The organism is Metabacillus sp. B2-18, assembly GCF_021117275.1.
Taxonomy (GTDB): Bacteria; Bacillota; Bacilli; order Bacillales; family Bacillaceae; genus Metabacillus.
On record NZ_CP088245.1, the window covers coordinates 3092748 to 3150418 of the forward strand.

67 protein-coding genes, 1 other RNA gene, 1 pseudogene and 1 riboswitch (2 of these 70 cut by a window edge) are annotated in these 57671 nt (G+C 34.0%); of the genes and pseudogenes, 13 read left to right on the forward strand and 56 right to left on the reverse strand.

The features are described from left to right. The 11 genes and pseudogenes from LPC09_RS15675 to LPC09_RS15725 all read right to left on the reverse strand — a co-directional run. On the reverse strand, positions 1-1156 hold the 5' portion of the coding sequence (locus LPC09_RS15675) for an IS1182 family transposase (RefSeq protein WP_231307734.1). Its footprint begins 428 nt before the window's first position; the window shows 1156 of its 1584 coding nt (coding positions 1-1156); the start codon lies at positions 1154-1156; its stop codon lies beyond the left edge, outside the window. Between the two features lie 365 nt (positions 1157-1521). Next, a pseudogene (locus LPC09_RS15680) lies at positions 1522-2420 on the reverse strand (5'-3' exonuclease). Between the two features lie 183 nt (positions 2421-2603). After that, positions 2604-2741: a hypothetical protein gene (locus LPC09_RS15685; protein WP_098796082.1), complete on the reverse strand. Its 138-nt coding sequence runs from the start codon at positions 2739-2741 to the stop codon at positions 2604-2606. 105 nt (positions 2742-2846) lie between these two features. After that, entirely contained in the window at positions 2847-3113 is a 267-nt protein-coding gene (locus LPC09_RS15690; RefSeq protein ID WP_231307735.1) for a DUF2533 family protein, read from the reverse strand. After that, entirely contained in the window at positions 3106-3294 is a 189-nt protein-coding gene (locus tag LPC09_RS15695) for a hypothetical protein (RefSeq protein ID WP_231307736.1), read from the reverse strand. The genes LPC09_RS15690 and LPC09_RS15695 overlap by 8 nt, the downstream gene beginning before the upstream one ends. 70 nt (positions 3295-3364) lie before the next feature. Then, positions 3365-6955 carry a dynamin family protein gene (locus LPC09_RS15700; RefSeq protein ID WP_231307737.1) on the reverse strand — a complete coding sequence of 1197 codons (3591 nt, stop codon included), beginning with the start codon at positions 6953-6955 and terminating at the stop codon, positions 3365-3367. Between the two features lie 356 nt (positions 6956-7311). Then, on the reverse strand, positions 7312-7866 hold the full coding sequence (locus tag LPC09_RS15705; protein WP_231307738.1) for an isoprenylcysteine carboxyl methyltransferase family protein: 555 nt from the start codon (positions 7864-7866) through the stop codon (positions 7312-7314). Then, the gene (locus LPC09_RS15710) at positions 7867-8964 is read right to left on the reverse strand and encodes a type III polyketide synthase (protein WP_231307739.1); all 1098 of its coding nucleotides are present in this window, start codon (positions 8962-8964) and stop codon (positions 7867-7869) included. It abuts the gene before it with no gap. A 225-nt stretch (positions 8965-9189) separates the two neighbouring features. Continuing rightward, positions 9190-9729 carry a GNAT family N-acetyltransferase gene (locus tag LPC09_RS15715; RefSeq protein WP_442919989.1) on the reverse strand — a complete coding sequence of 180 codons (540 nt, stop codon included), beginning with the start codon at positions 9727-9729 and terminating at the stop codon, positions 9190-9192. An 84-nt stretch (positions 9730-9813) separates the two neighbouring features. Further along, entirely contained in the window at positions 9814-10221 is a 408-nt protein-coding gene (locus LPC09_RS15720; RefSeq protein ID WP_098796088.1) for a VWA-like domain-containing protein, read from the reverse strand. A gap of 84 nt (positions 10222-10305) precedes the next feature. Then, on the reverse strand, positions 10306-10530 hold the full coding sequence (locus tag LPC09_RS15725) for a methionine aminopeptidase (RefSeq protein WP_231307740.1): 225 nt from the start codon (positions 10528-10530) through the stop codon (positions 10306-10308). A gap of 280 nt (positions 10531-10810) precedes the next feature. Here LPC09_RS15725 and LPC09_RS15730 point away from each other — a divergent pair, with 280 nt between their 5' ends. Next, positions 10811-11260: a hypothetical protein gene (locus LPC09_RS15730; RefSeq protein WP_231307741.1), complete on the forward strand. Its 450-nt coding sequence runs from the start codon at positions 10811-10813 to the stop codon at positions 11258-11260. 380 nt (positions 11261-11640) lie between these two features. On the opposite strand, the gene LPC09_RS15735 is transcribed toward LPC09_RS15730, so the two are convergent. The 3 genes from LPC09_RS15735 to LPC09_RS15745 form a co-directional block, all read right to left on the reverse strand. Beyond that, a complete protein-coding gene (locus LPC09_RS15735; protein WP_231307742.1) occupies positions 11641-11880 on the reverse strand; it encodes an HPr family phosphocarrier protein in 240 nt (79 codons plus the stop codon). 123 nt (positions 11881-12003) lie between these two features. Beyond that, the gene (locus LPC09_RS15740; protein ID WP_231307743.1) at positions 12004-12381 is read right to left on the reverse strand and encodes a PH domain-containing protein; all 378 of its coding nucleotides are present in this window, start codon (positions 12379-12381) and stop codon (positions 12004-12006) included. Between the two features lie 152 nt (positions 12382-12533). Continuing rightward, positions 12534-12803, reverse strand: coding sequence for a hypothetical protein (locus LPC09_RS15745; protein WP_231307744.1), 270 nt, complete (start codon positions 12801-12803; stop codon positions 12534-12536). 258 nt (positions 12804-13061) lie between these two features. Here LPC09_RS15745 and LPC09_RS15750 point away from each other — a divergent pair, with 258 nt between their 5' ends. Together LPC09_RS15750 and LPC09_RS15755 are read left to right on the forward strand one after the other, a co-directional pair. Next, positions 13062-13262, forward strand: a complete 201-nt coding sequence (locus LPC09_RS15750) for a cold-shock protein (RefSeq protein WP_098796095.1) — start codon at positions 13062-13064, stop codon at positions 13260-13262. Between the two features lie 341 nt (positions 13263-13603). Beyond that, positions 13604-13822: a helix-turn-helix domain-containing protein gene (locus tag LPC09_RS15755; RefSeq protein WP_231307745.1), complete on the forward strand. Its 219-nt coding sequence runs from the start codon at positions 13604-13606 to the stop codon at positions 13820-13822. A gap of 117 nt (positions 13823-13939) precedes the next feature. Here LPC09_RS15755 and LPC09_RS15760 read toward each other — a convergent pair whose 3' ends face one another. The 13 genes from LPC09_RS15760 to LPC09_RS15820 all read right to left on the reverse strand — a co-directional run bounded on the left by LPC09_RS15760 (position 13940) and on the right by LPC09_RS15820 (position 27559). Next, positions 13940-15253 (reverse strand): nucleobase:cation symporter-2 family protein, encoded by a 1314-nt coding sequence (locus LPC09_RS15760; protein ID WP_231307746.1) that lies wholly within the window; start codon positions 15251-15253, stop codon positions 13940-13942. Beyond that, positions 15250-15843, reverse strand: a complete 594-nt coding sequence (locus LPC09_RS15765) for a xanthine phosphoribosyltransferase (RefSeq protein ID WP_231307747.1) — start codon at positions 15841-15843, stop codon at positions 15250-15252. The genes LPC09_RS15760 and LPC09_RS15765 overlap by 4 nt, the downstream gene beginning before the upstream one ends. A gap of 179 nt (positions 15844-16022) precedes the next feature. Next, a riboswitch (purine riboswitch) is annotated at positions 16023-16124 on the reverse strand. Between the two features lie 132 nt (positions 16125-16256). Further along, on the reverse strand, positions 16257-17762 hold the full coding sequence (locus LPC09_RS15770; protein ID WP_231307748.1) for a carboxypeptidase M32: 1506 nt from the start codon (positions 17760-17762) through the stop codon (positions 16257-16259). A 123-nt stretch (positions 17763-17885) separates the two neighbouring features. Next, complete coding sequence (locus LPC09_RS15775; protein ID WP_231307749.1) at positions 17886-19808, reverse strand: ATP-dependent DNA helicase; 1923 nt, start codon at positions 19806-19808, stop codon at positions 17886-17888. A gap of 148 nt (positions 19809-19956) precedes the next feature. Then, on the reverse strand, positions 19957-20157 hold the full coding sequence (locus LPC09_RS15780) for a hypothetical protein (protein ID WP_231307750.1): 201 nt from the start codon (positions 20155-20157) through the stop codon (positions 19957-19959). A gap of 138 nt (positions 20158-20295) precedes the next feature. Continuing rightward, positions 20296-20481, reverse strand: a complete 186-nt coding sequence (locus tag LPC09_RS15785) for a hypothetical protein (protein ID WP_231307751.1) — start codon at positions 20479-20481, stop codon at positions 20296-20298. 73 nt (positions 20482-20554) lie between these two features. Further along, complete coding sequence (locus LPC09_RS15790; RefSeq protein WP_231307752.1) at positions 20555-21697, reverse strand: THUMP domain-containing class I SAM-dependent RNA methyltransferase; 1143 nt, start codon at positions 21695-21697, stop codon at positions 20555-20557. A 169-nt stretch (positions 21698-21866) separates the two neighbouring features. Further along, an RNA gene (gene rnpB, locus LPC09_RS15795) (RNase P RNA component class B) lies at positions 21867-22257 on the reverse strand. A 69-nt stretch (positions 22258-22326) separates the two neighbouring features. Continuing rightward, complete coding sequence (gene gpsB / locus LPC09_RS15800) at positions 22327-22626, reverse strand: cell division regulator GpsB (protein WP_098796104.1); 300 nt, start codon at positions 22624-22626, stop codon at positions 22327-22329. 81 nt (positions 22627-22707) lie between these two features. After that, positions 22708-23289: an SLOG family protein gene (locus LPC09_RS15805; protein ID WP_231307753.1), complete on the reverse strand. Its 582-nt coding sequence runs from the start codon at positions 23287-23289 to the stop codon at positions 22708-22710. A 143-nt stretch (positions 23290-23432) separates the two neighbouring features. Further along, positions 23433-23702 carry a CotD family spore coat protein gene (locus LPC09_RS15810; protein WP_231307754.1) on the reverse strand — a complete coding sequence of 90 codons (270 nt, stop codon included), beginning with the start codon at positions 23700-23702 and terminating at the stop codon, positions 23433-23435. Between the two features lie 310 nt (positions 23703-24012). Next, positions 24013-25284, reverse strand: a complete 1272-nt coding sequence (locus tag LPC09_RS15815) for a ribonuclease H-like domain-containing protein (protein WP_231307755.1) — start codon at positions 25282-25284, stop codon at positions 24013-24015. After that, positions 25268-27559, reverse strand: a complete 2292-nt coding sequence (locus LPC09_RS15820; protein WP_231307756.1) for a DEAD/DEAH box helicase — start codon at positions 27557-27559, stop codon at positions 25268-25270. The genes LPC09_RS15815 and LPC09_RS15820 overlap by 17 nt, the downstream gene beginning before the upstream one ends. A 216-nt stretch (positions 27560-27775) precedes the next feature. Between LPC09_RS15820 and LPC09_RS15825 the strand changes: the two genes are divergently transcribed. The 5 genes from LPC09_RS15825 (at position 27776) to LPC09_RS27410 (ending at position 29364) form a co-directional block, all read left to right on the forward strand. Further along, complete coding sequence (locus LPC09_RS15825) at positions 27776-28258, forward strand: Hsp20/alpha crystallin family protein (protein ID WP_231307757.1); 483 nt, start codon at positions 27776-27778, stop codon at positions 28256-28258. A 262-nt stretch (positions 28259-28520) separates the two neighbouring features. Beyond that, positions 28521-28709: a hypothetical protein gene (locus tag LPC09_RS15830; protein WP_231307758.1), complete on the forward strand. Its 189-nt coding sequence runs from the start codon at positions 28521-28523 to the stop codon at positions 28707-28709. A gap of 5 nt (positions 28710-28714) precedes the next feature. Further along, positions 28715-28963: a sigma-G-dependent sporulation-specific acid-soluble spore protein CsgA gene (locus LPC09_RS15835; RefSeq protein WP_121662552.1), complete on the forward strand. Its 249-nt coding sequence runs from the start codon at positions 28715-28717 to the stop codon at positions 28961-28963. A 19-nt stretch (positions 28964-28982) separates the two neighbouring features. Beyond that, entirely contained in the window at positions 28983-29243 is a 261-nt protein-coding gene (locus LPC09_RS15840) for an Acb2/Tad1 domain-containing protein (protein ID WP_231307759.1), read from the forward strand. Beyond that, positions 29230-29364, forward strand: coding sequence for a hypothetical protein (locus LPC09_RS27410; protein WP_269217396.1), 135 nt, complete (start codon positions 29230-29232; stop codon positions 29362-29364). The genes LPC09_RS15840 and LPC09_RS27410 overlap by 14 nt, the downstream gene beginning before the upstream one ends. Before the next feature lie 49 nt (positions 29365-29413). Here the strand turns inward: LPC09_RS27410 and LPC09_RS15845 are convergent, their stop codons facing one another. Continuing rightward, positions 29414-29860 (reverse strand): YppG family protein, encoded by a 447-nt coding sequence (locus LPC09_RS15845; RefSeq protein WP_231307760.1) that lies wholly within the window; start codon positions 29858-29860, stop codon positions 29414-29416. A gap of 168 nt (positions 29861-30028) precedes the next feature. On the opposite strand from LPC09_RS15845, the gene LPC09_RS15850 reads away from it, so the two are divergent. Next, positions 30029-30193 (forward strand): hypothetical protein, encoded by a 165-nt coding sequence (locus tag LPC09_RS15850; protein WP_162987402.1) that lies wholly within the window; start codon positions 30029-30031, stop codon positions 30191-30193. A gap of 48 nt (positions 30194-30241) precedes the next feature. On the opposite strand, the gene LPC09_RS15855 is transcribed toward LPC09_RS15850, so the two are convergent. Both LPC09_RS15855 and LPC09_RS15860 read right to left on the reverse strand, forming a co-directional pair. Beyond that, the gene (locus tag LPC09_RS15855; RefSeq protein ID WP_162987403.1) at positions 30242-30616 is read right to left on the reverse strand and encodes a DUF1798 family protein; all 375 of its coding nucleotides are present in this window, start codon (positions 30614-30616) and stop codon (positions 30242-30244) included. 58 nt (positions 30617-30674) lie between these two features. Then, on the reverse strand, positions 30675-30929 hold the full coding sequence (locus LPC09_RS15860) for a hypothetical protein (RefSeq protein ID WP_121662556.1): 255 nt from the start codon (positions 30927-30929) through the stop codon (positions 30675-30677). Positions 30930-31103: 174 nt separating this feature from the next. On the opposite strand from LPC09_RS15860, the gene LPC09_RS15865 reads away from it, so the two are divergent. Beyond that, positions 31104-31202: a spore protein gene (locus LPC09_RS15865; RefSeq protein WP_218975609.1), complete on the forward strand. Its 99-nt coding sequence runs from the start codon at positions 31104-31106 to the stop codon at positions 31200-31202. Positions 31203-31270: 68 nt separating this feature from the next. Here the strand turns inward: LPC09_RS15865 and LPC09_RS15870 are convergent, their stop codons facing one another. Continuing rightward, entirely contained in the window at positions 31271-32227 is a 957-nt protein-coding gene (locus LPC09_RS15870) for a DUF2515 family protein (RefSeq protein ID WP_331275813.1), read from the reverse strand. A gap of 168 nt (positions 32228-32395) precedes the next feature. Here LPC09_RS15870 and recU point away from each other — a divergent pair, with 168 nt between their 5' ends. Together recU and LPC09_RS15880 are read left to right on the forward strand one after the other, a co-directional pair. Next, a complete protein-coding gene (gene recU, locus LPC09_RS15875; RefSeq protein WP_269217442.1) occupies positions 32396-32986 on the forward strand; it encodes a Holliday junction resolvase RecU in 591 nt (196 codons plus the stop codon). 75 nt (positions 32987-33061) lie between these two features. Then, on the forward strand, positions 33062-35692 hold the full coding sequence (locus LPC09_RS15880) for a penicillin-binding protein 1A (protein WP_098796116.1): 2631 nt from the start codon (positions 33062-33064) through the stop codon (positions 35690-35692). A gap of 92 nt (positions 35693-35784) precedes the next feature. Here LPC09_RS15880 and LPC09_RS15885 read toward each other — a convergent pair whose 3' ends face one another. From LPC09_RS15885 to LPC09_RS15965, 17 genes are all read right to left on the reverse strand, one after another. Then, on the reverse strand, positions 35785-36315 hold the full coding sequence (locus LPC09_RS15885) for a YpoC family protein (protein ID WP_098796117.1): 531 nt from the start codon (positions 36313-36315) through the stop codon (positions 35785-35787). After that, positions 36305-36970 (reverse strand): endonuclease III, encoded by a 666-nt coding sequence (nth, locus tag LPC09_RS15890; RefSeq protein WP_098796118.1) that lies wholly within the window; start codon positions 36968-36970, stop codon positions 36305-36307. The genes LPC09_RS15885 and nth overlap by 11 nt, the downstream gene beginning before the upstream one ends. 71 nt (positions 36971-37041) lie before the next feature. Beyond that, a complete protein-coding gene (locus LPC09_RS15895; protein WP_098796119.1) occupies positions 37042-37746 on the reverse strand; it encodes a DnaD domain-containing protein in 705 nt (234 codons plus the stop codon). Between the two features lie 169 nt (positions 37747-37915). Then, positions 37916-39208, reverse strand: a complete 1293-nt coding sequence (gene asnS, locus LPC09_RS15900; RefSeq protein ID WP_098796120.1) for an asparagine--tRNA ligase — start codon at positions 39206-39208, stop codon at positions 37916-37918. Positions 39209-39343: 135 nt separating this feature from the next. After that, positions 39344-39850, reverse strand: a complete 507-nt coding sequence (locus LPC09_RS15905; protein WP_098796121.1) for a cell wall elongation regulator TseB-like domain-containing protein — start codon at positions 39848-39850, stop codon at positions 39344-39346. Between the two features lie 15 nt (positions 39851-39865). Beyond that, positions 39866-40036 carry a YpmA family protein gene (locus tag LPC09_RS15910; RefSeq protein ID WP_078432809.1) on the reverse strand — a complete coding sequence of 57 codons (171 nt, stop codon included), beginning with the start codon at positions 40034-40036 and terminating at the stop codon, positions 39866-39868. A 183-nt stretch (positions 40037-40219) separates the two neighbouring features. After that, positions 40220-43048 (reverse strand): ATP-dependent DNA helicase DinG, encoded by a 2829-nt coding sequence (gene dinG, locus LPC09_RS15915; RefSeq protein ID WP_098796122.1) that lies wholly within the window; start codon positions 43046-43048, stop codon positions 40220-40222. Between the two features lie 237 nt (positions 43049-43285). Continuing rightward, positions 43286-43669 (reverse strand): aspartate 1-decarboxylase, encoded by a 384-nt coding sequence (gene panD / locus LPC09_RS15920; RefSeq protein WP_098796123.1) that lies wholly within the window; start codon positions 43667-43669, stop codon positions 43286-43288. A gap of 70 nt (positions 43670-43739) precedes the next feature. Then, positions 43740-44585, reverse strand: coding sequence for a pantoate--beta-alanine ligase (panC, locus tag LPC09_RS15925; protein ID WP_098796124.1), 846 nt, complete (start codon positions 44583-44585; stop codon positions 43740-43742). Then, positions 44582-45421 carry a 3-methyl-2-oxobutanoate hydroxymethyltransferase gene (gene panB / locus LPC09_RS15930; protein WP_098796125.1) on the reverse strand — a complete coding sequence of 280 codons (840 nt, stop codon included), beginning with the start codon at positions 45419-45421 and terminating at the stop codon, positions 44582-44584. Before panB ends, panC begins: the two co-directional genes overlap by 4 nt. 443 nt (positions 45422-45864) lie before the next feature. Further along, the gene (locus LPC09_RS15935; RefSeq protein ID WP_231307763.1) at positions 45865-46845 is read right to left on the reverse strand and encodes a biotin--[acetyl-CoA-carboxylase] ligase; all 981 of its coding nucleotides are present in this window, start codon (positions 46843-46845) and stop codon (positions 45865-45867) included. Further along, positions 46815-48032, reverse strand: a complete 1218-nt coding sequence (locus LPC09_RS15940) for a CCA tRNA nucleotidyltransferase (RefSeq protein ID WP_231307764.1) — start codon at positions 48030-48032, stop codon at positions 46815-46817. The genes LPC09_RS15935 and LPC09_RS15940 overlap by 31 nt, the downstream gene beginning before the upstream one ends. After that, the gene (gene bshA / locus LPC09_RS15945) at positions 48013-49173 is read right to left on the reverse strand and encodes an N-acetyl-alpha-D-glucosaminyl L-malate synthase BshA (protein ID WP_231307765.1); all 1161 of its coding nucleotides are present in this window, start codon (positions 49171-49173) and stop codon (positions 48013-48015) included. Before bshA ends, LPC09_RS15940 begins: the two co-directional genes overlap by 20 nt. Then, positions 49170-49883, reverse strand: a complete 714-nt coding sequence (gene bshB1, locus LPC09_RS15950; RefSeq protein WP_231307766.1) for a bacillithiol biosynthesis deacetylase BshB1 — start codon at positions 49881-49883, stop codon at positions 49170-49172. Before bshB1 ends, bshA begins: the two co-directional genes overlap by 4 nt. 62 nt (positions 49884-49945) lie before the next feature. Beyond that, on the reverse strand, positions 49946-50350 hold the full coding sequence (gene mgsA / locus LPC09_RS15955) for a methylglyoxal synthase (protein WP_231307767.1): 405 nt from the start codon (positions 50348-50350) through the stop codon (positions 49946-49948). Positions 50351-50364: 14 nt separating this feature from the next. Next, a complete protein-coding gene (gene dapB / locus LPC09_RS15960; protein ID WP_098796131.1) occupies positions 50365-51162 on the reverse strand; it encodes a 4-hydroxy-tetrahydrodipicolinate reductase in 798 nt (265 codons plus the stop codon). 13 nt (positions 51163-51175) lie between these two features. Then, positions 51176-51505, reverse strand: coding sequence for a nucleotide pyrophosphohydrolase (locus LPC09_RS15965; RefSeq protein WP_231307768.1), 330 nt, complete (start codon positions 51503-51505; stop codon positions 51176-51178). Positions 51506-51648: 143 nt separating this feature from the next. On the opposite strand from LPC09_RS15965, the gene LPC09_RS15970 reads away from it, so the two are divergent. Further along, the gene (locus LPC09_RS15970; protein WP_098796133.1) at positions 51649-52521 is read left to right on the forward strand and encodes a YitT family protein; all 873 of its coding nucleotides are present in this window, start codon (positions 51649-51651) and stop codon (positions 52519-52521) included. 51 nt (positions 52522-52572) lie between these two features. On the opposite strand, the gene ypjB is transcribed toward LPC09_RS15970, so the two are convergent. From ypjB to LPC09_RS16010, 8 genes are all read right to left on the reverse strand, one after another. Beyond that, the gene (ypjB, locus tag LPC09_RS15975; protein ID WP_231307769.1) at positions 52573-53364 is read right to left on the reverse strand and encodes a sporulation protein YpjB; all 792 of its coding nucleotides are present in this window, start codon (positions 53362-53364) and stop codon (positions 52573-52575) included. A 148-nt stretch (positions 53365-53512) separates the two neighbouring features. After that, on the reverse strand, positions 53513-54103 hold the full coding sequence (locus LPC09_RS15980; protein WP_231307770.1) for a lipoprotein heptaprenylglyceryl N-acetyltransferase LhaT: 591 nt from the start codon (positions 54101-54103) through the stop codon (positions 53513-53515). 109 nt (positions 54104-54212) lie between these two features. Next, positions 54213-54980, reverse strand: coding sequence for a menaquinol-cytochrome c reductase cytochrome b/c subunit (locus LPC09_RS15985; protein ID WP_231307771.1), 768 nt, complete (start codon positions 54978-54980; stop codon positions 54213-54215). 64 nt (positions 54981-55044) lie between these two features. After that, on the reverse strand, positions 55045-55719 hold the full coding sequence (qcrB, locus tag LPC09_RS15990) for a menaquinol-cytochrome c reductase cytochrome b subunit (RefSeq protein ID WP_072579407.1): 675 nt from the start codon (positions 55717-55719) through the stop codon (positions 55045-55047). 4 nt (positions 55720-55723) lie between these two features. Then, a complete protein-coding gene (locus LPC09_RS15995; protein WP_098796137.1) occupies positions 55724-56230 on the reverse strand; it encodes a Rieske (2Fe-2S) protein in 507 nt (168 codons plus the stop codon). A 145-nt stretch (positions 56231-56375) separates the two neighbouring features. After that, positions 56376-56831 carry a YpiF family protein gene (locus tag LPC09_RS16000; RefSeq protein ID WP_231307772.1) on the reverse strand — a complete coding sequence of 152 codons (456 nt, stop codon included), beginning with the start codon at positions 56829-56831 and terminating at the stop codon, positions 56376-56378. Positions 56832-56956: 125 nt separating this feature from the next. Then, entirely contained in the window at positions 56957-57502 is a 546-nt protein-coding gene (locus LPC09_RS16005) for a ReoY family proteolytic degradation factor (RefSeq protein ID WP_231307773.1), read from the reverse strand. Between the two features lie 79 nt (positions 57503-57581). After that, a protein-coding gene (locus LPC09_RS16010; RefSeq protein WP_231307774.1) for a tetratricopeptide repeat protein crosses the window boundary here: on the reverse strand, positions 57582-57671 show its 3' end. The gene runs 1179 nt beyond the window's last position; the window shows 90 of its 1269 coding nt (coding positions 1180-1269); its start codon lies beyond the right edge, outside the window; it ends in the stop codon at positions 57582-57584.

Consider the following 57671-nt stretch of genomic DNA (forward strand, 5'->3'; position numbering starts at 1 on the left):
ACTCATCTAGTTCCTCATCGTACTCCATATTTTCTACACGTTCGATTTTCTTTTTCCAGTTTCTTTTTTGTTCTTGATCAAATGTATTATATTTTATGTACGCTGTTCGTCCTTCTCTTTCTAAAAAGTCATAGTTTTCCTCACTACCATAACCAGAATCGGCAACTATTTTTTCTGGTTTCACTCCGTGCTCCTCCAGGTGTTGAAGATGAGGGATCAAGCAGCCTGGATCACCTGCTCTTTGATGTAGAGAGAAACCTGTAATAAATTGACCTTCTGTTCCTGTTTGTACATTATATCCTGGTTTTAACTGCCCATTTCGCATATGATCTTCCTTCATTCTCATAAAGGTTGCATCATTATCTGTTTTCGAGAAACTGTTTCTTCCATTGAAAAGTTGATTTTGTTCTTCATATTTCATTTTTCGAGGAAGATAGTCTTTCTTTAATAATCGAACAGCTTTTTTTGCCTCTTTATTTTTAGGTTCTGTCTCTAAATGCTTTTCTAACTTTTTAATACTTTCTTCAATCTGTTCTGAAGTAATAGGAGTTTCTTTCAGCTTTTCTTCTAGCCCCATGGAAGGGGCCGTCTTTTCCTCATTTTCAAGGATGTGCTCAATTTGTAAAGCGAGTTGACGATATTTATCATCTAAACTTTTTTCATATTTCTCTGTCGCTTTCCGCCAAACAAAAGTATACTGATTTGCATTTGCTTCAATCTTAGTCCCATCTACAAAATAGTGCTCCAGCTTGACTAATCCTTTTTCACGTAGTAACTCTACAATTGAGAAGAAGACTTGATAGATAATGTCTTTCATTCGCTCTGATCGAAACCGATTGATCGTACGAAAATCAGGAGTTTGACTACCGCTTAACCACATAAAGTAGATATTTTCGGTTAGTAACTTTTCCATTTGTCTTCCTGAATAAACTTTTTGTGTATAAGCATATATGATGACTTTAAGTAACATTTTTGGGTGATAGGATGGGCGTCCACCACCTTTGTAGGGTTGAACCAACAAAGTATCGTCTAGCTTTTCTACAGCTTCGTGAACAATGATAGATAAATGATTTTGAGGGATGAGAATTTCAAGGTCTAATGGAAGAACTAACTGATTCATGTTATAATTAACGAAAGAGATATGATCATATTTCATAAAAAAATCGTTCCTTTCTTGTATAAGGTGGTGTGGTAACTTCATTATACAAAATTGGACGATTTTTTTGTTTTAATTTTGTCTTTTAAAAAGCTGTTTTCGTAGATTGATGCAGATAAATATTATTTTAAATGGATAGTGGAATGGAGCGGAAGACACTTGACTCCTGCGGGAGGTAGAGGAAAGGCTGAGACCCCGCAGGCGAAGGCGAGGAGGCTCAGCTTCCTCCCCGCGGAAAGCAAGTGTCTGGAGCGCAATGTAACGAACCAGTTTTTATATTTAACTTTATTAAAAACACTTTTAAAAAAAGGCTAACCCAAAGGTCTAAAATCTAGACTTTTGGGTCAGCCCCTAAAATTTTAATATTATATAGCCTCTTTCACGTCAGTTACATTCTTTAGTAACTTTTGAATTCCTTTTAGTTCTAAATCCTTAATAATAGAAAATGCCTTTTCTTCGTCAATTTGAAAAATAGCATCTTCAAGTAAACATTCAAGAGGTGCTTGACAATTAATTTCGGCCAATTTTCTTGATAAAAGTAACATATCCAAATCATTTTCTATTTTTGTTTTTTGACCTTTGGTTAACTCTGAAACATTTTGCAACAGCACATCAATTGATCGATATTGAGTAATTAATTTAAATGCTGTTTTTTCCCCTATTCCTTTTACACCAGGATAATTATCACTTGGATCGCCCATTAACGCTTTAACATCAATTAACATACGAGGTTCGATTTGAAACTCTTCTATATATGAATCTTTTGTATAATGTTTGTAATTACCGATTCCTTTTTGAAGAATCAATACATCAACAGTATCATTTAAAAGCTGGAGGATATCTTTGTCACCAGTTATAATTGATACTTTCATATCAGCTTCATATGTTTTTGCAAGCGTTCCAATGCAATCATCAGCTTCATAACCTTCTATTCCCACGTTTGGAATATTTAATGCCGCTACAACTTCTTTTGCAAGGTCAAATTGTGGCTGGAGCTCTACTGGTGCCTCAGGTCTATTTGCTTTATAATCTGAAAAAATGTCATTTCTATAGGTTTTACTCCCCATATCAAGCAGCAGATAACATGTGTTGGTTTTGTATATTCTATAACAGAAATCAAATGCTTTAATAATCCTGAAATTGCATTTGTTGGTGTTCCTTTACTATTTATCATAAATTGCCCATATACAGATGTCGCAAAAAAAGAACGAAATAAAAGCGCCATGCCATCGACAATTAATAAATGTTGTTTGTTGTTTTTCATTGAAATCTCCTTTCAAACATAAAAAATAGATCGCTAGTTCCATTTGATTCATAGGTAAGTATAACATATATCTTTGAAGTAGGAGTTGGTACTTAGAGTTAATTTTGAGTGAGGTCATTGTAGGAGAAATTCACACCACAAAGAAGCCAGCATGAAACTAAAAGTTCCAAGCTGGCTTCTAGGCTAATCTTCTTTATTATCTCTGCTAAGTTTTAATGCTTCATGTTGAGCATATGATTCAAACTCAGTGTTAAAATCATTTTTCTTCTTTTTATTATTGTTGCGTTGTGCATTCGCATTTCCTAGTTTTGTTCGTCCCATTTCATTCACACCTTTCACTTTAATCAATCGAGATTAGTTTTCCACTTGAAAGGCATTTCAATCGGGTTTGTTCAAAATGGTGGTTGGAAATGCTAGGAAGAACCTTTATTTACCATATTTCTTCGCAACAAATTCTTCAACCATTTTCTTAGTCACAAGCTTCCGTGTTGGGACGATTCCCTTTGAAGCAAGCTCATTCATTTCTTTTGTTACAGTATTAATTTGCTCTACCTCAAAAGGCTTTGCATTCACACATAAGAAGATCGCTTCCTCAATAAGAGCTTCCCTTTTTTCTTCAAGCTTTAAATATGCTTGAATATGGTGATGTTGATTTTTACTATGTTGTGATATTGCTTCATGTACATTACTCAATGTTCTCACCTCGTTTTTCCATTAACCTCTTAACATGCTCCTTAGGGGTCCAGCAATTAAACGAATAAGTTGGCTTTGTCTCATATTTTAAACGAGTGCAGGTATAAAGCATAGAGTTGTTTTTTCGTAATGCCTCAAAATGAATACATGTAGCACAAACTTGATACGTTTTATAATCCATGCTCCTTCCCCCTACATGTTTTTGTTCATATCCATAGATTGTATCATAATTTTCCCAAGAAGAATTATATTTAAGCTAAAAGTCCAATAACTTGACTAAGATTGGATTGCTTTTGCTTTAAATAGCCTGTATCTTCAAATTGAATGTCAAGGAGAGCCTCAAAGCTTTCTTCTGTTTGAACCGTAATTTGCTGAATTAAACTTGATTGCATCTTCATTACTGTATTTTGATAATAGTCCGAAAATTGATGATTATAATTATCTAATACCATTGTGACAGGCTCATTAAATCTTTCTGTTAAATCCTCACCCATTATTTTCTTTTCATTTTTCTCAAAAAATGATTTTGTATTTTTAAATAATTTTAAGGAAGGCTTTAGCTTCGCTATCATATCACTAGAAAACTCAACTGATATATCAGGTGTTGAAATTTCTTCGAACTCAACACTAGCCAACGTAATGGATTGAGATTGTTTCTTAATGAGCTGAGATATTCTTATATATTCATCATCAAAAGTCTTCTTTATTACATTTTCAATTCGTAACGAAGTTGCTTGTAATTCTTGGACTAACTCAAACTCAACTGTTCTAACTAAATCGTTTAAGCAAATTTGTAAAGCGTGCTGTGTATCACTCGTTTGATGAAAAACACTTGGATGAAAGCTTTCTTTAAAAAATTCATTAAAACGGAAGAATAATCTTTGCTTTAAATAAAAGATTAGCTCCTCAATTTCCTGTGTGACAGTTTTTATTAGATGCTGATTTGTTACTTTTGTTAATTCTTCTTTTACTTTTTGCTTTTCATTCAGTAGACTTTTTCGTATTTGTTCTTTTTCAATTCCGCTCTTTTCAGCAGCATCGATTAACGATTCTATTCGTTCCTTCGAACGTCTTAAATCTTCCCTAATTGAAATGATTGTAGTGTTTGTAAGCTCTTCTTTAATAAAAGTATCAAATTGCTGTTTAAAAGTGGAATAGTCTTTTTCATTACTAAGGTTCTCAGAAAGAATATTTAAACTTGAAACTCCATAAAGACGAACATTTCGTATTTCATGCTTTAAGAATTGATCTTGAATATACGCTTTAACTAATTCAACTTCTTCTTCATCTTTCGCTAAATCAACTGCATTTATAATGAAGAACATTTTGTCTAATGTAAAAGAATCCTTTACCCTGCCTAGTTGCCTTAAAAATTCACGATCTCCTTTTGAAAAAGGATGGTTATAATATGTCACATAAAGAATGGCGTCTGCCTTTTTAATATACTGAAAGGCAACATCTGTATGACGTTTATGCAGAGAATCAGCACCAGGAGTATCAACTAATGTAATACCTGCTCTTGTGATTGGACAATCAAAGTAAACAATTACCTCCTCAACCAAACACGCTTTATTTTCATTCGCAACAAAATCTTTAAAGGTTTCTTTTGAAGAAGTAATTAGCAAACCTGATGTTGTTAAATTTTGATAATCAGGAAGAGCCGTTTTATATTTAGTTAACTGATCTTTTTCATGTTGATCTTTTCCTTGAAGATTTAGCACACTGTTTACAAATACATCAAATGTAGAAGTGTTCTTCTCACTTAAGGAAGGAATACTTTCTATTACTTCCTTTTGTAATGCTTCTTTAGACTTTAGTTTTACTTCCACTAAACCATGTTGCTTTTCATTTGTAACTGGTGCAATTTTATTTATTGTTGCAGTAGTTGGATTAGGAGAGGAAGGTAAAAGCCTCTCGCCAATTAATGCATTTGCAAAAGAAGATTTACCTGCACTAAAAGCCCCAAACAACGCAACTGTGAATGATCTGTTTTTATAGCTCTTAATTTTTCCTTCTAAGGAGTCAGTAAATTGCTTGAAGCCTCGAATATTTTCGAGTGCTTTTAACATATTCTCTGCCTGTTGAATAAATTCATCTCGATTCCCTAAAGACTGCTCTGCCTTTTGGACTTCTAAAACTGTCTCACTATCCTGAACTATACCATCAACAACTTCCTCAAGCTCAAGAGTTCTTACACTTTTCTTATAAAATTGGTTTTCTTCCAACCATTTTTGATCATCTAATGATTCAACAAGTTTTCCATGTCTAATCTTCAAGATATTTTCTTCATAGTTTGCCAGATTCTCAAATCTACATACTAAATCTTCAACTTTAGCCATCTCTGCTTTACAGTTAGTTAAATCCTTATAGACTGTGTCTAACTCACTTTGTCGACTATCTCTTACATAATCAATAATTTTCTGAAACAAGCTCATGACTTGTTGTTTACTATGTTTTTTTATTAATTCACTAACATCAGATGAATAAGTTAATACGTATTGGTTATTGTAAGAAGCCCCTGCTTTCATTGCATCCGTTATTATTTGCTCTGTTACTTTAACTGCAAATGATTGTACTTGTTGAATGACCTCTGGATCATGGATTTCATAAGTTTTTAGATAGTCTTTTAGTAATGACTGAAAATGCCAAGATATTTGAGTTTCGATGTTTTGTTTTAAACTTTCATACAACTCATTCTTTCTTCGTTCACGTTCTTGATCTGTTTTGGATTTTGAGAATAAAAACCCTACCTTAAATGCAGGGTCAACCGACTCTATATAGGCCGCTGCTTTCTCTCTTGTTTCATAAGGTATTAAATTTGCACTTTTTAAAATAGCTGACACTTTATCATTTGTTTCAACAGTTAAATTTTCAATTATTTTTTCTTCTTCATTTACTTTTTTCTCGATCAATTGTTTTTGCTCTTGTAGTGTGTTTAAACGATCACGAACTTCCTTTTCATCTACATCGGTTAAATTTAATTGCTCTTCATACTTCTCTATATGTTCTTTTATGACTTGTGTAACAGAATCATGAACATTTTGATCTATATAGCGCTTTTTATCCTCAACAATAACCTTAATAAGATCTTTTACTTGATCCAGTTGATTCGCTGGATGTTGGTCATCTTTTAATGTTGTAAAAAAGACATCTTGCGGATGTAATCCAACTTCAGCAAATGATTCTTCAATATGCTTTTTAAAATGGTTAAATTCAATTTCCTTTTCAACATGCTTATCAATTTGGTTTACAATAAGGAAAATCAATTTATTTCGATCTTTCATTTCTTTTATGAATGAAAGATTTTCCTCAGATTGAACATGGTTATAGTCTGTAACATAAAAAATGGTGTCGGCAATATGAAGCATGGACTCAGTTGATAACTTATGTGCTGCATCTGTAGAATCGATTCCAGGCGAATCCATAATCACAACATCTTCTTCAAGGTTTTGGTAAGGCTTTTTTATGGATATTCTTTCAATTTCGTCACCTTGCTTACAATATTCTTTCACTTGCTCAATTGAATAATCTCCCGCTAATTCAATACTTTCTTTTGCAGACGAATAAAGAGTGACTTGCTCTTGACCTTTTTCTAATAGTACTAAGTTAGCACTTGTTGGAATAGGGCTTGTTGGGAGTATTTGTTCATCTAAAAGCTTATTAATCATAGATGACTTACCAGCGGAAAAATGGCCAGCAAAGGCCACATATAGTTTCTGATGATAAAGCTTGTTAGCAAGCTCAACTAACTTATGAGCATTTTCAGTATCATGCTTTTTTATTTCATTATGAAGATTTATAACGATTTGCATTAAGTCTTTCGATTTTACAGCCGTTGTCATGATAATCCCCTTTGTCTCTATACATTTAATACCTTATATTTTACAGAATTTTATTATATTTTTCTATGCAAACTCATTTGTGTTTCTATACAAATTAATATCTTGGCTTTTCTAGATACATTAACAAAAAAATAAAGCCCACATTTCTGTGAGCTTTAAGCTTTTTGAGCATCTATATTCTTTAGTATGTAACCAATCAATACACTATAAGTAACAACGGTACAACCGACAAATAACATAGTCATATTCGCAGCAGACCTCCATATTTTGAGAATGATTTTCAATATAGATTCATTCTATCATCAATGATAATCATTTTCAATATCTCTCCCGAAATTTTTCGAAAAATCTGCTGATTATCTTTTATTAGGTAAAAACCTTGATTTTACTGTAAATACTTCTTGATAATTTGTATATGTTTGAAGCGCTTTTTCTTCAGCAGGTATTCTAATTGTCATCATGACTATATTTAGCATGGTAAATACTAATGATGTGACATATGCATCGAACAACAGAGGGATAATTAGGATTTCTACCGCAACTACAACATAATTTGGGTGTTTGATAAATTGATATGGTCCTTTTGAAACGACAATATCATTTGGAACGATAATGATCTTTGTATTCCAATAATGTCCGAGAGAAATTACAGACCAGTATCTCATTAATTGTGTTATAAGTAATATAGGTACTAACACAAACCAAAGCTCAGTTAAATCTTTATGAAATATAATTACCTCTAATAAAAGCGAGATAAGAAACAGGACGTGTAGGGATACAATAAATGGGTAATGTTTATTACCATGTTCCTCTCCTCCCCTATTTATCATCCACTTTTCATTCTTTTTCGCAATAAATAGCTCAGTAAGTCGCTGAACAATCAATAATGAAAATAAAAGATAAAACAACATTTATTTACCCTCCCACTTAACGAGTAGCATTTCAGAACTAAATCCTGGACCAAGTGCTCCAATTAAGCCATGTTCACCCGGTTTACCAACTTCACGTTTTAAATATTCTTCTAAAACATACATAACCGTTACTGATGACATATTTCCGTGTTTGATCAAGATTTCTTTTGAAATATGCAAATGATGTTCATTAAAACCTAGACCATCCATATACGCATCCAGCACCTTTTTACCACCAGGATGTGCAATAAAATGATTAATATCTTTTACTTCAAGGTCGTATTCCTTTAAGAAATCTATTACTTGCGGTTTCAACCATTTTTTAATAATAGAGGGAATGTCACGAGAAAAAACAACATATAAACCATTATTTTTAATATTCCATCCCATTACGTCTTCAGAATCTTTCATAAATGTCGATCTTGTCCCCAACAATTTTGGCAGTGAAGCCAATTTTGATCGTTTCTTCCAGTTCACATGACTTCCTGCGATACATGTACAGGCAACACCATCTGCAAACAATGACGTTCCAATCAAGTTGCTTTTCGTCTTATCGTCATGCTGAAAAGTAAGGCTACAAAGCTCAACAGAGATAACAAGAACCATTGCTTCAGGAAACGCCAGACAATATTCATATGCTCTGGACAATCCTGCTGCACCCCCAGCACACCCTAATCCCCAGATAGGGATTCGCTTAGTCGTTTCTTTAAAGGGTAAGCAATTCATAATTTTAGCATCAATACTAGGTGTGGAAATTCCTGTTGTACTAATAAAGAAAATCGCATCTATTTCTTTATAGTGAATGTCCTGCTGTAACAAGGTATGATTAGTTAAGCAATTTTTTACTGCCTCAACACCATATGTTACGGCTCTATCAATGTACAGTTCATTCTTTTCTTCAAATGTATGTGTTTGCTTATACCATTCAAGCGGTTCTGCAAATTGTCTTCTTTCTATTTCACCGTTTTTAAATACGGGTAGAAGTCGTTCTAGATCTTTAAAAGAGTCATGAAATATTTCTTTAGCAAACTCCACAGTTGTTTCCTGACTCATTTCATATTGTGGAATTGCCTTTCCAACAGATAACGCATAGACCATATTGGTTTTCACCTCATTTTCAATAAGGTTACTATCACCAACTTTGTCTAAAATTATCCATTTATATAAGTTTTTATGTAAAGTTACACAATTGCAAATTACCTTAACATATAAAAAAAGCCTTTCCCAATCAAAAGGGGAAAAGCTAACGTTTTAAAGGAGTTGTTGTTGTGCATCTTTATTATATATCATTTTTAGCTGTCACTCATTGAGAATTGTTGGAAATTACTTAAAGAAATATGCCATAAAAATCTCGTCATCATATTTTCCGTTAATTTTGACTTGATCCTTTTGTATACCTTCTTGTACAAATCCAAATCTTTCGTAAAGTTTATGAGCAAATCCATTTGACGCAAAAACAGTCAAACATAGTTTATGTAATTTATGGGTCTTACACCATTCAATCGTATATTTTAAAAGTTCTGTACCAATTCCCTTTCCTTGCGCTGCCTCAACTAACCATGTACGAAAGAGTCCAGTGTGTCTTTTCATTTCCAACTCTCCCCTAATAACTCGTGCAATACCTACTATTTGATGATTTATTTCTACTGAGACATACATATTATCTTGGTGAGCCATATGCTCTATAAATTTGATTTCATCCTGTATAGATCTAGCAGCTTCCTTTTGGATATAGGAACCAGAATTAATAATCTGTTCCACTGCACTAACGATTAATTCAGCATCTCTCTTTTCTACAGGTCGAAGGATAACTGTCTCGCCTGTTTTTGAGGTAAACTCTTTTATAACTGCTTTCTTATCCACGATAATGCCACCTTTGCTTTTCTCCTCTATAGAAAGGCTGACAATTTGTCAGCCTCTTCACTTTGGACCAATAAGTCAAACCATTTAAGCTACCCTGATTGCCTTTCCAAATGGTACTTTTGGAACAAATTCATCAGGTACCAACCAAAAAACTTCATTGTTTACCTGAAGTTCATCATAGAAATATCCAGTTACATCCGTTATATAAAAGAGGGTGTCTATTTCTTCTTTTTCAGCCCACTCAAGCACTTCTGTATACGAGGACTTTCCATGAGTATAATAAGTAATTTTATCTTCCTTAATAGGAGTAATGCTTCTTATCTTAAAGTCAGCTTGCACTAGTAATGCATTAGGGGTTACTTCTCCAAATAACTTAACAATATTTTGTATTAACAGTGTGTTCGTTTGATTTGTAGAAGTATCAATCGCTAGAGCTATTTTCTTTCCGTCTCGTTCCTTTAATTTAGAAAGTAATTGCTTTTGCCATTTCATTTCATATCTCCCCCTCACATTTTTTGTGAAGCCAAATCTATTTTTGCTCAAAAATCAGTTTACTATCCATTCTTAACAACTCATTTACTGATATTGGTCACCATTACCATTCCATTCTGCATATTGCCCAGTACCATTGCAACCTGGACAATCAAAAACCGCATCATACGTAGGTGTATAAACACTTGTTAAGGATGATGTAAAACCTCTTCCCCTGCAATCAGGGCACCTTCCTAAAGATTCCATATCAGCGCGAACTTTCTCGATTCTCGCCTGCTTCCATTCTGATAATCCACGAAGAAAATTCAATGGGTTCACCTCTTTTTCCTTAATATTCCTTACTATTCATCAAGAGGTGACATTTTAAACCTTTTCCCAAGAATTATTTTAAAGAGACCTGTTTAGAGTTCAATTTTAGGAATATTTAAACATGCAACATAAAGTAGGATCCGATAGTGTAAAATATGAGAAAAATGTTCTATAAAAATATCTACATATATGATTGAATTCTTATTAACAATTGTCGATTTTTTTTGTAAAATAAAAGAGTTTATTAATTTAATTTCTGGGGATAGAAGAGGGGATTATCGTGGCTGAATTAGCATTTAAAGAATATATGTTTAAAAAAGGAAGTAAAACTACGATTTATATGTACCAAAACAGTATTGAAATAATTCATGGTGGGTTTTTAGGGAAATTTAACAAAATAAAGTTAGTACAATATAAAAACATTGTTAATGTTTCAGTGAAAGAACCTGGATTTGCTTCAAATGGTTACATGTTCCTTGATTGTGGTAAAAATGATCATAAAAGTGAAAGACTTGAAAACACAATTGAGTTTTCCAAGCAAGAAAGAGAAATGGCAATAGAATTGAAGGAACTAATTGAAGAAAAGATTGTTGAAGTGAAAAATCAGAGAGTCGATTCTGCTGTTGATAATTTTGAAAAATTAAAGAAAATTAAAGAATTGTATGATTTAGACATTTTGTCAGAAGATGAATATCATGACCAGAAAGAACGTCTTTTAGAAAAGAACTAATTTATATGTAAAAGAGTGTCGGACCTCTCCTGCAATTCATTTGTTGGAGGGGTTGACACTTTCTTTTATTTTTTAAGTTATCTATTATTTTCCCATACTGTGTATTTTCCTGTGCCTTTACACGTATAACACTCTACATTACTCCCTATATAGTGCATTGGCACAATAACAACTCCATATCCACGACAATCAGGACATTTCCCAAGGTCCTTCATTTTTTCAATGTGATTTTTCCTTCTTTTTTCCATCCACCTAAACATCATGAATTTTTTTACCAATTGTATTCACCCATCCTTGATGTTTCCGTTTTTATAGAGTATTCAAGTTCTACGGACAAGGTGAATAAAAAAAGGTATTTCCTAATTAAGTTTTTAACACATTTATAAAAAAAGTTTAATGCATTCCTTTATGGCTTCTTCTTCATCCTCTCCAGCTGCTACAATTCGAATATTTGTTCCTGTTTGAATGGTTGCTAATAATCCTAATAAACTCTTAGCATCTGTTTTAAAGTTTGGTCCTACAATCATAATATCTGACTCAAATTTGTTTGCAATATTTGCCACTTCAATAAATGAGTTAACTGTAAAAAGACGTGTTATTGTTAGATCTTTAACTCGCATGTTTGTCTCCCTATTGTTAATTTATAAAAGATTATTTTTTCGTTTCTATATTCATGACAGGTTTTTTCATAAAAAGGCCTCCCTCTAAACGAACGGGAGACCTGCATGAGCTGCTTTATGATATTATCTTGCTACATATGATGCTAATGCTTTTTGTACATCATAAATGCTTTTATCTTTTTTGAATTGTTTCGAAACTGGATTTGCTGTACTAGAAATCCAAATTTTTAATTCTGCATCTAAATCAAAGCTACCAGCCGTTTCTACGCTAAAATGGGTGATGCTTTTGTATGGAATTGAATGATATTCCACTTTCTTCCCTGTTACTCCTTGCTTGTCAATAAGAATTAATCGCGTATTTGTAAAAACAATTAAATCTCGAATTAATTTATAAGCTTTTTCAATTTTTTCGTTATCAGTAACAATTACTTCTAATTCTTTTTCAACTGAACTGATATCAACTTCTGAGACATTACCCATTAGTCCGTCTAAAATACCCAAAATCATCCCTCCAGTATATTTCGTTATTGTAATAACTATTCTTTATTCCTTTATTACTTTCCTGCATAATTGATTATTTAACGTCTATACAATTACATCAGTCTGCTAAACCAGACCTGTTATTAACAAAAAACACTCCAATACCGGAAGTGTTAATCCATTAAGCCTTCATCAATGTATACTTCCATTCCCTCTTCTTCTAAGCATTCACCAAAATATTTTACAGCTTTTTTAAATTTATAGTTGAGAATATTTAGATCTTGATCTTCTACATCATACACAGCAATTACAGCACCGCTCACGTATAGGTTTATATAATCTTCTCTACCAGTTAAATGTGCCTTTATACTAAATTCCTGACCTTTTATAACTTGTTTATTTGTTTTTAACGCCTTAGATAATAATTCTTTTATTTCTTCCATTATAAGTCCTCCTGTAAGTTACTCTTTATTGGTTGTAACATATTTATTTGGTTAAGTACAATTTGGCAAATAAACCAGGTTCTGTAGAAGTTTTATTTTTCCTTATTTGCTTTTCTAAAAATTATCTGTTATGCTATAGAAGAATTATTTTTGTTCGGTCTGTAAGGAAAGAATAAGTGTTTAAACTTTTCGCCTTTGATATCTAATTGAGCAAGGATAGTAATAAATTGTGGTATTTCCACACAGGAGGCAACAATTATGCAACAAGGTACAGTAAAATGGTTTAACGCAGAAAAAGGTTTCGGTTTCATCGAAGTTGAAGGTGGAGACGATGTATTCGTACATTTCTCAGCTATCCAAGGCGAAGGATTTAAATCTTTAGACGAAGGTCAAAAAGTGACTTTTGAAGTTGAACAAGGTCAACGTGGACCACAAGCAACTAACGTAAACAAAGCATAATTTCAAATAAAAAAGGACCCGTAATACGGGTCCTTTTTTATTTGATTTTGTTATGGTTTAAACGCAATTAAAAAATCCCCACTCAAAAAAGAATGGGGAACTAAACTTGCTAAAAGGTATTTCAATGGTTAACTTAAGCATAGCACACAATTTGTATAATACCTAATTAAATTAATAAAATAATACAATACTTCTTATATTCATAATATTATTCTCTACCTTTCCTATTCAAAATATCACTTTCTAATGCCTGCTAATTAGTAAATTGGAAAATAATATGATGGAAAGTATCAATTCATTTCGTATTGTGCTATGCTTGATTAAGAAGCGAGGTGTCAAATTTGGCAGCGTATAAAGCAAAGAAAAGTAATCTTAAAGAATTATTAACCAAAAGTAACACTGAGCTTGATGTTCTAGCGAATAAAACAAATATTCCAGTAGAACAGTTAAATGACTATCTAGATAAAAAAGTCATGAATCTTAATAATGCAATGACAATTTCAAAAGAATTAAACTGTACAGTTGAAGATCTTTACGTTTGGAAAGTTTCCGGAGAGTGATTAATATTCGCTCTCTTTTTATTTGTTTAAGATGTTAATCATTAAAAAGGTTGCCTGCATTTCTAAGTTACAATTATGCTGGCAACCTTTTAACAGCTTTTTCTGTTTACTACAACTTTAAGAAGCCTGACTCTGTAACACAGTCTCTTGTTCTCGCTTTTGTTTTTGACTTGATGGAATAATATTAAAAATGATATTCAATAATATGGCTGTTACACTTCCTGCTACAATGCCGCTATTCGTTAAAATTTTTACAGACTCTGGTAAACCTGCAAAGATTTCAGGAACAACTGTAACACCAAGTCCTAAACCAACAGAGCAAGCAACAATCAGTAAATTTTCTTGTGATGCAAAAGAAACTTGTCCTAACATTTTAATTCCATACGCAACGACCATTCCAAACATCGCAACCATTGCTCCACCTAGTACAGATGACGGAATGATTGTAGCTAATGCTGCGATTTTTGGAACAAGACCTAATCCAATTAACATACCAGCAGTAATATAAATTACACGGTTTGTTTTAATCCCTGACATTTGTACAAGCCCGACATTTTGTGAAAATGCCGTATATGGAAAAGCATTGAAAATAGCTCCAAGCATATAAGCAACGCCCTCTGCACGATATCCACGAGCTAAGTCTTTCTCATTAATCTTTTTCTTACAGATATCTGATAATGCAAAATATACTCCTGTTGATTCAACCATGCTGACAATGGCAACGATTGTCATTGTTAAGATCGGAGCTAGTTCAAATGATGGTGTTCCAAAATAAAATGGCTTTCCTATATTAAACCAAGATGCCTCTGAAACAGGTTGAAGATCTACCATTCCCATGAAACCAGCTGCAATAGTACCTGCAATAATTCCTATTAAGATTGAAATTGCTCTAATAAAGCCTGTAAAAAAACGATTTAATAGAATGATTAAGATTAAAACCCCAAAAGCTAAAAGAAGATTTTCAGTAGATCCAAAGTCTGTACTACCCTCTCCTCCTGCCATATTATTCATTGCAACTGGTATTAGTGTAATACCAATAATTGTAACAACTGATCCAGTTACAACTGGAGGAAAAAATCTTACCAGTTTACCAAATATAGAAGATATTAAAATTACGATAAGTCCAGACATGAGTATTGCTCCATAAATAGATGAAACACCATATTCTGTTCCAATTGCAATCATTGGCCCTACTGCTGTAAACGTGCAACCAAGAACAACAGGTAATCCAATTCCAAAAAAGCGATTCTTCCATACTTGTAAGAATGTTGCGATTCCGCACATAAAAATATCAATGGCAACTAAATATGTTAACTGAGCACCCGTTAAACCTATTGCACTTCCAACAATTAACGGTACTACAACAGCTCCTGCATACATTGCTAGAACATGTTGAATTCCTAAAGAAAAATCTTTTAATGAATGCTTCATGATGTAACCTCCTCAAGTTTTTCAACAAAATTTACTTTGCCATCTACTAATGACGCTATTTTTGCTAATGATTCTACTCGATATCCCAATTCTTTTAATTCAGCTGCTCCTTTTTGGAATGACTTTTCAATGACAATTCCAAATCCTATTACAGATGCACCTGATTGTTTAACGATGTCAATTAGTCCTTTTGCCGCTTCACCATTTGCTAAAAAATCATCAATAATTAAAACATTGTCAGTTTTATCTAAAAATTGATGTGAAACAGAGATCGTATTTTCTTCTTGTTTTGTAAAAGAATAAACAGTAGATACTAATAGATTATCTGTTAATGTAAGAGACATCTTTTTTCTAGCAAATATCACTTTCACTCCAAGCTCCAACGCTGCCATAACAGCTGGAGGAATTCCCGACGATTCAATAGTAACAATCTTTGTAATTCCTTCGTTTTTAAAGCGTTCAGCAAACTCTAAACCTATTTCTTTCATAAGCTCTGGATCAATTTGATGATTAAGAAATGAATCAACTTTTAATACACCGTCAGAAAGAACAATACCTTCGTTTTCGATTTTTCTTCTAAGCAGCTCCATTTTTTTCCTCCTAACGTCTTTCCATTTCATAGACTCTTTTTCCGTCATAACGATCATAAATTCGCTCTAGCTTCTTACCCTTAGATTATTATCGAGAATAAAATAAAAAAGCGGCATTGCTTCCACTATAAGTGAAGCAATGCCGCTTTCATTACATACTAATACATCAAATGAAATGTGCAACAAGAAACTCCACTCATAGTCGAACAATTTACGGTTATTCGGTAGAAACTTGCGGGCCATATCCCTGCGATTATATGAGTGCTATGTAATTAATTCAAATTATAACAATATATCATTATTTTGCAAATACTTTTTGATCAAAACACGAACTTTTTTATAGTATTTTTTAAAAATATTCGTAAAATCAACAAAGGAGCGGCATTCTCCGCTCCTCTTTCTATTAAAATACCTTATAAATTGTAGATTCCTTTATATTTCTGTTCAAGATAGTCAATTAAATATTGGGCATTTAATTCTTCACCTGTAACATCCTTTAGGATTTCTAAAGGTTCTTTTGTTCGTCCATACTGATGTATTTGCTTTGTTAACCATCCTTTAATCACATCAAATCGACCTGTTTCAATTAACTCATCATAATTTGGCATTTCTTTCAACATTGCATTTTTAATTTGTGCAGCATACATATACCCTAATGCATAGGATGGGAAATACCCGAAGCTTCCTCCAGCCCAATGTACATCCTGTAAAACACCTTGTGCGTCATTTGGTGGGACGATCCCAAGGTATTCTTCATATTTATCATTCCAAATCTTCGGCAATTCTTCAACGCTTATTTCATCATTAAACAATGCTTTTTCGATTTCATATCGAACCATTACATGTAACGCATACGTTAATTCATCTGCTTCGATACGAATCAAAGATGGTTTTGATTCATTAATCGCTTCATAAAATTCATCAAGACTTATTCCCTCGAATTGTTCAGGTGAAAAATCTTTAAGACTCTGATAGTAACGTTGCCAAAAGTGTTTATTTCTTCCTACAAAATTTTCATAAAATAGAGATTGTGATTCATGTATGCCCATAGAAGTACCACTACATAATAAAGTACCTTCTAATTCTTCTGAAATATTTTGCTCATAAATAGCATGACCACATTCGTGAATTGTACCAAATATAGCTGTACGGAAATCTTTTTCATCATACTTTGTTGTTACACGTACATCATTACGATTAAGGGTAATTTCAAAAGGATGAACAGTTTCATCTAATCTACCAGCTTGAAAATCATAACCAATTTCTTTTAATAAAAATTCACTTAATCTTCTCTGATTTTCTTTTGGAAAATGATTAAGGAGAAAATCTGTCTTAGGCTTATATTCAGTATCTGAAATTGCCTTTACTAAAGGGACGATACGTTCTCTAACTTGTGAAAACACTCGGTCCAATACTTCAACAGTTACCCCTGGTTCATATTCATTTAATAGCGTATTGTACTTATGTCCTTCATAGCCCCAATATTCAATTAGTTTTTTGTTGTAATCAACTAATTTTTGTAAGTAAGGTGCAAACATTTGAAAGTCTGATTGTTCCTTTGCTTGTTCCCAAACAGATTCAGCCTTTGAGCATAGAATAACATATTCTTGATATTCCTTAGGTGGTATTACTTTGTTTTTCTTATATTCCTTTTTTAATAACTCTACTGCCTTCTTTGTGACAAACTGAAGGTTTCCATAAACATCTTCCTGTGACAGTGTTGTGAGATACTCGTTCATTTTATCTGAAACAAGCATTTCAAATGCTTCAGAAGAAAGCATTCCAATTACTTCAGATCGTTGTTCTACACCTTTTTTAGGAGCACCAGTACGCATATCCCAATACATAACACTAATTGCTTCATCATATGCTTTCATTTTTTTTATGTATTCCAAAAACTCTTTTTCTATTTGTATCATTCCCGCCACACTCCCTTTGTTTATGTACTATCTAAGCGTATAAAGCCGTTGAATGTTTGTCAACGAATTTTAAATTAAGGTTATAGTCTAACTTTAAAGATAGGAAGAAGCCATAGCTTCAACCTATTTAAATGTTGGAGGAACAGGTAATACAGATTTTATATGATCCAAAACATCCTGATCTTGATCGTTATAAAAAATTGTAATTGAGCCTTTATCGTCACTAGTTCGAATTAATCTACCAATGCCTTGTCTCAGCCTTAATATCATGTACGGAAGTTCGACTTCTTTATATGGATCTTGTTTATCTGATTTTTTCGCCTCAAAGACAGGATCGTCCGGAGGGTAGGGTAACGACCAGATAATAACATTAGAGAGTGATGGCCCTGGAATGTCTAGACCTTCCCATAAATGAACAGCACATAATACAGAGTGTTCGTTTTGCTGAAACTCTTTCACTAAAGAACTGATTTCCTGATCTCCTTCAAACAATAATGGATACGAAAAGCTATAATCAACCATTCTTTCCTTAAACCATTTTATTTCTTTTTGAGATGTAAAGAGAATAAGACCTCTGCCTTCTGTTTTATTCAATTCCTCTAAAGTTTTTCCCAATTTTTTCTCAAGTTGATTTTCTTTCAACATTTGAATGTTCATTTGCTCATCATAATCAAAAGGCGAATCAACAGAAAGTGATAAATAATCATGTACACCTATGCTGTTTGCTATAAAGTCAAATGATTTATTTTCAGATAATGTAGCTGAAGAAAAAACAATTGGCATTTTTTTAGAGAAGACTTTTTCTTTTAAAACTTCTTCTACTTTTTTAGGCATAATAACTAAAGTATATTCATCACCTTTTACTTCTACCCAGCTAACTGCATTTGAGTTTCTATTATATAGGGATAATGAATATTCCATTTGATCAATAAACTCTTCCACAATTTTCAATTCATATTCTCCAATTGTGTACATCTCACCTTCGAAAACAAGGGCTTCACTAATTTCGGATAACTTTGATTGTAATTGTTTAGAAGTTTTTTGCAGCTTTGCTTTTTGCTCAATCCGTAATCGGTTAGAGCCTTCAACAACACTTGTACATTGTTGTAAATCATCAAAAAACATATCATTTACAGCAAGTGCATCTTCTACTAAATATGCTAATTCTTCACGAATTTCATTTTGTAATAATCTCTCGAGAAAGATTTGTAATGTACTTTGCTTTACTCGATATGTTAATGCTTTTTGTGCAGCATACTCTAGTAAGTGACCTTCATCAAACACAACACTACTATAATCCGGGAGTAAAGGAATTTGACCTTCTCTTTTCCGGGAATCATACGTCCAAATATGTTCCATAAAATAATCATGTGAACATACAATAAGGTCAGTTGCTTTTCGATAATAATCACGAGACAATGTTAATCCACAACGATGTCTTTGCGAACAAGTAGAACAATCTTGAAAAGGATCCCAACCAACATTTTCCCATTCCTCATCTGAAAAATGACCAAATTCTTTTCGATCTCCGTAGGCCGAGAACTGTTGCATCCCCGCTTTTTCATGAACGAAATCCGGCAGTGATTGATATAAATCTAGATACTTCTCTTCTCCAGTTCGTTGAATAACATTGTCTAATTTATTTAAGCATAAATATTGACTATGAGTTTTACTTAGCCTTACGTCCATATTCAATTCTAGATGCTTAGATAACTTCGCAATGTCACCTTCCTGTTTAACAAGCTGTTCAATTAACGTTTCATCTGCACATGCTATAATCGCCGGTTTACCTGTATATCTAGCATAAGATAAGGCATAAAGCAGGTAGACAATCGTTTTTCCAGTCCCAACACCAGCTTCAGCAAACATGACCTTCTTCTCTTGAAATGCTTTTTCAAGCTGAAAAGCCATGAAAATTTGTTCATCTCTTAACTCAAACCCTTGATCTGGAAGAATATCATAAAAAACATCTCCTATCCAATTATTCAAGGCTTGGTAAAAGCTCTCATCCTTTGATATGGTAAAAGGCAAACGTGATGTTACCATAAACGCTACCTCCACATTCAGTTTCAAATTTATCGCAAATAATAATTATCATATTATATAGTTAAAAAGTCAATTCATATGACTGTAATAGTATGTAAAAAAGAGATAAAAAAGAGGCAGCCACTACGGCTACACAATGTTCCACTTATTATAACTCGTTGTCAAAAAGCGATTCTATTATTAATTTAGGATCAATCGATGTAGCAACCGAAAGAGCTCTCATCATATCCTCTTTCGCTTGCCCTAACTGCAAAATCACGTCTGAATAATCACTTACTTGGTTCTCTAACGATTTTTCAGTTGAGAAAAGCGCCTTTGAAATTAACTCAAATTCTTGTTGGTCATACATTTCTTTTCCACCTCTCAAAATAACGAAATCTAAAATTCAAGGGAACTTTATTAGATTTCACAATACTGAAAGGATTTATTCGTTTTCAAGTTTACCACAAATTTGTAAACCTTAAAAAAGTAAAAAACGAAGAGCCTATTACTCTTCGTTTTCTACCTTTTTAAAGCCCTGTTGAAGTAATTCATTTGTTAATTCATCATGATTTACAATATAATATGTACTACCTTCATCATTAGTAATAATAATTTCTGTCGGACTTGCGTCAACACGAGCTGCCTCTATGTCAAAATACTTCTGACCAAGTTTATCTGAAATTGATGACATTTTGTCCACCTCCTTATTATCCCATTATATCAGGATCATCTATTTTTGAGTTATATCATTTTTCACATTTTTTCTAACCTTTTCGTGGTGGACGAACATTTGACCAATATTGATAAAAGTCTGTTTTAATGAAGCCATTAAAAAGCTTACGTTTTTTTGTTGCAGGTTTACCATAAAGCTGTTCAAAACCTTCATGAGAAGTAAGCATATATATGCTCCAAGTATCTAAAGATGCGAAAGCTTGTCCCATTTCTTTATACATTTGTTCCACTTCTCTTTTTTCTCCAAGTCGTTCTCCATAAGGAGGATTTCCAACGATAACCCCAAACTCTTTTGTTGTTGTAAAATCTTTGACCTGCATTTGCTTAAATGAAATGATATCTGCAAACCCAGCTTCTTCAGCATTCCCCTGTGCAATGTTTACCATTCTATGGTCAATATCACTAGCTTGAATATCTAATGGCTGATCATAGTTAGCTTTATCCTCTACTTCTTGTCTTGCAAGATTCCATTTGTCTTTTCCGATCCAACCCCAAGCTTCAGAAACAAATTCCCTGTTAAATCCTGGTGCAATATTTTGTCCAATAAGAGCTGCTTCAATTGGTATTGTACCTGAACCACAAAACGGATCTACAAACGGACGGTCTGGTGTCCATCGTGTTAATAGGACAAGAGCAGCAGCAAGAGTTTCCTTTAACGGAGCTCCCCCTTGGTCAATGCGAAAGCCTCGTTTATGAAGTCCTGTACCACTAGCATCTATCGTGATGGTTGCAACATCTTTTAGCAGCGCAACTTCTACACGATAAAAAGGACCATCTTCACTAAGCCAACCTTCCTTTTTATAATGTGATTTTAACTTTTCAACAATCGCTTTTTTCACAATTCCTTGGCAATCTGGTACACTTGCTAATGTTGATTTAACTGATTTTCCGATAACAGGAAACTCAGCATTTTCCGGGAGAAAATCTCCCCAATTTAATGCTTTAGTTTTTTCAAAAAGCTCATCAAATGTTTTTGCCTTAAACTCTCCAACCTTAATTTTAATTCGGTCAGCGGTTCTGAGCCATAAGTTGGAACGACAAATCGCTAATTCATCTGCCTCAAACGTTACCTTACCGTTCTCAATTGAACATTCATACCCTAAATCTTTCACTTCTTTACCTACAATCGCTTCAAGACCCATTGCAGATGTTGCAATAAGAGTTAATTTACTCATCTTTTGACACCCTACCTTATATCTATCTATTTATTCGTTTATCACAATCTCTACTATGTATATCCTGAACCATTTCATCCAATTATATCCAACAAACTTATGTAAATAAAAAGGGACTGATATCATCAGTCCCTGTTGTTTACTGTTGTTATACTGATTTCCAATAACGTTCGATAAGCCATGTTTTGTTCCATCGTACTTCAAACGGCATGAGCCTCGTACTCAGGTGGTAATCATCTATCTACAAAAGCAAATTGCTTTTGTCCTTCTCTTCGTTCAATTCCTCCAAGAAGGTGCCCCTACCATAATTTGGGTTTCTCGCTCGTGGGGTTTACCTCGTTCCACTCTTACGATTTCTCGCAAGACTCCGTCACTGTGGCACTTTCAAGGTATTCAAGCCATATCCATAAGGACTTAGGCTTTTTCCCTGCCGTCAGCCAAGTAAACTTAACTGCCCTAGCTTATGAATTCGCTAGGCACGAACACTACGGGCATCTCAGCACCGTGCGAGCATGGACTTTCCTCTACAATCCTAAAGACTGCAGCGATTACCTGAACGTTATTAACGAAACAGTAAACTCAGTATACCTAATATTTGAAGATAATACAAGTGGAAATAACTAGGAGATTTAATCGTATAGTTTACTTCCAAACACGTGCTTTTCAAGGTTAGATAAACGTTTTAAAATATCGAAGTTTGTTGTATTTGTTTGTACTGGTGTTTGCTTCTTATATGTATCATCAAGCTGCTTTTTAAGACGCAAATTTTCTTGTTGCAGATCTTCATATTCTTGATGAAAGGTTTCATAATCCTTAATAACCAAATCCAAAAATTTATCAACTTCTTCTTGTTTATAACCTCGTACACCTGTTTTAAATTCTTTTTCTAATATTTCTTTCGCTGTCAATTTCATTTTATCCGAAAGCATATCTTCACCTCATTATAACGAAGTAATCAACTTATATTTTTTCAGAAATCCTGTTACTTGTCAATTTCAATTATATTTTCCTTAAAAAAACATATGTATTCTTTTACCAAAAATCTTGTTTTTTGAATTTTCCTCTTCTACTATTGTTTCTAGTTCAGAGAAATCAATCATGTTTATTGTGTAGGGTGTAGTTTGTTGCTTTTTTCGAGCTGTTTCTAATAAATATTTAGGAGAACCTTCTTTTTCTTCATCATAAACTAAAAGTACACCATCACTTTTATGGACAAGAAATTCATTTTTCTGGCGAAATTGAACAGGACTTTCATATTCTCTTTTTGTTATACTATCAACAATATCTGCTTGTGAGAGAATAAACTCATAATATTCTTGATTTGCTTCATTCCACTTTGACTCTTGATTTAAAAAAGGAGTTAAAACAGCTAACTTGAGATCTGAATATTGAAGTTGCAAATCAAACACAACTTCCGCAGCCCACAACTCTACACCCATTTGTCCGCTGATGATCACCCATTCTAGCCCTTCCTCCACAAAGCCTTGTAACGTTTTTTCGATTGCCTTTTTAATATAAGTAACAGCTTGGTCGTCATTTTTAAAAATACCGAGTTCAAATGATTTGTAACCTGATATTGTTAAAACCTTCACTTTTATCACCTAATCATTATTTAAATTAATACCTTTCATTATACTTATATTTCAGGCTGAAATGTATAAAAGATCCTTATCGCCCTATATTTCGTTAATTACAGAAAAGGGAGCTGAATACAGCTCCCTAAAGCTTCAAATTATTACCCAAAGAATGGACCAGGGCCAAATCCTGGACGTGGACGTGGACCAAATCCTGGTGTTGGACAATAAACATTAAAGTGTTGGTGTGATACCTCATTCTCAAAAGATTGAGTTTGAGGGAAATAGTGTTGATGCTTATAGAATTCATGATTTACATTTGTTGTGTGTTGTGGATGAATGTGTGGTACGATTGTTTCAGAATAGCTATTATTTACACAGTGTTTTGTTGGGTGTACAATTGGTGCCATAACTTTTGGTTTGCAATGCATGTAGCATTTCTCCTTTCATCTTTTATCATGTCTTACACTTTTAACCTATGATGAAAGTTACCTACATGTACTAAGGCAAGCACCTAATTTTTATAGAAAAGTATAGAAACTGTCTTTAAAATTCGTAAAAATAACAATTGTTAAGACGATTACAATAAAAAATAAGTATAATACGCTTTTATACAAAGTTGCTCTTCTCCCTTGTTAAGAACTAATTACAACCACTTATTTTACATGGTTCACCATAATCCTACAATTGTTATTTAATAAATCTGTTAAAATTCATACTTTTGTCAAAAAAATGGCGAAATTACTCAGTTTCTGCGCTTGCCCGGGGAATATTTTTGGAAAATTTCCTCTTTAAGCGATTTTGTCTGTTTAAGATGTCATTTTCATCGATAAACGACAGCGTTTCTTTACATTCTTTGAAAAGAATATACATTTCTTCAGTATGTTTTGTTGCTTTTTGCAAGTCTTTTTCTTTATGTTCATAATACTTTGCAAGTTCTTCTAAAGCCCTTATTGCCACTTTCCCTTTTGATCCTTCTACAATTTCATTCCATAAGTTGATTGCCTGTTTCCATTCCTTTTGTTTCTTATAAAGGAGGGCTAATGCATATTTTGCTTCTACATCTTGCTTTGTGGATTTTTCCATAAGACTTTTGTAAGCATCTAATGCTGAAGATTGATCACCTACATAATCTAACCAACGAGCAACTTCATAATGCTCGGAATCTGTAGCCTTATCATTTGTGCTCAATAGTTTATAAGATAAATGGATATATAATGTGATAAGAGAGAGCACATCTATTTCATTATGCTTTAAAACTCCCATAATAATTTCGGGCTTTTGCTGTTTTACAAACTGAAAATAAATCATTGGAGCTAAAAAGCCAGGAATATCATTTTCTCGATAAATCCCAAGAACATCATTTTCGACTTTGGCGAGTCTTACTGACTCGAGCTCCTTTTTCCAAAGCCTTCGTGCAGCATGAAATAGATCAAAGTGACCAAATGCAGGAAGTTTTGGTACTAACTCTCGAATTAAAGTATGGCGGGTTTTCACCTGAGGCCAATCAAAGGCTTTACCATTATAGGTGACAAGTGTTTTACTATTAATCCCCTCCAAAAAGCTTTGATAAAGCGCAACTTCATTACCTGGTTTTGGTAGCAAATATTGTTTCACAACCACCCGATCCTCCAGAACTTGAGCTTGCCCCAACAAAAAAATGGTGTTTCCCGCTCCCCCACCAAGTCCGGTCGTTTCCGTATCAAAGAAAAACAAATCACTTGCCTGGTGATCTTTAGAGGAAAGCGGATGCTTTAAATCACTTTGATTCCACATAGAAACAACATGTTGAAATTCTTTTAACTGATATTTTCCGTGTTGATAATCCAGTGGATAAATAACTTCTCGAATGAAACAAGTTTGTCCATCATAATGGATGATTTGTGTGTTATGTTCATCCCATAATAATTGTTCTGGGTCATGAGATTGCTGTTGAACATTTTCAGACTTTTGCTCCGTTTCATCTCGAACGACATGCTTTTTAAATCGATTTAGTTTATTTTTTAACGACATTTGCCTCATCCTTTAATTTACTTAAAAGAAAATGGGTGTCTTTTTTGATAGATTCAGTTGAGCTTTCAACACCAACACATGAAGGACATCCAGCATAGCATGGACAATTTTCTATTAATTTAATTGCTTCATTCAAAACATCTAATATTGTTTCATAGATTTTCTTTGATAACCCTACCCCACCTGGATATCGATCATATAGAAAGATTGTTGGTTGATTATTATGAACAGCTTTAATTTGAGCGATTACATGCAAGTCACTTGGATCACACATTACTTTTAACGGTGCAACGTGCTGGAGAACATGTGCTGCTGAAACTAGAGCCTCCTCCAGCCTTTTTTCAGATAAATCAGCTACTGTATTCGAATGAAGACTCATCCATGCTGAATTTGTATGAAGCTCTTCTTCTGGTAGATGAATAGGACCTGATCCTATATTTTCATGAGTATCAAATTTGATTTTTTTAAAGATTGTGGCCATAGCTTGAACCGTCACATCTCCATAGCCATAGTCAACATTCTCCATATGTTTAAGCATATCTTCCTCTAGTACTTTTAATTGAACCGCAAGATTGGCATCCGTGAAATAATCCACATCAACTTCTCTTACAAATGCCTTTTTTTCCTCCCAATCAAGTTTTTCCACTTGAAATTGAACACCTTGATGAAGATAAATTGCCTCATCATGCAGTAATGTCATTGCGCTGAATCGATCCATCTCTCCAATGACCTTCACGTTCGCAATATCAGATTGATCGATAATAATCACATTTTCTTGTGAAGCTGATCGAAGACTTATATTGTGAGCCGGAAATGAATCGTTCATCCAGTGATAGGTTTCATTATTATAGTAAAGCACTCTTTCTTCCGCTAAAAACTGCAGGATATCTTCTAACTCTAACCCATCGAACGTATCACCTTCTCTAAATGGAAGCTCAAAAGCTGCACATTTTAAATGATCTACAAGCACAACTAAATTATCAGGGTTTATGATGGCTGTTTCTGGATTTTGTTCAAAAAAGTATCGTGGATTTTTTATAATGTATTGATCCAGTGGACTGGAGCTAGCAACCATGATAATAACTGCTTCACCTTGCCTTCTTCCAGCTCTTCCGGCCTGTTGCCATGCACTTGCAATAGTTCCAGGATATCCTGTCATAATACAAACTTGTAAACTACCTATATCTACTCCTAATTCAAGGGCGTTGGTACTAACAACACCTAAAATTTCGCCATCTCTTAGACCTCTTTCAATTTCCCTCCGCTGTTTTGGTAAGTAACCCCCTCGGTAACCGCGAATTGATTTTTTTGCTAGTTCATTTTTTATCAATTCTTTTAAATAAGTTAAGATAATCTCAACTCGCACACGGCTGCGAGCAAATACGATTGTCTGGATCTTATTTTTAAGAAATTCTCCTGCTAATCTTCTAACCTCTAAGGTTGCACTTCTTCTAATATTAAGTGGTTTATTGACAATAGGAGGGTTATAAAAAATAAAATGCTTTTTACTGGCTGGGGCACCATTCTTTGAGATGAGTTCCATGTTTGTTCCAGTTAGTGTTTCCGCTAATTCTTTTGGATTAGCAATTGTTGCAGATGTACATATAAACTGCGGGTTACTTCCATAAAACTCACAAATTCTCTTAAGTCGTCTAATGACATTGGCTACATGACTACCAAATATTCCTCGATAAATGTGAAGCTCGTCAATGACTATATATTTTAGATTTTCAAACAGTGAAACCCATTTAGTATGATGCGGTAAAATGGCTGAATGAAGCATATCTGGGTTTGTAATGACTATATGACCTGCTTTTCTTACCCTTTGACGGATTGCCGGTGAAGTGTCTCCATCGTATGTATAAGAATTCAATTGAACTCCCATTTCTTCGATCATTTCATTAATCTCAGATTTTTGATCTTGAGCCAGTGCTTTCGTAGGAAAAAGATATAATGCCCGACTATTTTCATCTTTCAATATATTTTGGATAACAGGCAGGTTATAGCACAATGTTTTTCCTGAAGCAGTTGGAGTAACCGCTACAAAGTTATGCCCTCCACTTGCGAGTTTATAGGCTTCACCTTGATGTGTATACAATTGTGAAATCCCTCTATTTTCTAATGCTAATTTTAAGCGGTGGTCTAGGTCAACCGGCATTTCAACAAGTTCCCCTTCTTTAGGAGGAATCGTATGCCAATGAACAATTTGATCTCTAAAATCGTCATTTGTTTTTAACACATTTAAAATAGTTTCTAATGATTTTCTAAATTCCATTTTTATTCACTACCTTCTAAAGTCTGTAGCTTCACTTCTATTTTAGCGAATAAACGTTCGGAATAAAAGTGGTATTGATTTGAAATTATATATTTCTAACTGTTAACTAATTTTTTAATAACTTAAAAAAGGTAAATAATTACATTCTAGAAATAACGTTTCTAATTCCCTTTTCATATAATACTCTGTCATCACATGTGGTAAGGAGGAGTATTGATGAGAAAGAAAAATGAATTAAATAGAAATAATGAAAATGAGCAGCCTCTAGAACAGCTGGATTTTTTCCAAATTGTTGATCATTTTTTTCGATCAGAGCCATTAAGGCAATTTATGAATGAATTTGATTCTATGTTTGAGGGAGCTTTTCCGCATAAGGCTATCCACGTAAACACTTATGAAACAGACAATAAATGTGTTATTGATTTAAAAATTCCTCCTGTCAAAAAGGAACAGATAAAACTTGAGCTTTATGATCAATATTTAACAATTTCTATTACAAATCGTGAGGAAATTAAAGAATATAATGAACATGCTTCAACATTTAGAAATTATACATCGTTAGATAGCCTGTCAAAAACAATTCTCCTACCATATCCTGTTAAAGAACATGAAATAAAAACTACCTATAAAAACGGTTCATTACTTGTTACAATTCCTAAGAAAACAAAGCAAATTTTAATAGAAGATGATACAAAATAATCATGAGTTAAGGTCTTGATGACCTTAACTATTTTTGTGTGATTTACTTCCATACTTTGGATTCTCTTCAGGTGTAGTATCCTTTGCTAAATCTTTTGCTGATGCAGTAACTTCCGCTTTACTTCCTCTTTTATTTTGCTTCACCTTTATCACCTCTCTTTTATAATGACTTTATTTTCAAAAGTTTACCCAAAGAAAAACCAAAAATTTACGAGAAATTATTACGGTTGATTAGAAACAATAAGAGTGGAGGTGTTTATAAATGACGAAAAAAAATCAACAACTACCTGATTTTAAAGAGTTAAATGATCGCATTATCGCCGAAGCATCGTCTTCTCCTTCCATTGTCATTAAAACTAATTTAGATCAAGAGGATGTGTCAATGGACAATCCATATTCAAATAAGAACACAGCTAACTCTGAAGAATTTAAAAACTTTTTTAAGGAATGATGAAAATGGATTTTACTTTAGGATATTTGCGAGAAGCTTTATCGAACTATGACAGAAGTTCAGTATGTCATAGAATTTATCAAAAGTTGGAAAAAGGTTCGTATGAGAGTGAAAAGGACTTCGTATTAACACTTGAAGATGATGAAGTTCAATTCCTAAATAACATCCTTCCTGATGAAATAAAATACGCCTTTGACGAACAAGACTTTATACGCGGAAATCAATTAAATGAGGTTTATGAACAGTTAATATAGAAGATCATTGGAGGCTCTTATGAACAGAAACAGCAATCATTACATCAACATTAAATTCCAAACAGGTGCCATTGACCGTGAAGGCGTAAATGGTTGTCAAGTTGAAGATGTTATCAGTGTTCTTGTTGACAAGCTTAAATCTCATCAAAATGGTGAATTTGCTTGTCCTGAAAACTCGATAGCCATCTCAAATCTTCAAACAGCAAATTATGCATTAAAAGTAAGAAAAGAAAGACTGGAAAATAACCATGGAGAAACTGAAATCAATGAAACCTTTTAGCACAAAAAAATATTCTAATACAGATGTTGAAGAGGTCAAGCGTCTAAATGCACAGTCGGGTTTATCATATAATGAAGTAAAGCAGCTTCTAGCACAGCACTATCAAAAAGAGAACAAATGAATATAAGCAGTAATGACCCAGTTGATCATACAACTGGGTCTTTTTTACATTATTTAAACATTGATGTTACCCCTTTAAAAAGCCCCCCCATTTGGTTGACAGCGCTCATCATTTGTCCGGCTGTATCCATCATTTTGTTAAAGTCTAATTGTCCGTCAGATTTTTTGAATTGCGAAAGTATATTTTGAAAACCTGATGGTTGCTGCTGTTTAAAATGTGGCATTGGTTTGGGATACGGAGTTGGATATGGATTATTCATATATCCACCACCATTCATGCTTCCTCCATAACCACCTCCATAGGGTTGTTGGTGAGATTGTTGAAAGCCTGGTTGATACCCTTGAAAGTAAGGATTTGCTGACTGATTTGAATATGGATTACTGTTATATGGATTTTGGTAACCAGACATTTGCTGTCCATATGGTGGAAACGTTTGAAAATACTCATTATCTCTCCTTTGAGATCTCCTATTGAAATATGGATATTGTTGTTGCATCCATGGAACCTCCTCTCAGTTATTTCATAAGTTATTACATCATATGATTCAAACGCCTATAAGGTGATAATTTCTAATATTATCCATTCATCTTGAAATATTGATCGATACATGAAGAGTTACAATTTTGCTCATATTAGAAATGAGACATTAAAGGAGGTTTTGACTTTGGCTAGAGGAAAACATTTTAATCATAAAGAAAAAGGACATGAGCCGACGATTCCAAAGCATGGTCAAGAAGTGGCTGGAAAAGAAACAGAACGTGTTGGGTATGATATTGAAATCGTTGGAACTGAAACGGAGCGTCCTGTTAGTATAAAAGTTGAGGAGTAAAAGGCTTTTAACTAATAACAAATTCATTATAAACACAAAAGGACGTCCCTATTTGGAGGCGTCCTTTCTATCCATTTGCTCGATCATTCCGTTTAAAATATATTCAACAGAATGATGAAGGTTATGAAAACGCTGCTTATTAACGTCTTTGTAAAATGATTGAAGAACAACTTGTTCAATATTCTCCATTGCTGAGTCAATTTGAGTAAGATGAATATACTTAGGTTTATATTCTGAGACCCACTTGACGGCCAAAGGCTTCCATTCATTTGCTTTATTCATAACCAGTTCAAAATTTGGTTTAACATCGTCATAAAAATATTCTTCTGTTTTTTCAGGTTTTTCGTTTAATTGTTCAAATCGCTTTTTGCATTCCTCTAAATGCTGAAGAAGTTGTTGAGAGGATATTAATAGTAGTTCCAAAGCTTTCACCTCGAACTTATCATATCAAAACTCTCAGGATAAAGCACATAAGAACTCCTTATAAATTTGTCGCAATGATAGGGAATGGATAATGCTGATATTTATCATTTTTCAAAGGTGTCTCTTGATTGGTAGGGACTTTTGACATTACATTTGATAATTGACAATCAATCTGAACCGCTTGTTTCATCAAATCTTCTTCAATATTTTTAGATAAAATCCGGTTATCCAGCTCTTGTTCCAATTTCATTAGCTCTAGTTCTAACTCCTCTAACTTCTCTTCGATCACACTTTTTTCAATGATATTTTTCAATATTCTCCCTCCTCTTAAAGCTAATATTCGCTCTCATTCTCCCATACCCTTCACACCTGACAAAACTAGTTTTCATTCGGCAAAGAAAATGAAAAAATACAGTTTTCGACAACTTCCTGTGTGTTGAATGGAAATGATGGGTTTCGTGCAAAATAATAGTAGGAGGTGCTAATAATGGCTAAAAAACCGAAAGATAAACAACAAACTGCTCAAGAAAAAGCAAACATTCCTAGTGATAAAAAACTGGATGGACCGAATCGCCCTTCAACTTAAACGATCACAGGAAACCATCATTATCAAAATACTTAAGGTAGCAAGGACAAAAGGTCCTTGCTCTTTTTTCATCCATTTCTCCAATATTCCTGCAAAACCGTAAATAGGTGAAGTTGATCCTGTTTATGCTTAAACCAATCTGTTATCTCATAGTTTTTTGGTATTTTTCTTCTCTTAAACAAATGTTTTGTATTCTGACCATGAAACCAATCCTTTCTAAATCCGTCTAATGTATGAGGGATAATGGGATAAGCGGTTCGTAATAATGGTGTTTCTCGTTTTCTTTTATCAGCAAAGTACTTTTCATAATCATATCTGGAACCTGTATGTGGAACTGTTCTAGCAAAGTTTACAAAGTGTTGATCCATTCCCGAATCAAATAAAAGCCATCCTAAACGTTTTCCTAATTCAATTCGGTTTGTTAGCTTTTCAAAGTTGTAAACAGAAAATCCAAATAACTTTCCTTGTAAAGTTGGGAAAATAACTGTACTAAAATGAAAAAGATCTTGAAATTTATAGGAGGCAGATTTGAAAACTAGTCGTCTGTATGTTTCGTTCATAATAACGGGATGATGAATCACATTTTGTTCATTAATGATTAAAGCAGTCATTAATCGATCTTTTTGACGCTCTTCCCAAAAAAGCCACCATTCTTTTTCCATAAATTTCGAAACCTGAAAATGTGATAAAAGGTGAAAAAGTGGTTTGTTTATTTTCTTTGATAATTGGTAAATAAGTAATTGAGGAAAAGCATCATAAAATATTGTCCAATTTGCTCTTTCATATGTCATAAAGAGCAGACTTCTTTTTTCTTGATTTAACGCTTTCCGAAACCATCTACCCTGTAGGTCTGTCATACTCCAACCTGCATTTCTGGAAACCATGCTAGCTAAAAACGACCACTTTATCTCAGGATGTTTAAAATAAAATTCTTCATATGCTTTGGTTCTGGAAATATTATCAATATTTTTTGTTTTTGTTATTTGTAAAATTTCTGAAACTAATTTTTGTTCATCAAGATCCATATTAATATTATTTGTTTTAGACTTATTAAACATTGGTACACCTCATATTACTAGCGTATCCTAAATAGCACAAAGTACACACATTAACAAAATTGAAACTTTTTAATCATTCCTTTTCAATTTTTTTTGGTATGATAAGAAGTAGTTTTGAAGAGGAGGTAAAATATGATTTTTCGTTATCCTAACGGAAAGCCCTATCAGCCTAAGAATACAACTAAGCAAAAGCAACAGCCTTCTATCGTATATAGCAACAGAGGTATGACTCTTGAAGAAGACTTAAATGAAACGAATAAATACTATTTAGAAAACCAATTAGCTGTCATACATAAAAAACCAACACCTGTTCAGATTGTAAACGTAGATTATCCACGACGAAGTGCAGCTGTTATAAAAGAAGCGTACTTTAAACAAAGCTCAACAACTGACTATAATGGAATTTACAGAGGGAAATATATAGATTTTGAAGCGAAGGAAACAAAGAACAAAACTTCTTTTCCATTACAAAATTTTCATTCACATCAAATTGATCATATGAAAAGTGTATTAAAACAAGATGGAGTTTGTTTTGTCATTTTATCCGCTTTTAATGATTTTTATTACCTTGATGCAAAGCATTTGCTGGTTTTTTGGGAGCGACAGGAAAATGGTGGTCGAAAGTCGATTACTATGGAGGAAATTAAAGATAAAGGTCATATTATTCCTATTGGATATCAAGCAAGGATTGACTATCTTAAGATTATAGATAAACTATATTTTTAAGATACTTTAATTTTAAAATAGTTTATTTTAGCAGGAAGCTTTTTCTAAAAGCTTAAGATGAAAGGTTGGAATTACATGACTGAACAATATAAGAGTCGTGAAGAACGAAGAAAAAAACAGTCTCAAAATAATACTAAGAAAAAAACAAAGAAAAATAAACCAGGGCTATGGAAGAAAATTTTATTAAGTCTTTTGGCAATAGGAATTGTAGGAATGGTTGCTGGAGGAATTACATTTGCAGTTATAGTATCTGATGCTCCACCACTTGATGATAAAAAATTAAAAGATTCATTTTCATCAAAAATATATGATATGAATGGTGAGGAAATTACCGAGTTTGGCCAAGTAAAAAGAACTTACGTCCCATATGATGATATACCTAAAGTACTCGAAAATGCAGTGTTAGCAACTGAGGATGCACGGTTTTATGAACACAGCGGTGTTGATTTTATTCGTATAGGTGGCGCATTTGTTGCAAACGTTCAAGAAGGCTTTGGTGCCGAGGGTGGTAGTACTATCACACAACAAGTAATCAAAAACTCTTTATTAACGAGAGATAAAACAGTTACTCGTAAAGTACAAGAATTATGGCTTGCATTTCAATTAGAACAAAAATATTCAAAACAAGAAATTCTTGAGATGTATCTTAACAAAATTTACTTTCCTGGTAATATATACGGCGTAGCTCAAGCAGCTGAATCATTCTATGGTAAAGAATTAAGTGAATTAGAGCTTCATGAAGCTGCTATGATTGCCGGAATTCCACAGAGTCCAAATAACTATAATCCGAGAACAAATCCGGAAAAAGCTGAAAAGCGACGCAATATTGTTTTAACATTAATGGCAAAACATGGATTTATTACAGAAGCTGAGGCAGAGGAAGCGAAACAGGTTCCTGTCCAATCCACTGTAGTTGAACCTACAGAAAAAGCAAATCCTTATCACGCCTTTGTGGAAGAAGTAATAGAAGAAGTAAAAGAAAAAACAGACCTTGATGCTGGTTCTGCAGGATTGGAAATCTATACAACACTTGATCCAAAAGCACAAGATGCTGTAGAAAATGTCTTAAACGGTGATGTGATGGACTTTCCTGATGAGGAACTTCAAGCAGGTATCACACTTCTAGATACTCAGACAGGAGAAATTCGGGCAATCGGCGGCGGACGCGATCAACCAGTTGGCGGTTATAATTATGCTACAGATACAAGACGTCAGCCTGGTTCTACAATTAAGCCGGTACTTGATTATGGACCAGTTATTGAAGATAAGAAATGGTCTACCCATCATCAAATCGTAGATGAACCATACACATATAGTGACGGAACAAAAATTAATAACTGGGATCGATCCTACAAAGGGCAGATGTCAATTCGACAAGCATTAGCTGATTCAAGAAATATCCCAGCTTTAAAAGCATTACAAGAAGTTGGATTAGATAAAGCGAAGGAATTTGCTCAAGGCCTTGGCATTCCACTTGATGAGATTTATGAGCCTTATGCAATTGGAGGATTCCGAGATGGAGTCTCCCCTCTTCAAATGGCAGGTGCTTTTAGTGCATTCGGGAATAATGGAATTTATATTGAACCACATGCTGTTAAGAAAATTGTTTTAAGTGATGGAACTGAAATCAGCTTAGAACCTGAGCCTGAGGCAGCAATGAGTGATTATACAGCATTTATGGTCACAGATATGATGAAGTCTGTTGTTGAATACGGAACTGGTAAGTCTGTTCAAATATCTGGTGTAAATATTGCTGGAAAAACAGGTACAACTAATTTTAGTGAAGATGACAAAGCAAAATATAATGTGCCTTCTGGTGCAGCAAAGGATGCATGGTTTGTAGGTTATAATCCTAATTACACAGCAGCTGTTTGGACCGGATACAATATATCAGCAGATAGCGAAAAGGTTTATTTAGATTCAAGTGATCAAAAACTAGCAAGAGCAATGTTTAGAGAGGTCTTTTTAGAAGTTGCTAAAGGTGATACTTCTGATTTCGAACAACCTAACAGCGTTGTTCGAGTAGCAGTTGAAAAAGGCTCAATGGACGAAGTTCTTGCAAGTGATTATACTCCTTCTAATCAGATTGCTTATGAATATTATGTAAAAGGCTTCGAACCTAAAAAAGTCTCTAAAAAATATGAAAAGCTCGATAAGCCTTCTGATTTAAACATTAATTATGACCAGGTAACAAATTCAATAAGCATAAACTGGGGTTATAATGAAGATGCATTAGATGATGTATCCTTTGAAGTAAGACAGTCTATTGACGGAGGAGCATATGTAGTTGTTAGTCAATCAGCATCTACTTCATATCAGATAGCAGATGTTTCACCAGGATCTACTTATGCTTTCCAAGTAGTTGCAGTTAGTGGTAATAATCGAAGTGATGCCGCTGCCACTCAACTACAGGTACCAGAACCTGATGTTGACGTACCTGAACTTCCAGGAGATGACGAGGAAGGCCAAAACGAGGATGAACAACAAGAAGATGAAGATTCTGAAGAAGGTAATGGAAATGGGAATGGCAACGGGGGGCAAAACGGTAATGGAAATGGGAATGGTAACGGAAATGGGAATGGGAATGGCAATGGAAATAATAACGATGATGAGAGTGAAGATGACTCTGATCAGGATATAGAAGGCGAACAAACCAATCCTGATGTAGAAACAACTGTACCTCCTACTGAAAACACTGGACAATAATTGTATAGACTATATCGAAAGAACCGATCATTGGGTCGGTTCTTTTCTTATGTAATAAAAAAGGAATTATCCGTTTTCATAGCGAATAATTCCTACAGTTTATTCATTGCAAGAGCCTTGTAAAATGATTTTTCCAGTTCCGCAAAAAGTTGCTCTAACTGAACAAAAGCATGATATTGATATGGGTTATCGATTATAAATTGAAGTCTCTCCTCACAATTTACCGGTTTAAATAGCATAGTATTTATACTCATCGCATTAACTTTAATTGCTTGAACTGATCTTTTGTTCATCCAATGTAAACAAACAATATAAAGTGATAAACATTTTAAAAGTGATTTCTTTTGCAAATCACTTTTATCTCGTTTCATAAATCCTTCCCTAGCCTTTAACATCATTTGTTTCCAAACATTAAACAAAACCGGAACAGATTCTTTCGGATGTTTCCAAGGCAAATTCTCTACTTCTTGTGCTTGTTGTATGGAGAGCATGTCAAAATAAAATGGTTCTTCTAACAAAATTTTTTCATTTACTTCATTGTATAGCTCATAAAAGTGTGTTTGATTTTGAAAAAAAGGTTTACCTCGAAAAACATCAGGTATCTTGTACATTTTATTTTGCATGTGTAGCTTTTCCTTTTTTCATTCTTTTTTGCCCTTCTCTACATAAATGGAGCAGTGGACAAATTTCACATTGTGGAGATTGAGCCTTACAATGGTACCTTCCGAAGAAAATTAATCGATGATGTGTATCTGACCATTCTTCTTTTGGTATTTTTCTCATCAAAGTCTTCTCCACTTCTAATACTGAATCCTTCCATCTGCAAATGCCCAGGCGTTTACTCACCCTTTCTACATGTGTATCAACAGCAATTGCAGGAACACCAAATGCAACTGACATTACAACATTTGCTGTTTTTCTTCCAACTCCAGCTAACTTGGTTAATTCTGTGTGATCATTTGGCACTTCTCCATTATAATGTTCTAACAAGGTTTCACAAAGTTTACGAATGTTCTTAGCTTTATTTCGATATAAACCAATTGACCTGATGTCTGACTGTAATTCCTCTAGTGAGACAGCAAGGTAATCTTCAGGTTTTTTATATTTTTGAAATAAATTTTTTGTTACTTTATTTACTAAAGCATCAGTACATTGAGCAGATAATGCTACCGCTATGACTAATTCAAAAGGATTGTCATGAATTAGTTCACAATGGGCGTCAGGGAACATCTCTGTCATCGTATCTAGACATTCACGTATTTGAACTTTTGTTAACATCTTCTCACCTACTTTTTTACTTGAATTTTTTCATTCAAAAACACTAGAACGTAAGAAAAAGAGCTAAAATTTTAGCTCTCAAGCCAGTTATAAAAGGGAACTTTTCTTTCATAATTTTCTGGATTACTTTGAGTTTTTGACGAAGTGCCCTGATTTTGACGGAACTTTTTAGCATAGTTTCGTGCTTGCTCAATTGTACGAATTCCGTTCTTTTTCCACTCAAACAGAATTCGATCAATATATCTAAAGTTCAATTTTCCTGACATAACTGATTCTCTTAATGCGGCTTTAATAATAACAGGGTCATAATCGTCTTGATCAATCCAGATAGCTAGAGTTTCACACTCAAATGGAGATAGAGGTCGTCCGAATTCATTTTCGAAGATTGTATATAAACTCTCATCCTCTTTTTGATTTTGTTCCTGAGCTTTTTTCTGGCTTTCATTAATTAAATATGTGTATAACTTATCCCATAGTGGTTTAAGCGAATAATATTCAAATAAAATTGTATCTTGTTCACTCTCTTCAATCATTAAGAAGCCTTTTTGTATTAATGTTCTTAAGATAGAAGTACATTCAGATGTTGAAATAGACATATTCTGAGATAGTTCTGTTGGAGTAGGAAATTGGTTCCCGTTCTCCTTATATTTTTTCACTTGTAGAATAAGCATAAATTCAAGTTCATTTAAGCCTAATTTTGCATAATAATTAAAAAGCATAGCCGGAATGCTAACATGTCCTGCTTCTTGGAGAAAAATGAATTGTTCTTTATTCATATTCACACCCCTTACCTTAGTGTAGTATACCATGACAAGTTACTACATTGTATAAAATCAGCTTCGGTTGTTTTTGCCATATAAGGGAATCAACAGCTTTCTTTATTTTATTGTATTTATTCAATAAGAATGAAAAAACCGACTCAGATAGAGTCAGTTTTTTATCTTCTTATGGATAAAGTCTGTTTAATAAGCGAGGGAATGGAATTGTTTCACGAACATGTTCAACTCCACTTAACCATGCTACTGTTCTCTCAAGACCTAGGCCAAATCCAGAATGTGGTACAGAACCATACTTTCTAAGCTGCAGATACCATTCATAAGCTTGTTCGTCTAATTGATGCTCTTCTATGCGTTGTTTAAGTAACTGCTCGTCATGAATACGCTCAGAACCACCAATGATTTCACCATAGCCTTCAGGTGCAATTAAATCTGCACACAGCACAACCTCTTCACGGTTAGGGTCTGGTTGCATATAAAAAGGTTTTAAGCTTGTTGGATAATGTGTGATAAATACAGGTTTATCATAGCTTTCTGCAATTGCTGTTTCATGCGGAGCACCAAAATCGTCTCCCCATTTAATATCTGTAAATCCTTTTTCTTGAAGAAACTTAATTGCATCATCATACGTAATTCTTGGGAAAGGTGCCTTAATTTTTTCTAATTTAGATATATCTCTTCCTAATGTATTAAGTTCAAGAGAACAATTTTCTAGAACACTCTGGGCAATAAATGATACATACGCTTCTTGTACTTGAAGATTATCTTCAAATTCATAAAAAGCCATTTCAGGCTCAATCATCCAAAATTCAATAAGATGGCGGCGTGTTTTTGACTTTTCTGCTCGGAACGTAGGACCAAACGAAAATACCTTTCCTAACGCCATAGCTGCTGCTTCCATATATAATTGACCACTTTGAGATAAATAAGCATCCTCATCAAAGTATTTTGTATGGAATAATTCAGATGTTCCTTCCGGTGCACTTCCTGTTAGAATTGGAGGATCAACTTTAACAAAACCTTCTTTATTAAAAAACTCATATGTTGATCTAATGATTTCGTTTCTAATTTTCATTACTGCATGCTGACGTTTTGAACGAAGCCATAAATGACGATGATCCATTAAAAATTCTGTTCCATGCTCTTTTGGTGTTATAGGATAATCAACAGATTCAGAAATAACGCGAATATTTGTAACTCCTAATTCATAACCAAAGGGAGAACGTTCATCTTCCTTAACGATACCAGATACATAAAGAGAAGTTTCCTGAGTAATAGACTTTGCATTTTGAAATACCTCTTCTGCAACCTCAGCCTTTACTACAACGCCTTGAATAAAGCCTGTACCATCTCTTAATTGAAGAAAAGCAATTTTACCGCTTGAGCGTTTATTTGAAAGCCATGCTCCAATTGTTACTTCTTGTCCAACATATTTTCCAACTTCTGCAATTGTTGTTTTCACGTATAAATTCCCTCCATCAGCTACGATGTCTACTTACTATGTATTTTTCTTCATCATTTAATTATACGTTTTTTATAATATGGTCGCAATGTTTCCAAAATAAGCCGAAACTTTCCGATTATTTCTACACCTTTATTAAGATGAAGTTTTTGTTTTTAATGCCATATGTTTAATAATTTCACCATCATAAAAATTCACATAATCAAATGTATAGCGATCAGATTTGTCTTTGTACTTCACTTCCCAAATGGGTATTTCTTCATCCATACCTAACTGAACACTTATGATTTCTGATGGATCATATTCATTATTAACTATCTTAATGGCTTCATCTAGTGTAATACCTGAAGACCTTTTTTTCACTAACATTTTATCTTCTTTTTCCTTTTTGTACACCCAGACATATACACCCTCATTATTAGCTTTTTCACCTGTTAATACATGATATTGTTTATCACTATTAAACGTCGTAATTTCCGTTATCGTCGAAAGATTCGCTGACTCCATGGCTTTTTTCTTTGACTGCTCATGACCATTCGTGTATTGTTCTCTTGCAGCCTGATATGTTGCTGTAAAGATCCATACAGCTGCAATAAAGATTACTGAGAAGACAGCAATGAATATCCAAGTTTTTCTTCCCATATCGTTTACCCTTTCTTAAGTTCGGTATATAGTAAATACTGCTTTTGATTTATCTTCCTGATCAAGAGCAAGACCAAACATTAAATCATTTCTTTTTAATGTACGATTCAGCAAGTCAACAATTTTATATAAATCATCAGAATGATCTACAGTTACAGTTGATACAATTTCAATTTTACTTTCCAAAGCTTTTTTCCTCCCACTTAAAAACAAATATTGTAACTTATATGTCTGCCTAGTCTGGATACAATAACATTACAACAACATCTACTTGTTGTAACCACGATTTATTATAACAGGTGTCATTAAGTAACGTGAAAATAAATTTCTCCTAGCTCACACCAAATCTTCGTGGCTGATTTAGTATAATCAGCCACCCTTTTTGTTGTTGATCCAATTATCAATAGAATGTGTAAGATGATGCATTGGTTTTGACTCCATGTCTATAGTTGGAATTGATGTTAAAAAATCTTTCCCATATCTTGATGTAATAATACGATTGTCCAATACAAACAGAATACCGCGATCATCTTCATGTCTAACTAAGCGTCCTAAACCCTGTTTAAATCTTAGAATGGCCTCTGGCAGTGAATATTCATAAAAAGCATTCGCACCTTGCTCTTCCATATATTTACTCGTTGCAGCTACAACAGGGTCATCCGGTGAAGCAAATGGAAGTCGAACAATCATAAGAGCCTTTAGATCCTCTCCAGGGAAATCAACTCCTTCCCAGAAGCTGCTTGTCCCTAACAAAATGGCCTTATCGAATTGTTTGAAATTTTTCGTTAGTCTCGATCTACTTCCACTTCCTGTTCCTTGCCCCATTATGGCAAAATCATCTAATGTTACATCTTCTTTTACAATTTGATACGTTTTTCTCAACATTTCATAAGAAGTAAATAAAACGAGCATTTTTCCATTGGAAATTTGAGCTACAGTTCCAATATGTGCTGCAATCGCCTCTGAGTATTCCTTTATAGAAACCTCATTTACAATCGGCATATCAGTTGGAACAAACAATTTCACTTGTTTTTCATAGTCAAACGGTGATTCTAGTACAACCTGCTTCGGGAAAAAATCAGTTAGTCCAATATTATTAATGAAATAGGAGAATGATTTTTTTACCGTTAAAGTGGCAGAAGTAAGCACTGCACTTTGTACGTTAGCAAAGAACTTATCTGCTAAGTAGTCAGATACTTGTACAGGCTGAGCGTAAATATATACCGCATTTTTAGCACCTTTTGATTCAATTTCAATCCATTTAACAACCGAATCATATTCTCCAAAAAATAAAAACTCAATATTTTTCTTATACACATTCATTTTTTCGATTACTTTTCTTACGTTTTCAATTGTTAGCTTCTCTGTAATCGATAATTCTTTTGTTGAGATCCCATTAAATTTTGCAAGTTCTTTATCCAATAACTTCAAAAGATCATGGATCATAAATTGAATTCTATTTGCTAACTCTAGGATCGAGTTCCACGTTCGATTGTTTTCTTTTTCAGTTTGTAATCGGTAAGAGGTACGATTTAATAATGAATCTTTTTTTCTTTTTAAAACATAGGCGTGTAGACCTGAAAAAAATTGTTGTGTTTCTTCTTGTAATTCCATTAGGTTCTGCTCTATTTTTTGTGAAAAAGCAGAGCTTTCAAGATGAAACTTTTGCTGACATTGAATAAATTTCTTTAAAAGACCATTTGTATTCAAAAATCCTAATGAATTCATCATGTAGTTAAGCTCTAAATAGTGTAATTTGATTCCAAGTTGTTCAGTCGCTACATGCTGAAAATGATGTGCTTCATCAATTATAACTTCCTGATAATCAGGCAAGATTTTTTCTTCTCTTTCAATATCAGATAGCAGCATTGCATGATTCGTTATGATAACATTCGCTTCTGATGCTTTTGCCCTTGCTGTTTGATAGAAACATTTCGAAGAGAACGGGTTATTATGGAAGGATGAATTGTCTACATGTAGGTTCTCCCATAATGTTCTTCCACCAGATGGAAGGTTTAACTCGTCCACATCACCAGTTTCTGTTTGTGTTAACCAAATTAATATTTGGGCCTTCGTCAATATAAAGTCATAATTATCATCTAAGTCTTTTAGTGATTGTTCAAACTTTTGCAAACATAAATAATGGCGCTGCCCCTTTAATATCGTTGCTGTAAAAGGAAACGGTAAAACCTTCAGTAAAAAAGGAATTTCTTTTTCAAGTATTTGCGTTTGTAAATGATTTGTATGTGTGCTGACAATTAACGGTCTTTTCTCTTTTATTGAGTGTATTAAAGCAGGTACAAGGTATCCAATTGTTTTTCCACTTCCAGTACCAGCTTCAATGATACTATGTTGATGCGTTGTTAATGCGTCCAATACTTCACTCATCATTTTAAGCTGCCCAGATCGTACACGATAGGTTGGTAATACTTTTGAGATGCTTTCCCGTTCTTTAGTAAAGATATTTAAAATGTTATCATGTTCTAATTCAACCCTTTTTTCTCCCAGCTCCATAGTGTCATTTTGCTGTTTGATCGCAATTGTTCGAACAATTTCTACATTGGGATTTACTTGTTCTTTTAACGTTAGAAGTTTCTTTGATAGAAAATCTTCAAGTATTTCCTCTACATCGCTTATAAAAGAGCCTGCCAGTTTTATTAGCTGCTGTATGGTAATAGTTGGCAAGTCATTTAACTTTTTAAAAATATGTAATAATAATAATGCTGTTGCTTCAGCATCACTATCAGCTCGATGAGGATTAACATGCAGCATATTAAATTCATCACTTAGATCAGATAATTTATAGCTTTTTTCAGTAGGAAAAGCCATTCTCGTTAATTCCACTGTGTCAAGAACTGGCCCTGAAAAATAATAACCATAACTTTTAAACTCTTCTTGTAAAAAAGACAAATCGAAATAGACATTATGGGCGACAAAAAAGGCATCAGATAACATGTTATGTAGTTCTTCGGCAATTTCACCAAATGTAGGAGCACCTTCCACCATATTATTTGAAATTCCTGTTAGTTGTTCAATAAAAGGTGGGATTTCTTGCATAGGATTAACAAAGCTCATATAACGATCAACAATTTTGCCATTCTCAATTGTTACAGCAGCAACTTGAATGATTTTGTCCCCTTTTTTAGGTGAATTACCAGTTGTTTCTATATCGATCACAACATAACGTTGTTCTTTCATAAAAAACACCTCAATTTATTTCAAAAACGTAAAACCGTCTTATTCATACTCTTTGCTGACTATTAGTTTACCCCAATACGTGCGAGTTTTAAATAACTTTACAATATACTAGGCTAATAACATTCATTTTTTTGGGTATTTCAATAAAATAAAAAAGACCTACTCATATAATGACTTCTCTCATGGAAAAAGTTAAAAATATTGAAAGTCATTTTGAGTCAGGTCTTTTTTGTTTTGTTATAGAATTGTTGCAGCTGGTTCTTGACCTAAAATTTCTACAATTTTATTATTTTCATCCATAATAGCAATCTTCGGTTGATGAGTAGATAGTTTCTCTTCTTGTACCATTGTATAAGTAAGAATAATAACTATGTCTCCTTCTTGAACAAGCCTTGCAGCAGCACCATTTAAACAAACAACTCCACTGCCTCTTTTACCTGGAATGATATATGTCTCAAATCGTGCACCGTTGTTATTATTAACGATTTGCACTTTTTCGTTTGCAACCATACCGACAGCATCGATAATGTCTTCGTCTATTGTTATACTACCTACGTAATTTAAATTAGCCTCTGTTACACGAGCACGATGTATTTTAGCATTTAACATTGTACGAAACATTTGGCTCTCCCTCATTTCATATATTTATCTCTCTATTTTCACACTCTAACTGAGCTATTCATTTTAGCAATTAAACTTCAATCGTTATATTATCAATTAGTCTTGCATTTGTAAACTTCACAGCGACAGCAATGATAATATTTCCATGAAGTACCTCAATTTCCTCTAGCTTTGGATAATTAAGGATTTCAATATAATCAATCTTTCCTGATGTATTAGCTGAAATAATGGAAGTAACAAGTTCAATTACTTTTTGTTTACTTCGTTCTCCATTTAAGATCAATTCCTTTGCTTCACATAAGCTTTTATATAAAGCTGTTGCTTCATTTCTTTCACGATCATTTAAGTTAACATTACGTGAGCTTTTTGCTAATCCGTCTTCTTCCCTAATTGTCGGAACAGCTACTAAATCAATTGGAAAGTTAAACTCACTTATCAACCCGTCTATAACCGCTACTTGTTGGGCATCCTTCATGCCAAAATAAGCTCTGTCAGGTTGAACCATGTTAAATAATTTCGTTAAAACTGTTGCAACTCCATCAAAATGTCCTGTTCTTGATCTTCCACATAATACATCTATCCTCTTTTTAACAATGACCGTATAAGCAGTTTCATCAGGATACATCTCTTTTACAGGTGGAGTAAAGATAAGATCAACACCTGCCTGCTCTGCTAGTTCCTGGTCTCTTTCGGCATTTCTTGGGTACGAATCAAAATCTTCATTTGGTCCAAATTGTAGAGGATTAACAAATATGCTTAACACGACAATATCGTTCTCTTTTCTTGCTTCTTCTAAAAGCTTTAAGTGACCTTCGTGTAAATAACCCATTGTTGGTACAAAACCGATTGTTAGATTTTCTTGTTTAAATAAACGTATTTCATTTCTTAATTCCTGGATTGTACTGACAATGTTCATTTCTTTATTCCTCCATATAAGCTGTGTAGCTCTTCCTCCTTCATGTTAAAGGAGTGTTTCTCCTCCGGAAAGCTTCTGCTTTTCACCTCTGCAACATATTGTGAAATTGCAGATATCGTTGTTTCAGCTATAGAGGCATATTGTTTTACAAATTTCGGAACATAACCTGAACCGTACCCTACTAGATCATGATATACTAACACTTGACCGTCCGTTTGACGCCCTGCACCAATACCAATTGTTGGGATTGAAAGTAATCTTGTTATCTCAAGCGCTAACTGCTGTGGAACACATTCTAAAACTAGAGCTATTGCCCCTGCAGCTTGACATTTTTTAGCATCTTCAATTAGCTTTCGAGCTGCCTCTGCATCTTTTCCTTGAACTTTGTATCCCCCTAGGACATTAACTGACTGAGGTGTTAACCCAAGATGAGCAACAACTGGTATTCCACCAAAAGTAAGCGCTTCAATTATAGGAGTAACACCATCTGCACCCTCTACCTTTACAGCATCTGCTCCACCTTCCTGCATAATTCTTGCAGCGTTTTTTAAAGATTCATCCTTTGAAAGGTGATAAGACATAAACGGCATATCTGTTACAACAAATGTATCTTTTGCTCCTCTTTTTACTGCTTTCGTATGATGAATCATATCGTTAACAGTAACAGGTATTGTGGAGTCATACCCTAACACAACCATTCCTAATGAATCTCCAACAAGAATCATATCAACTCCGGCGATTTCAGCTTGTTTTGCACTTGGAAAATCGTAAGCCGTCAGCATTGAGATTGGTTCATTTTTTTCTTTCATTTTCATAAAATCTTGTCTTGTTTTCATAATTTCCCCTCCAGATTTAGCATGTAAATCCATTCTTGTATAAAGACAACATTGGATTACTTATGATAAATGGGTAGTTCGTAATGAGAAAGCATTGGTAGGAGAGAGAATGAAATATCCGATTTTAAATTTATCATGATTGTTATAGGTTTGTTTTACCTCAATCATTAAACATAAAAAATCCTTCATATCGACAAAGATAGAAGGATTGTAGACTATTCGTTCGGTTTCATCCCTCTGTCCTAGTCCTTCTTGGATCAAGGCAGATAATTTTCAAAATTTTATTTGACCTTATTATTACTATTTACATTAATAAAGGTCTTCAACAAACTATTCTTTATCACAAGGTGTAGTTCATAAGATACTACCCAAAAAAAGTATAGCAGAAAATTTTACTAATTACTATCGTTATCTATCATAGCAAATCACACAGGTTAAGCTGTCTATTTCAACTCAATATCAGCTGAATAAATTTCTTTAATACTTCCATCACTAGTCTCAATTAGTAGAACACCGTTATGATCAATACCAATTGCCTTCCCTTCTACTGACCCATTAAGAGTCCTTGCCACCATTTTTTTATTCAAACTAATGGCATAGCCCTCCCATAACAGCTTAATTGGATGAAAGCCCTGCGAAAGGTATAACGAATATAACCCTTCAAATTTCAATAATATCGTTTGAATAAATAGAGCTCTTTCCCAATGCTTTCCTGTTTCAATTCCTATTGATGTGGCAATCTGCTGTAGTTCCTCAGGAAAGTCTTCAACCTTTTGATTCACATTAATACCCGTTCCAATAATTACGGAGTGAACTTGATCTGCCTCCGCCTGCAGTTCAGTTAATATCCCCACAACTTTTTTCCCGTTAATTAATATATCATTAGGCCATTTAATATCCGGCTTAACCGGAGTTAGTTCTTCAATTGCTTGAACGATAGCTACAGCTGTTAAGAGAGTTAATTGCGGAGTAGAATGAATAGGAATGTTTGGTCTAATAATCAAACTCATCCAAATACCTGTACCACTTGGAGAGTACCATTCTCTTGCCATACGGCCTCTTCCATTTGTTTGTTGGTCAGCAACAACAATAGTCCCTTCCGGAGCTCCATTACCTGCCAATGTTTGAGCAATCTTCTGTGTTGATGCAACCGTTTCTTCAAAATGAACATGACGTCCTAATGTTTTTGTCTTTAATCCAATTTGAATTTCATTGCTGCTTATTTTGTTCGGTTTTTTTGTGATGCGGTATCCCAGACGCCTTACAGCTTCTAACTCATATCCATCTTTTCTTAATTCTTCTATATGTTTCCAAACAGCTGTTCTTGAGCAACCAATATATTCACTTATTTTTTGTCCAGATACGAATTCTCCCTCTGCATTTGAAAAAGCTTCTAGTAATTTTGTTCGAAGTTCTGATTGCATTTTAATACCCACTCCTTTATTGCTGACCTTTCATTTTCTAATTTATCTAGTATAATTTCTCTTTCTATTTCTGAAATAAGTTTTGCTACCCAAGGACCAGGTTTCTTTTTCATGATTTTAATTAATTCATGTCCTGTAATATCTAATTGATTCTTATTTTGAATAGGCAGCCTATGGAGTGAGTTTTTAACAGCATTAATATTCTCGTTTAACATATTCGGGTCATCTATAATAGAGCGAATACGTTCAACAGAGAGTGCACAGTCAGATCCAGCTTCATACAATAACAAGCTTGTCCATGATTTCTCTTGTTGAAGTAATATTAGAAATTTTATATTTTTTTCAACTATTTTAATCAGCTTAACCGGAAGTTTCCATTTTCTTAAGTATTTCTCTACTGAGGGAGGTTCGACCTTATATGTAATCATTGTCCATAAGTCTTCTCTTGTTGAAAGAAAGTCTAACTGAAAAGATGCTAAAATTTTTAACTGCTGCTCTTTTTCAGTCATACCAGGCAAATAGTTATTCATCTGACAATCAAGTAGTGTCTGTATGGCAGCTTTATAATGAGCACCTTGAAAAAGCTTTTCAATTTCTACTGTTTTTCTTTCTACTGAAATTGCATCTAACAGATAAACAAGCTCTTTTAAGGCTGCTTTTGTCTCTTGACATAAAGTAAATCCTAATTGACTAACAAAACGAACCGCTCTAAGCATTCGAAGTGCGTCCTCAGAAAATCTTTCTGACGGAGAATCAACGGTCTTTATTACTTTTTCTTTTAAGTGCTTTCTTCCATCAAAATAGTCATAAATAGTGCCCTCAATATCCATCGCCATCGCATTAATGGTAAAATCCCTGCGTCTTAAATCTTCTTTTAATGAAGATATAAATGAAACAGATTTTGGCCTACGAAAATCATCATAGCCTGTTTCAGCTCTATAAGTTGTAACTTCGAATGATTTATTATTATGTAGCACGATAATCGTTCCATGTTCTGCTCCAACATCGACCGTTTTAGAGAAAATTTGTTTAATTTCATCAGGCTTAGCTGAGGTTGCAATGTCAATATCTCCAATTTCTCTTTTTAGCAAGTAATCACGTACAGCTCCACCAACATAAAATGCCTCAAAGTCTGAGTTATGTAAATTTTCTAATATGGGTTTTGCTTCATAAAATGGGGTCTCCACTTTTTACACCTTCATTTAATAGTTCATAGTAAATTGATTCATATTGGGTAACAATCTTATCTGAATGAAATAATTGTGTTGCACTATTTTTTGCGTTTTCTGACATAGACTTATGTAGTTCACTATTTAGCAAAAGATGTATTGCGTGAAAAGCAACCGTATCAATGTCACCTACTTCACAGATATATCCTGTTTCACCTTCTTTAATGACTTCAGGAATTCCTCCAGCATTTGTTCCAATACTAGGAACACCACATGCCATTGCTTCAAGTAAAACCAAACCAAAACTTTCCTTTTCAGAAAGTAATAAAATAAGATCACTAATTGAATATAAGTCTTCCAAGCTATCTTGTTTTCCCAAGAAAAGAACTTTTTCAGATAACCCTAATTCCCTAACCAGCCTACTTACAAAAGACATTTCTGGGCCATCACCAACTAAAAGAAGCTTTGCTGTTACTTTTCTTTGGATTTTCTGGAAAGAATAAATCACATCTTGAACACGCTTCACTTTTCTGAAGTTTGAAACATGAATAATAACCTTCTCTTCCTCTAGGATCCCATACTCTTCCTTTAGATAAGAGGAATCCTTTTTATAGTAAACACGATCATCGATAAAGTTGTATACTGTTTCTATTTCTTTCTTCGGTTGAAGTAGTTCATATGTTTGTTGAACGAGTGCATTAGATACAGCTGTTACTCGGTCTGATGACTCTATTCCAAAACGTATCATATCTGCAAGCGATTGATCATAGCCTAAAACAGTAATATCTGTACCATGAAGTGTTGTAACTATTTTCAAATCTTTGTTAACCATTTGCTTAGCTAAGTAAGCACAAATTGCATGTGGAATTGCATAATGCACATGTAATATATCAAGATCTTCACGGTTTGCAACTTCAGCCATTTTACTTGCCAAGGCCAAGTCGTATGGAGGGTATTTAAATACCGAATATTGATTTACTTCCACCTCGTGAAATGTGATATTGCAATACACTTTATTTAACCGAAATGGTAAGCTTGAGGTGATAAAGTGAATTTCATGACCTCTTTCAGCTAAGAGCTTTCCTAGCTCGGTAGCAACAACACCAGAACCTCCAACAGAAGGGTAACAAGTAATTCCTATTTTCAATTTTTGTTTCATTCGTTATCACCTATTAAATCCTTTGAAAGTAAGATTGGTTTTTTCGTCATAAATCCTTCTGCGTACATTACACCAACCTCTTTTCCATATAATCTTTCTCTACTTTCAACAGCTTCTATATAGCCATTTGTAAGGGGTGTTTCTGTTGAACCTTGAACTTTTTCAAATTGACTGGAATATGCTTTTAAGCTTGCTATTTTTTGTTCAATTGTTTCTGATATGTTAATAACAAAATCAGGATTATGAAATCCATTGATCATATAAAAATACATATTCTTTACGCGATGAGACGACTGTCCTAAAAGATCTTGATAATTTTTAATTCCAGCTGAAAAAACTGCCTCTTCAACAAGCCGAGAGCAATGACCATGATCCGGGTGACGATCATCATAATATGGGGCAAAGACTACCTTTGGCTTATATTTTCTAATAACAGTTACGATCTCTTTAATTGATGAATCAAGCATATATAAACCTCTATCAGGGAGTGATAACTGAATTCTCTCTGATAGTCCTAAAATATTCCCAGCTTTTTTGGCTTCTTCTTGACGAATAGCTACAGTTCCATTGGAAGATAACTCTGCTTTTGTCAAGTCACATATTGCAATTTTTAAACCGTTTTTGGCATACTTGGCAATAGTGCCTCCCATACCTATTTCAACATCATCAGGATGAGCACCAATTGCAAGGATATCTAATCTATTACTCATTTTCTTCTCCCTATTCATATCTAAAGGAATGATTATTTTTCAAATCATTCCGGTTATTTGAATTACTTTTTATCATGAATAACATTACGCCATTGAAAATCCCCACGATCTAAACCTCGAACTAATATTTCAGCTGTCCCCATATTTGTAGCTAGTGGAATGGAATATACATCACAAAGACGAATTAGTGCTGTAATGTCCGGTTCATGAGGTTGTGCAGTTAAAGGATCTCGAAAGAAAATAACCATGTCCATTTCATTTTTTGCAATTAATGCACCAATTTCCTGATCTCCTCCAAGCGGGCCTGACTGAAAGCGGTGAATAGATAAACCTGTAGCCTCCTGAATGCGGAGACCTGTAGTACCTGTTGCAAACAATTCATGGTCTTTAATAATCGGTTGATATGCCATAACAAATTGTACAAGATCTGTTTTCTTTTTATCGTGAGCAATTAGCGCAATTTTCATTTATATTTCCCCTTTTACTCAATAATATTTTCAAGTCCATACACTAGCAAATCGATTTTCATCACGTTTTCAACTGCTAGTTTCACACCAGACATAAATGAAGCACGATTATATGAGTCATGACGAATCTTTAACGTCTGTCCATCTCCTCCAAATAGAACCTCCTGATGGGCAATTAATCCTGGAAGTCGAACGCTATGTAGACGAATTCCATTTAAATTAGCTCCTCGTGCTCCTTCAATAATTTCTTTTTCATCCGGATGTCCTTGTTGCTTTTCTTCACGTACAGCTGAAATCATTTCTGCTGTTTTGATTCCTGTACCAGATGGAGCGTCTAATTTTTGATCATGATGTTGTTCAATAATCTCGACATCTTGAAAATATTTCGCAGCAATCTGTGAAAATTTCATCATTAAAATAGCACCAATTGCAAAATTCGGAGCAATAATTGCACCTATTCCTTTTTCTTCTGTTAATTGTTGCAGTTCATTTAGATCCTTTTCAGAAAAACCAGTTGTACCTACTACTGGTCTAACACCATTCTGTAATGCTTTTTTTGTATGTACTTTCCCAATCTCAGGTGTTGTCAAATCAATGAGTACATCGGGGTTTGTCTCAAAAAAGCATTTATCAATGTCTGTATAGATTGGTACATCAGCAGTGAAACCTTCTAGCTCATTAAGTCTCATACCTTCATATTTATGGTCTATTACACCTACTAGCTGGAAATGTTCAGTTTCTTCAACAAGCTTTACAGCCTCGCTCCCCATTCTTCCACGAGCACCAGCAATAACAATTTTTACTTCTGACATTTTTAAAACTCCTTTATTTTTCTTTTCTCGTCCATCGATCTTTATCTCTAGTATTGAATTTATTCATCACCATTTCATGTGCTTCTTCCAAATCTATGTTTAATGAATTTGCTAAACAAATAAGAACAAATAAAACATCTCCGACTTCTTCTTCAATCTTTTTCTCTTCCTCAGTTGTCTTTTTCGGTTTTTCGCCATATGTATGGTTAATTTCCCTAGCAAGTTCACCTACTTCTTCTGTAATCCGAGCCATCATGGCTAATGGTGAAAAATATCCTTCTTTAAATTGACCGATGTAATCATCAACATCCTTTTGAAGGCCCTTCATTGTTTTATGTTCCATTTAATTCACCTCATCTTTACTATTCAATGTTAGCTAATACAAAATAAATTTACAATTATTTCGTCACGTTTTTATCAAAATTTGCACCTTGACATTCTATCAATTATAATATTAACGCTAAGAATGAATTGTAGGGGTGGAGTATGTTTCAAGATTTAAGATTAAAGAATATTATTTTTATACTAATTGGCTCGGGTATTTTTGGATTTGGTCTTGTTCATTTTAATATTCAAAACAATTTAGCAGAAGGTGGATTTACAGGTATTACACTTTTGCTTTATTTTCTATTCAATTTTGATCCATCAATTTCTAACTTAATTCTAAATATACCATTATTTTTTATAGGCTGGCGTGTATTGGGTAAAACATCCTTCATCTACACGGTTATCGGAACAGTCAGTTTGTCCGTTTTTTTATGGATTTTTCAACGCTTTCAAATTAATATGCCATTAAATGACGATCTAACTCTTGCGGCACTATTTGCTGGAGTTTCCTTAGGTATTGGTTTAGGTACAATATTTCGGTATGGAGGAACAACAGGTGGAGTAGATATCATTGCCAGATTAGCTCATCGTTACATAGGCTGGAGTATGGGGAAGACGATGTTTTTATTTGACCTTTGTGTAATAACTATTTCCTGGATTGCTTATCTTTCCTATAAAGAAGCAATGTACACACTTGTGGCTGTATTTGTAGGTGCACGTGTGATCGATTTTATGCAAGAAGGAGCATATGCTGCAAAAGGAGCTACAATTATCTCAAATTACCCTGACGAAATTTCTTCTAGGATTATGAAGGAAATGGATCGTGGGGTAACAATATTGAAAGGACAAGGTTCTTTCTCAAAGCAAGATCGAAATGTTCTTTATTGTGTTGTAGGCAAAAATGAAATTGTCCGCTTAAAAAATGTTATTACTTCCGTCGATCCTCATGCCTTTGTAGCCGTAAGTGATGTTCATGATGTTTTAGGAGAAGGATTTACATTAGATGAAAATAAAAAGCCGATTTCAAGATAGAGCTAGATTTAATAGACAAGAAGAGCGTAAAAATTTCTACGCTCTTCCTTTTTATTGCTTTTCTTTTTCACGTTTTGGTTGCTTCTCTTTCTCTCCTCGGTACTTTTTCCAGCCAGAATATGATAGAGCTAATAAAATGACACTTCCTGTTGATATCATAACCCAAAGTAATGAGGGATCTGCTTCATCTTCTTTCACTCTATCAAAAATAGCTTTTAACTCTTCCTCCATTACAGTAAGTTGCTTCACTCTACTTGTAACTGGTATTTCATGGAATAACCGATCCTCAACTACCGATATATGGGCATCCATACGCTTAATTCGTTGAAAGTCTAGGTCAACTTGGATGCTTGGATAAATTACCTCATAAAGAGATAAAAACTCGTTAAAATCATGTTGAAATGACTCCTTATCACCTTGTTCAACATCACTTTTCATTTGTGAAAATGTTTCCATGATTGATGTTTCCATCGAACCCCATAATGGCTGATGCTCAGAAACCATTGCATCAACTACTAAACGAAATTTGGTTAATGATCTGACTTTCTCAATTGTACTTACTTTTTCGTTTAACAATAGATCTTGAGCAGTTTCTTGTGTATTAGTTATGGTACGGTAATGGTCTAAAGAAATAACATTTCGATCAATAGGTATTTCTTCGAATTTAACTGTAAAGTAATTAAGTAATTGGGCAGACTCTTCAAAGCGCTCTTGCTTAGCTAGTTGTAGGGCCGTATCGGAAATTTTATTTAAAGACTTCCAATCATATGTTTCGGCTGCAAATGCTGGTTTTATATGAAACAGCAACATACCAATTATAATAGTGAGTAATAATTTCTTCATCCTTGTCCCCCCTAGAACTTCTATTAAAAATCGTATGACAGTGTGGACAAGGATAGACCATATTTTTTCTATTTAACGTAATTTAGAAAATAATTAGATATAACTCAAATATTAGTAACAAAAAAGCCTAGCAAATAAATGCTAAGCATTACAATTGAAGTTTTCTAGAAGATTTTCTGATAACAAAATAATAGCCTAGGAAAATGGAAATTAAACTTAGCCAAAATGTCATATAACCAATTTGATTTATATAATCCATTAACATGCTGTAACGTGGCATCATCCCAAACACATAGTCAATTACATCATTATGTAAGGTCCATATCGCGGCAACAATTAAGTGCCAAGCTTTAAAGCGATAGTATGGAGCATAAAGAATACCTTGAATTGCCATACCAAAGTGAGAAGCAATTAACATATATCCTTCCCATGAAAGTGAGCCATTTACTAACAGAACAAGAAGGTTCATAATAACAGCCCAAATACCATATTTAAATAATGTAACAATAGCCAGGGCTTCAATCAAGGGTAAATTTTTCTTCATTAAAAAAGCTGCCACAACGATTAAAAAGAACATGCTTGCTGTTGGACTATCAGGAACGAATATGTAGAAATGGGCAGGAGTATCAGCTAATTGATACCTATACCAATAGTATCCATAAACTGTCCCAAAAAAATTAATAAGTACCATTATGAAAATAATCGGCTTTTGACCTAATAAATATTGAAACCATTTCATTTTTCACACACCAGACTTATTAGATTTCGATAGCTAGTATAGATCGTTTTTTTAATAATATAACACAATAAAGCTCTCAACAAAAAAAGCTGACATAAGTCAGCTTTTTTTATTTAGACGTAACACCAGAGATAAACTCTGACATAATTTTTAATTCTTCGTCAGTACCTTTAAAGACCCCTGCAGGCATACTACCTTGACCATTTTTCGCAATGTCTGCAATTTTATCTGGTTCTAATCCGTTATCAACAAGAGCCTTACCTGCAGCTCCACCTTCTAGATTATCACCATGACATGAAATACAGCCTTGCTCTTGGTAAATAGCATATCCTTCAGATTCTTTATCAATGTCTGCTTCAGCTTTAATTTTCCCTTGTTCAGCTGCTGCTTCCCAGTCATGTGTAACAACAGATTCCCAAGTAAGGAAAAACGTTGCTGCAATACCAAGAATCATCATACCTACAGCGATAGGACGCTTTGCAGGACGACGCTCAGGACCACGATCTAAAAATGGTGCCAGCATTAATCCACCAAAAGCAAGTCCTGGAATAACAATTGCCCCAATAACTGTGTATGGACCAGATGCAAAAGAGTATTTTAATAATTGGTATAAGAATAAGAAGTACCAGTCTGGTAATGGAATATAACCTGAATCAGTAGGATCTGCAACACGCTCAAGTGGTGATGGATGCGCTACTGTTAAACATAAAAAACCGATTAAGAAAACAGCACCTACTAACCACTCCTTAAGAAGGAAGTTTGGCCAGAATGCCTCTGTTTTCCCAGGATATTCAGAATAATCCTTCGGAATGTTTGGTTTTCTCTCAGCTGAAATACGAGAGTCACCGACAAATTTCATACCTTTTCCGCGATGCATGATTTCCCCTCCTTACTAAGGTGGTTTCCCGTTAACATTACAATAAGATTTTAATCAGTAAATCTTATAGAGGACCAGAAATACCTTGTTTACGTATCATCACAAAGTGTGCTGCCATTAAACCAAATAGAGCAGCCGGTAAGAAAAAGACATGGATTGCAAAGAAACGAGTAAGTGTTTGAGCACCTACAATTTCCGGATGTCCAGAAAGCAATGTCTTAACCGTTGGTCCGATAAGTGGTACTGATTCTGCAATTTGCAGAGTAACTTTTGTTGCAAATAGAGCTTTCATATCCCAAGGTAATAAATAACCTGTTAAACCAAGACCAAGCATAACAAAGAAAATAAGTACGCCTACTACCCAGTTTAATTCACGTGGTTTTTTATAAGCACCTTGGAAAAAGACACGTAGTGTATGTAGGAACATCATAACGATAACAAGACTAGCTCCCCAGTGATGCATACCACGTACAATTTGTCCGAATGCCACTTCGTTTTGTAAGTAGAATACAGATTCCCAAGCATTTTTAATATCCGGAACATAGTACATTGTTAGAAACATACCAGATAAAACTTGGATAACTGTAACAAAGAATGTTAATCCGCCGAAGCAATATACAAAGGCAGAAAAATGGTGTGCAGGGTTTACGTGTTCAGGAACTTCATGGTCAGCAATATCGCGCCACATAGGCGTAATATCTAAACGTTCGTCAACCCAATCATAAATTTTGTTAAGCAATTGATTACGCCTCCCCTCGTGGTTTTGCTTTACCTAAGAATAAATAGCCGTCTTTTACTTCATGTACGTATACATCAAGTGGTGCAAGAGGCGGTGTTCCTGGAACATTTGTGCCGTCTTTTTCATATAGCCCGTAGTGACACGGACAGAAAAATTTGTTCGGATTTGAAGGATCATTGTTCCAACCGACAGTACAGCCTAAATGCTTACAGATTGGTGATAAAGCCGTAATTTTGTCACCTTCTTTAAAAACCCAAGCTGATTTTGTTTCTTCTGATTCGTACCAAGCATCTTTTTGTTTGATTTTAAAGTCAAAGCGTTGAGGTTCTTCCGTTATTTCGTCAACCTTTACAACTTGAACTAGGTCTGTTTCCTCTGCTGGTCGGAGCACAGGGTCAAGTGCGAAGCGAACCATTGGCATAAGCATACCTGCAGCCATGAAACCGCCTACACCAGTAAGCGTGTAGTTTAAGAATTGACGTCTAGAAACTCGATGTTTTTTCTCGCTCATCATTTTCCCCCCTCTATCTTAAGCTCTGTCCGGTACGTACGGACATACGGAAATAACATATAAAACTAGGACATACTCATGATATATCAATCTTCTCATGAGGTCAATAAAATCCTGATTTCTAATCCTGGAAATGAAAAGGTTTTTATGATTTATTCCAAGATTGTAATAAAATGTTCAAAATTTGTTCGATTTGGTCTTGTAAGAGCTTCCTTTTTAACTGATCATCCATGTGTTCCAATGGCATAGAAGGGAGCCAAATAAGTTGTCCATTTTGATCATCCCCTCCTTTATCTTTTAATTTTTCATCGCTAGTTAGGAAAATTACATGTTTAAATTCCTTTTGTAACTCCTCTCCCCACTTCGATAAATCCTCAACAACAGTAGATGAGTTTTTAAGATATGAAAAACTAGGAAAGAGAAACACTCTGCCTTTCAATTGTCTTTCTAATTCAGTACTAACAAGACTAATAAATTCTCCTTTAGATACGGTGTGTTTAAAATCTGAATCTACTGAAACTGATATTAATGGGATAATGGCCGTATCAATGTACTCTTTTGATTGATTATATAAATCTACATCACTTGAATTCCACTTCAATTCATTCAACTCCCTGCAATATTTTTTTACTATGTACATATTATAATGCTTATATAATAAATTGTTAAATACTGAATAAGTTCAATAAAAAAACCCTCTTATAGAGAGGGCGTGTATTTGTATAGCTACTTACTGTTTAATTGATTTAATTGATAAGTTAACCTTTGAAAGCTCTCTTTGTCTTGTCGATCCAATGCCTCATCAATTAATTTTAGAAGTTTTTCTTTTTGAAAGCTTTGGATAGAATGTTCAAGAACTTTCTCCGCAATTTCCCGGTCTTTTTCATTTTCATTTAAATGCTCAGGCATATAAGGATTTGACTCAAGAACTGCTGCATATTGTGGTGATTGGTAAGAAGATCTGAAATTTAGTTGAATAAAAAGCTCTTCCTCTTTATTTAATCGAATATCATGAAACGATTTTTCTGCATCAGTTGTCATGACATTCTCTTTGTAAAAGCGAAATGGCACTTCTTCAACACAGTGAGTTGACATAATAATTCCTCTTGGACAATATTGAGCTTGCTCAACAAAATGTACTTTTTCCATTAGAGTGTCATGACTCATTAAATAATTTAAGATCCACACACATTCTCTTCTCTTTAGTTGATAATGGTTTAAAAACCACCTGATGAAGTCTTTCTTTTCATGGACAGATACAGGGGCCACCATACAATTCCCTCCTCTGCAGTTCAGATTATTCTTACTTTGATAATTCCACAAAATAAAAATAAAATCCTTCTCATTTCCATTAAAACTCATCTTCTAATTGTAGCAAAATCTCACCGTATTCGACATTTGAAGGATCTTGCTTTAATAATTCCTTAAAAATATTCTTCGC

Excerpts from the sequence above, each read along its gene's own strand:
- LPC09_RS15995 (WP_098796137.1), bottom strand. The coding sequence starts at position 56,230 with ATGAGCGAGAAAAAACATCGAGTTTCTAGACGTCAATTCTTAAACTAC.
- LPC09_RS15840 (WP_231307759.1), top strand. The coding sequence starts at position 28,983 with ATGAACAGAAACAGCAATCATTACATCAACATTAAATTCCAAACAGGT.
- LPC09_RS15780 (WP_231307750.1), bottom strand. The coding sequence starts at position 20,157 with ATGTATGACCAACAAGAATTTGAGTTAATTTCAAAGGCGCTTTTCTCA.
- gpsB (WP_098796104.1), bottom strand. The coding sequence starts at position 22,626 with ATGCTTTCGGATAAAATGAAATTGACAGCGAAAGAAATATTAGAAAAA.
- bshA (WP_231307765.1), bottom strand. The coding sequence starts at position 49,173 with ATGAAACAAAAATTGAAAATAGGAATTACTTGTTACCCTTCTGTTGGA.
- LPC09_RS15765 (WP_231307747.1), bottom strand. The coding sequence starts at position 15,843 with ATGGAGCTGCTTAGAAGAAAAATCGAAAACGAAGGTATTGTTCTTTCT.
- panB (WP_098796125.1), bottom strand. The coding sequence starts at position 45,421 with ATGAAAACAAGACAAGATTTTATGAAAATGAAAGAAAAAAATGAACCA.
- LPC09_RS15935 (WP_231307763.1), bottom strand. The coding sequence starts at position 46,845 with ATGCAATCAGAACTTCGAACAAAATTACTAGAAGCTTTTTCAAATGCA.
- dapB (WP_098796131.1), bottom strand. The coding sequence starts at position 51,162 with ATGTCAGAAGTAAAAATTGTTATTGCTGGTGCTCGTGGAAGAATGGGG.
- LPC09_RS15870 (WP_331275813.1), bottom strand. The coding sequence starts at position 32,227 with ATGGATCTTGATGAACAAAAATTAGTTTCAGAAATTTTACAAATAACA.
- nth (WP_098796118.1), bottom strand. The coding sequence starts at position 36,970 with ATGTTAACAAAAGTTCAAATACGTGAATGTCTAGATACGATGACAGAG.
- bshB1 (WP_231307766.1), bottom strand. The coding sequence starts at position 49,883 with ATGAGTAATAGATTAGATATCCTTGCAATTGGTGCTCATCCTGATGAT.
- LPC09_RS15710 (WP_231307739.1), bottom strand. The coding sequence starts at position 8,964 with ATGGTCTATGCGTTATCTGTTGGAAAGGCAATTCCACAATATGAAATG.
- LPC09_RS27410 (WP_269217396.1), top strand. The coding sequence starts at position 29,230 with ATGAAACCTTTTAGCACAAAAAAATATTCTAATACAGATGTTGAAGAG.
- LPC09_RS15905 (WP_098796121.1), bottom strand. The coding sequence starts at position 39,850 with ATGGGAAGAAAAACTTGGATATTCATTGCTGTCTTCTCAGTAATCTTT.
- panC (WP_098796124.1), bottom strand. The coding sequence starts at position 44,585 with ATGAACATTGTCAGTACAATCCAGGAATTAAGAAATGAAATACGTTTA.
- LPC09_RS15750 (WP_098796095.1), top strand. The coding sequence starts at position 13,062 with ATGCAACAAGGTACAGTAAAATGGTTTAACGCAGAAAAAGGTTTCGGT.
- LPC09_RS15775 (WP_231307749.1), bottom strand. The coding sequence starts at position 19,808 with ATGGTAACATCACGTTTGCCTTTTACCATATCAAAGGATGAGAGCTTT.
- LPC09_RS15785 (WP_231307751.1), bottom strand. The coding sequence starts at position 20,481 with ATGTCATCAATTTCAGATAAACTTGGTCAGAAGTATTTTGACATAGAG.
- LPC09_RS15985 (WP_231307771.1), bottom strand. The coding sequence starts at position 54,980 with ATGCATCGCGGAAAAGGTATGAAATTTGTCGGTGACTCTCGTATTTCA.
- LPC09_RS15820 (WP_231307756.1), bottom strand. The coding sequence starts at position 27,559 with ATGGAATTTAGAAAATCATTAGAAACTATTTTAAATGTGTTAAAAACA.
- LPC09_RS15705 (WP_231307738.1), bottom strand. The coding sequence starts at position 7,866 with ATGTTGTTTTATCTTTTATTTTCATTATTGATTGTTCAGCGACTTACT.
- LPC09_RS15695 (WP_231307736.1), bottom strand. The coding sequence starts at position 3,294 with ATGGATTATAAAACGTATCAAGTTTGTGCTACATGTATTCATTTTGAG.
- mgsA (WP_231307767.1), bottom strand. The coding sequence starts at position 50,350 with ATGAAAATTGCGCTAATTGCTCACGATAAAAAGAAAACAGATCTTGTA.
- LPC09_RS15845 (WP_231307760.1), bottom strand. The coding sequence starts at position 29,860 with ATGCAACAACAATATCCATATTTCAATAGGAGATCTCAAAGGAGAGAT.
- LPC09_RS15770 (WP_231307748.1), bottom strand. The coding sequence starts at position 17,762 with ATGATACAAATAGAAAAAGAGTTTTTGGAATACATAAAAAAAATGAAA.
- LPC09_RS15810 (WP_231307754.1), bottom strand. The coding sequence starts at position 23,702 with ATGCATTGCAAACCAAAAGTTATGGCACCAATTGTACACCCAACAAAA.
- LPC09_RS15815 (WP_231307755.1), bottom strand. The coding sequence starts at position 25,284 with ATGTCGTTAAAAAATAAACTAAATCGATTTAAAAAGCATGTCGTTCGA.
- LPC09_RS15880 (WP_098796116.1), top strand. The coding sequence starts at position 33,062 with ATGACTGAACAATATAAGAGTCGTGAAGAACGAAGAAAAAAACAGTCT.
- LPC09_RS15825 (WP_231307757.1), top strand. The coding sequence starts at position 27,776 with ATGAGAAAGAAAAATGAATTAAATAGAAATAATGAAAATGAGCAGCCT.
- LPC09_RS15685 (WP_098796082.1), bottom strand. The coding sequence starts at position 2,741 with ATGGGACGAACAAAACTAGGAAATGCGAATGCACAACGCAACAATAAT.
- LPC09_RS15965 (WP_231307768.1), bottom strand. The coding sequence starts at position 51,505 with ATGGAACATAAAACAATGAAGGGCCTTCAAAAGGATGTTGATGATTAC.
- LPC09_RS15835 (WP_121662552.1), top strand. The coding sequence starts at position 28,715 with ATGGATTTTACTTTAGGATATTTGCGAGAAGCTTTATCGAACTATGAC.
- panD (WP_098796123.1), bottom strand. The coding sequence starts at position 43,669 with ATGTTTCGTACAATGTTAAATGCTAAAATACATCGTGCTCGTGTAACA.
- LPC09_RS15980 (WP_231307770.1), bottom strand. The coding sequence starts at position 54,103 with ATGAAATGGTTTCAATATTTATTAGGTCAAAAGCCGATTATTTTCATA.
- LPC09_RS15790 (WP_231307752.1), bottom strand. The coding sequence starts at position 21,697 with ATGAGTAAATTAACTCTTATTGCAACATCTGCAATGGGTCTTGAAGCG.
- LPC09_RS15865 (WP_218975609.1), top strand. The coding sequence starts at position 31,104 with ATGGCTAAAAAACCGAAAGATAAACAACAAACTGCTCAAGAAAAAGCA.
- LPC09_RS15700 (WP_231307737.1), bottom strand. The coding sequence starts at position 6,955 with ATGACAACGGCTGTAAAATCGAAAGACTTAATGCAAATCGTTATAAAT.
- LPC09_RS15745 (WP_231307744.1), bottom strand. The coding sequence starts at position 12,803 with ATGGAAGAAATAAAAGAATTATTATCTAAGGCGTTAAAAACAAATAAA.
- ypjB (WP_231307769.1), bottom strand. The coding sequence starts at position 53,364 with ATGAAGAAATTATTACTCACTATTATAATTGGTATGTTGCTGTTTCAT.
- LPC09_RS15760 (WP_231307746.1), bottom strand. The coding sequence starts at position 15,253 with ATGAAGCATTCATTAAAAGATTTTTCTTTAGGAATTCAACATGTTCTA.
- LPC09_RS15895 (WP_098796119.1), bottom strand. The coding sequence starts at position 37,746 with ATGAATAAAGAACAATTCATTTTTCTCCAAGAAGCAGGACATGTTAGC.
- LPC09_RS15970 (WP_098796133.1), top strand. The coding sequence starts at position 51,649 with ATGTTTCAAGATTTAAGATTAAAGAATATTATTTTTATACTAATTGGC.
- LPC09_RS15720 (WP_098796088.1), bottom strand. The coding sequence starts at position 10,221 with ATGAAATGGCAAAAGCAATTACTTTCTAAATTAAAGGAACGAGACGGA.
- LPC09_RS15830 (WP_231307758.1), top strand. The coding sequence starts at position 28,521 with ATGACGAAAAAAAATCAACAACTACCTGATTTTAAAGAGTTAAATGAT.
- LPC09_RS15885 (WP_098796117.1), bottom strand. The coding sequence starts at position 36,315 with ATGCAAAATAAAATGTACAAGATACCTGATGTTTTTCGAGGTAAACCT.
- dinG (WP_098796122.1), bottom strand. The coding sequence starts at position 43,048 with ATGAAAGAACAACGTTATGTTGTGATCGATATAGAAACAACTGGTAAT.
- LPC09_RS16005 (WP_231307773.1), bottom strand. The coding sequence starts at position 57,502 with ATGGTGGCCCCTGTATCTGTCCATGAAAAGAAAGACTTCATCAGGTGG.
- LPC09_RS15735 (WP_231307742.1), bottom strand. The coding sequence starts at position 11,880 with ATGCGAGTTAAAGATCTAACAATAACACGTCTTTTTACAGTTAACTCA.